The sequence below is a fragment of the Proteiniclasticum sediminis genome (assembly GCF_018128025.1).
Classification (GTDB): Bacteria; Bacillota; Clostridia; order Clostridiales; family Clostridiaceae; genus Proteiniclasticum; species Proteiniclasticum sediminis.
Genome location: NZ_JAGSCS010000022.1, coordinates 1 through 43,687, shown reverse-complemented (window position 1 = coordinate 43,687; position 43,687 = coordinate 1). Strand labels below are relative to the sequence as shown.

The following is a 43,687-nucleotide window of genomic DNA, read 5'->3' as shown; positions in this document are numbered from 1 at the left end:
AAGGCACTACGTTCGGCATAGAAGATGACATCGGAGAGTTATACTCAAAATTCAACCAACAGTAAGTTGACACGGTCGAGATCTCGCGATGATTCTCGGTTTAGCTCAAAATTTGGTATACTGAAAGAAAAACGGTGAGGCTTCCGCAGCCTTCAAAAAACCATCCCAGGAGGTGCTTTTTATGACTTCCCCCCATTCTATCCCCCAACCTGCCATCGAAATCCGACATGTATCCACCTCCGCAGAGATGGAGAGCATCCGCCAGCTCTTTGTGGCCTACGTTCAGTCCCTGGAAACAGATCTGGCCTTCCAGAATTTCCAGGAGGAACTGTACTCCCTTCCCGGCAAGTACGCCCCGCCGAAAGGGGCCTTGTTCCTGGCCCTGGTGGAGGGAAAAGCTGCCGGTTGCATTGCCCTTCGCCCCATGGAGGACAAGATCTGCGAAATGAAGCGGCTCTATGTGGATCCGGAGTATCGTCACCTGGGGCTGGGAAAACAGTTGGTGGAGAAAATCCTCGACGAGGGCCAAAAGCTCGGCTATAACTGCATGCGCCTGGATACCCTCACCTCCATGACCGCTGCCCTTGCCCTTTACCGTGCCCAGGGCTTCCAGGCGATCCCACCTTACACCTACAATCCCCTCGACGGCGCCATCTACATGGAGCGGAGGCTGGAGTAATTACCCGAAGGACAAAAAATCCCAGGAACACGGAAGTTCCTGGGATTTTGACTAGATAAAGGTAATGGCCTGGGTGGGGCAGGAGCGAATGCAGTCGCCGCAGACGAGGCACTCTGCCGGGAGAACCTGGTGCTTCTCTTCCCGGATGATGGCTCGGGAGGGGCAGACCCTGGCGCATTTCGTACAGTTGATGCATTTGTCCGCGGTGACGAAGACCCGCTTTTTTGCCTTTCGTGAGGGGATGCTCAAAAAAAGTCCATAGGGGCAAAGATAGCGGTGCCAGAGCGCCTCGGGGAAAAAGAGAGTGAGCCCCACCCCGATAGCCACGAGAAGCGGAAGCACCGGCAGCCGTTTCCCCGTGATCATGGTGACTCCAAAGGCCACGAGGAAAAAGAGTACCGCAAGGATTCGCACGGCTGGATGCTCGAAAAATTTCGGCAGTTTTCTGTCCTTGATCTTCAGCTTTCGCTTTAGCCAGGTCACCGGCTCCATGAGGGTGTTGATGGGGCAAAGATAACCGCAGTAGAGCCGGCCGGCGAAAAAAGCCAGCACCATGCCCGCGAGAAATACGGCCATCCAGAGCTGGGGACGTCCCAGGACCATGAGGAGCACAAAGAAGGTCAGAAATAGGACCTGGGTAAGGGACCGAAGGCTACGCTTCATGGGCCTCTTCCTTGTAGCATCGGGGGTTTGGGGCTTTGATCACGAACATCTCCATGACCTCGTCGTGGACGTTTCCCACATTCATCTTCGTGTGGTAAGGGATGTTCACAATGGATCCCTTCTGGTACTCTCTGGCCGGCTCATCCTCCAGCTGCAGGGTGAGGGTTCCTCGAAGCACCGTCATATACACATGGGAATTGGAGTAATGTTCGGGCAGTCCTGCGTTCTTCGGGAAAACCATATGGTTGATCATGGCTTCATCATTGTCGATGAGCTTCTCCACTTTTTTCTCATCATCCAGGGAATAGGAATATACGGTTTCGATCATGGAAAGATCCTCCTTTTCATGGGGCATTTTCTTCAGTATACTGCTTGTAGAAGAAAAAATGTGTTACCTTGGTAACAGTGGAGGAAACCATGAAAAATAGTGATTATCTGGCCCTTCTGACGAACCACCCCTTGTTTGCCCGGTTCTCTCCGGAGGCGCTGTCAAGGTTTTGGGGGACCCACCGAAATCATCTGCGTACCTATACCAAAAACCGGATCATCTACCTCCAGGGGGAGAGCTGTAGCCATTTGGATCTGGTTCTTTCGGGGAAGGTTTCCGTCCAGCGCATCGATGAAGAAGATCGGGTGCTGCGCATCGAAGACTTTCGTCCCGGGGATCTTCTGGGGGCAAACCTGCTCTTTTCCACGCTGAAAGCCTACCCCATGACCGTGGTGGCCGAGGAGGATACGGTGCTGCTGTCCCTGGGCGAGGCGGAAGTCCTCGCCCTGTGTGTTCGGGATTCTCATTTTCTCCGGGAGTTTCTCCAGGCGATTTCGGACAAAACCCTGCTCCTCACCAATACCATCAGTGTCATTTCCCCCAAGAGTCTCCGGCAGAAAATCCTGGATTACCTTCGGGATGAAATCCGGCTGCAAGGAAAAAACCCCATCCAGCTGGAGGGGTCCAAGACGGAGTTAGCCCAGCGCCTGGGGGTGCAGCGCACCTCCTTAAGCCGGGAGCTGCAGAAAATGAAAAAAGAGGGACTCCTCACCTATGACCGGCTGACCCTAACGCTTCTTGTGCCGTAAATCCTTATCCCTTCGCCGACGGGTCCTCCGCACGGCGATAGAGCTCCTCCACTTCTGCCGGCTTCATCAGCCGAGTTAAGAGCCAGGCCAGGAGGATGATCCCGGGGATGTCCACCAGGAGCCGAGTCAGCGCAAAGGACGTCCCCAGGGAAGCTGCCTCAAAGAGGAACATGGGGATTTTCGTCGTGGACCAGGCTCCGATGAAAATAAGGATATTGCTGAATTTCACCCCTTTTCGCATGAAGACCGTAGCCACGGGAAAGGCGCCGTAAAGGGGTCCTGCTGCAGCGGAGCCGATGAAGAAGGCCAGCAGAATGCCGAGGATTCCTGATTTTTCTCCCATGTACTTCACCATGGTTTCCCGGGGAACCCAGACATCCAAAAGGCCCATGAGGACAAAGATCGGAGGGATGACCAGGAGCATTTCCTTTAGGGAATAGCCCGTAATGCTGAAGGCTTTAAACCCCAGCTCCCGATTGAACAGGGTGAGGATGCCCAGGGCACCGGCGACAAAAAAGACTGCCCGATAGCGTTTGAGAATGTTCATCATGATCAGCCCACCACCCTTTCAATGACAAAGGCCACCAGGAAGGAAAAGAGAAACGCCAGTCCGTTCCGAAGAAAGGTGAGTTTTTTCCCGAAGACCTTCATCTCCACAGGCATGGTCACGACCCCCACCATCATGAGTGTGGACACAAATGCGCCGATCTGCATATAGCCCGCTCCTCCCTGCAGGAGGAGTGCCGCCATGGGAAAGGCCACAAAACCCGGAATGAGGGTGATGGCTCCCACGAGAGCCGCCAGGATCACGCCGGTCCATCCTGACTCCGCCCCAAGAATGCTGGAGATGAGCTTTGGATCCGCCACCGCCAAAAGGACGCCCACCAGGAGGATGACCACCAAAAACTCGGGGAGAATATTTTCAAAGGCTTTCCAGGCTTTTTTCAAAGCCATGCGGGTCTTTTTTTTGTCCTTCCAAAACGAGAAGGCCAGAAGTGCCAGGGTTCCGACATATAGGGCAGTATTCATGGATGATCGCTCCTTGTTTATTTCATTTGTCCTCCCGGCTTAGGGCCAGAATTTGTCCAAACCCGCTGAAGACAGTGGGTTTTCGTCCCGTGATTCCTTATTCCTCCTTGTCGAGTCGCCGAAGAATGAACTTCGTTTTCTCCAAAGGATAGGGAACTTCCTCTTCCGGGTAGTACTCCACATACTGGATCGTTCCCTGGCAAAGGTAATCCGATGGCCCCACCGGAACCAGGACCCGATCCCCCGGCTGAAGGGTGTCGTCCAGGGTGCGGTAATAGTACTCTTTGGCGCTGTCCTCAAAACGAACACGGCAGTAGATGTGCTCACCGGGTTTCACGCCAAGATTGAAAAGATCTGCATCGAAGATATCGCCAAAACGGCGCAGTCCGCTGAGGGCAACTCGGATTTCCTCCATGAGTGCCGGCCAGACTTCCGGAACCTCTCGGCGGTGATAGGGAAAAACGGCCTGATCAATCTGCCCATCATGGCGAAAAATGGAAACTTCCATGACCGGCAGAGCCGTATCCAATCCCTGGGCCTGGGACGAAGAAAAATCCTCCAAAAGCTCATCCAAAGCATCCAGCAGCTTTGTGATGAGGCCCGGCAGGTGATACTCCTGGGTGATGGTGGCCTCGGGGCTAAACTGACGAAGATACCGGATTTTTCGTATCTTTCGCTCTACCACGAGGCTTTCGGAATACTCCACCCAGTAAGCTCTCCCCCTCCGATACTCTTGAAACCGGTGCTGAAAGTAGAGTGCCAGCTTCTCCACCCGCTGGGGCGAAATTAGCCCGGCTTCTGGTACCACCTCATCAAGAAGCTCCAGAAACTCGGTCCACTCCTCGGGGTAAGCATTGTCCCCCGAGATCCTCCGGGCTGGCCTTCCCTCCTCCTCCACCTGGAGAAACCACTGAATGCCATCAAGGACCAGGCCCTCCTAGGAATACTCATCCTCCCAGGCGGAAAAGTCCAGCTGATCCATCTTCTCCAGCCAATCCTCCATCCACGGTTTGGGGCGAAGGTCGGCATGGTCCGGGAGGGCTAGGCGGTCCGAAGAGACTCGGGTGATTATTCCGTCCTTCAGGACCTCGATTTCCACCTGAATCGGCATCGCAAAAAAGCCGCCTAGGTTTAGTTTCAAGGATTTCAGCATACAGACCCCTCCTTCGTCATGACGGTATTTTTACACGGTGAACAACCTACAGGATTTGGAAAGAGGACACCTTGCTCTCCCGCCAGCCCTGGCTTTTCCCCCAGGCCAGATATTCTTTTCGTTCCAGGGGATCCGTACTTTCATAGATATGGTGAAGAAACTCGGCAAAGCCCCGGAGTCCCCCCACATCATCAAGAACGGGAAGACCTCTCTTCTTAATGCACACGGGCTGGTGTTTGGTGATCACCTTGCGCTTTGCCTCCTCCAGCTCTTCCTGGGATAACTCCTGGCCATCCAGAAGGTCCTGGGCATCGGCGGTGCGGGTGAGGATAACCTCCCAGTTGTCTCCAAAATCATATTGGTAGAGAAGGGTTGTGGGCAGTTTAGGCTCGTCTTCCTGATCGTTTTGGATGCCCAGAATATCCTTCACCAAAAGCCGTTCCAAAAGGGTATTGGGCTCGCTGCCCAAATACACGGAGTTCAGCATTTCCTGCAGCGTCAGCTCCGCCAAAGGGGCCTTCCGAAGAACTCGGATCTCCTTACTTCCGTCCTTTAGACTTCGTTCATAATAGTCGTCAAAGGACTCCAAGACATCCACCTCCTGAAAGTACGCCAGGAGCTCCCGGATTTCCGCCTGGGCCCTTTCCTTAATTTCTGCCTTTCCGTCATAGCGATAGGGACCAGTATATTTCTTCCGAAGCCAAAGGGCGAAATTCCCCCCTTCGAACTCATCGTCCCAATAGAGGTCCTCTTCACTCTCCGAAGGCGGCTGGAAATAGGTGCCCACGAGATCTGCCCACCCTTTCACCGTTCCTCCGGTGAGGCGCTGAAAATCGTCCTCCTGGAGCCGAAAGGCCCGAAGATGGCTGTTTTGCCAGCCAAAGAGCTTCTGGATGACGTAGTGCAGATGATGCAGGGGCATATCTCCCGGAATCAGAATATCCCGAGTAATGGACGTGCCATCGACGGACTCGCCATGGCGTATGAGACTTTGTTTCTGCTCCGGGGTAAGCTCCCATCCCCTTAGCTCGAGATGTAGCCCTAGAATTTCAAGATCATGAACAGTTTCAGCCTTTTTCAACGTAATCCCGCCTTTCTCCATATCGAGTGAACGATCTTCTTGGATGGCCAGAACCTCGAAACTCCTTGGGGATTCTGGCGAAAAAAATCAGGTACTCTCCTTTGAGAATACCTGATTTTCTAGTCATCGGCTAGTTCTTCGGAAGAATTCCCCAGACTATCCCTTTTTATTTGCGCAGTTCCTCGGAAATGAAGGTATTCTCCAGGGGCGTCTTAAACTCGGCCTTATTCTTGAAGTCGGTGACGGCCCGTTTCACTCGGCTCATGGAGGCAATGGTTCCCGGACCGGCAATGCAGCCCCCCGGGCAGGCCATGCCTTCCAGAAGATAGCCGTTCTTCTTCCCCGCTTTGGCCGTGCGCATGAGCTTCACGCATTCCTGCAGGGTGGACGCGCCTTCCACGATGATTTCCTTAGAGGGATCCAGAAGCTGCGCCGTGGCCTTCACCGCCTCCGCCACACCGCCGGCGATGGCGTAGCCGCGGCCCAGGGTGGAGGCATCCTGAATCTCCTTGGAGACTTCAATTTCCGAAAGTTCCACACCCTTGGCCACAAACATGCCCATGAGCTCCTCAAAGGTGATGACGTAGTGGACATAGTCCTTCACATCCTCCCGGAGGGCCTCCAGTTTCTTCGAAATACAGGGCCCAATGAAGGTGATCGTGGCATCGGGATCGTTTTTCTTGATGTGCTTCGCCGTCTCCACCATGGGGGAGGAGGAATCGGAAATATAGTCCGCCTGATCGGGGAAGAGCTTCTTCACCATGAGGGTCCAGGAGTTGCAGCAGCTGGTACCCATGTAGGGAATCTCCTCAGGCACGCGCTTCAGGTACTCCTTGGCCTCATGGAGGGTGGTAATGTCCGCTCCGAGGCTCACCTCCACCACTTCATTGAATCCCAGCTGCTTGATGCCCTCGAAAATCTGTACGGGGGAAGCCAGGGGGCCGAACTGGCCCAGGAAGGATGGAGCGATGATGGCGTAGGAATGGGCGTGCTTTTTCAGGGATTTGATCAGCTGATAGATCTGGGACTTGTCCGAGATGGCGCCAAAGGGACAGTGGGTGACGCAGCGGCCGCAGGACACACACTTGTCAGGGTTGATCTGTGCCCGGCCCAGGTAGTCGCTGTCGATGGCGTTGACGCCGCAGACTGCTGCACAGGGACGCTCATAGACCACGATGGCGCTGTAGGGGCAGGTTTCCTTGCAGCGGCCGCACTTGATGCATTTCTCCTGATCGATGATAGCCCGGTCTTTGCCGATGGACACAGCATTCTTGGGGCAGACATTGACGCAGGGATGGGCAAGGCACTTGCGGCAGTTGTCCGTGACGACATAGGCCTTGGTGGGGCAGGCCTCACAGGCCGAGGTGATGACATTGACTAAAGGTTCCAGGAAAAGGGTCTTTTCCACTTCCGTATCCACAATGCCGTCGGTGACGCGATGAAATTCAGAGGGTTTTCGAGCATCCAGACCCATGGTCAGGCGAAGTCGCTCGTCCACGATGGCGCGCTCCCGGAATACGCTGTCCCGGTAGTGGGCCACTTCTCCCGGAATGATCTCGAAAGATGCTTTCTCCAGCTCGGGGAGCTCCACATCATCGTAGGCCATTTGGGCAATTTTTGCGAAAACCTTGCGCCGGATATTGATGAGATCAACATAGCTTTCTTTCATAATGAATCTCCTCCACGGGTTTCCCGGTTATTTTCTCATCTTGTTCATGATCTTTTCCATGACCACCTGACTGGTGGCATTCAGAATGGACTCGTCGTCAATGACCACCACCGGTGCCACATCCTCGGTGGTTTCCTTGCAGTAGCCCAGACACTTCACCGCTTCCACCTCGAGAACTTCGTCACTGTAATCCTCCGGGTCCTCGCTGATGATATCCTTGAGATCCTCGATCTGATCCAGCATATTCATGGCGCCGAGCAGGGTGCAGTTGGATCCGACACAGACTTTGACTTTCATGGTTGTTCCTCCCTGTCCTTTTAATTTTCGTTCATAACGTGTTCCACATGATGATTCTTCGATTTTCTTTGCCGAGATTTGCGCAGACTTCTCGGTTTTTGTGAATAAGTTAACCCAAAAAGGCGAAAAGAGCGCAATCATAAAGCTCAAAGAGGCCTCTCTAAAGGTTCCGGGAGCCTTTTTCTTTCCTTTATCATACCATGATTTCTCTCCCGTCAAAAGGATCCCCCTTCCCTAAATTTGAAAAGGGTGATGCAAAAAGGGGAAGGAAGTCTCGTCCTTAGCCCTTTTTCCCCAAGGGATGCCGAATGATGGTTTTCATCTTCTCCGGAGCAACCTTTCGGGGATCATTGAGGTAGATTTCATGGTGCCGTCGAAGGATCCCTTCGGCGCTGGGTTGAGACATCCCGGTGGAGTATCCCTCTTCCCTGGCAAAATCCTCCATGGTCTTCACCGTCTCCGCCTCCAAATCGTAGGGTCCCCAGTGGAGCATCTGGACACAGAGCCCTTCGGTATAGGTGGAAAGATAAACCTTCTCCAGTTCCAAGTGAGGTTTGCGTTTTTTCAGCTCCTCCTTGGCCCAGGTGAAAATCTCCTCGGTGACAAAATCCGGTTGCCGGATCATGGAGGTCCAGATGAGCTCCTCTTTTCGCCCGGTGGTAAAGGGGCCTTCCTCAGCCGTCCACCAGAGCCCTTCCAACGGGGGCACCACATAGCTGAAAAACCCGGGGAGAGGGTTTCCGGCTTTTTCGCTCATTTTGATGGTATAGGACAATCCATAAAGGAGCTCCACGGCCTTGGCGTACTCTCCCTCTTCCTCATTGGGGTTTCCTTGACCATCCACCATGAGGAAGATCATGGGGGGAACCTCCACGAGGGCAGGTCCGTTTCCAGGGACATAGAGTTTCTTTTCCAGTTTCTTGAAATCCACTGCGTCGGCCATGGTGCTATTCGCCTTCCTTTCTCTGGGATTGAGGCTGGAGCCATGATCACTCCTTCCTTCTCTTACGCCTATTGTACCGCACTGGGCCAGCATGGAAAGAGCAAAAACCCCCTTTCCTTCGGTATATTTTTCGAGGATCTCTGCTGAAGTTTACTCCAGAAACGAAAAAAAGACCCGAAGGTCCATTTTTCAACACGTCATCCTTTGGGATTTCGCTTCATCTAGGATTTGTTCCGCTTTTTTCCTACTTCTTCAGGGTGATGATGTTCTGAATGAGGCCCTTGCAGCGTCCGCAGGGTTCCCCTGTCACAGGATCCACGCCGGTTCCCGCGCCAGTAAGTTCGCCCACCTTGTCCACGGTGTCGGCGCCCTCCATGACGGCGTCCAGCACCTGCTTCAGGGAGACCTTCTTGCAGCCGCAGACGGAGGACAAGATCCCGTCCACTTCACTTTGGCATCCCTCACACTGAAGGCAGACTCCTGCCGTATGTTGAAGCTCCTCCCGAGTTCTGACCCCTTCGGTCATGGCCTTGCGGATGGTGCTGTAGTCGATTTGGTTCGTGGTGCAGATCATACGATTTCCTGCCACTTCGATCACTCCTTGCTCGTTATTTTGCATACCCAAGTATTATACCCCGCCCCCGTCGGGATTTCTAAGAAGAACCCGGGGATTTCCGGCTAGAAGTTCCCGAAGATCTCCCGTTTTTGACCGGATTCTCGGGATTCTGGGAAAACCCGAAAAGCGCACCAGAAAAAGTCCCGCTCTCCTCTTCTGCCCGTGGTATGATGAAACTAACCCAGGGTTCAAAAGCTCAGGGATTCCCTAAAATGGACAGGAGGAAGATCATGAACGTTCTATTTCATGTGGACCAGTCCACCCTGTGGCCCATGGTCACGGCCAACGTCAAAAATATGCTGGATTACGGAAAAGCTGAGGGCATCTCTTTCACCATCGAAGTGGTGGCCAATGGAGAAGCCGTAACAGACCTCTCCCTAGAAGCTCCCTGGCTTCCCCGTCTTCAGGCTCTGGCCGAGGATGGCGTCCGGGTGGCCGCCTGCGAAAACGCCTTGCGGGCCCACGGGGTGAAGAAAGAGGATCTCCACGGCTTTGTTACCACAGTCCCCGCCGGGGTGGTGGAGCTGGCGCTGAAGCAGCAGGAAGGCTACGCCTACATTAAACCTTAAGGAATCCCGACCTACCGGCATTCCCATAAATTTGTTTAGCCAATGAATAACCGGAAGCCTCCCTAGGCGTGTCAAATCCTGGGAAGGCTTCCGGTTTCTTCTTTCGATCTTTTTGTCTTTGTTACAGGCCCTGGGCCACCATGGCATCAGCCACCTTCACAAAGCCTGCAATGTTGGCGCCCAGGACCAGATCTTCCGGATGTCCGTACTGGGCAGCCGCATCCATGGCGTCCTGGAAAATATTCTGCATGATCTTGTGGAGAAGGCTGTCCACCTTTTCCAGCTCCCAGGAGGTGCGCATGGCGTTCTGGGTCATCTCCAGGGCAGACACGGCCACACCGCCGGCGTTGGCCGCCTTGGCCGGGGCAAAGAGAATGCCCTGTTCCTTGTAGATCCGCTGAGCCTCCAGGGTGGAGGACATGTTGGAGCCTTCACCCACGAGAAGGACGCCATTTTTCACCAGTTTCCCCGCACTCTTCCCGTCGATTTCGTTCTGGGTGGAGCAGGGCAGCGCCAGGTCGCAGGGAACCTCCCAGATTTTCTTGAAGCCGGGATAATACTCGCCCCGGTTTGCCCGAAGGGGGTACTCGGAAATCCGCTGTCGCTCCACATCCTTGATGGTCTTCACCACCTCCAGATCAATCCCTTCCTCGTCATAGATGTAGCCATGGCTGTCGGAGCAGGCTACCACCTTTACCCCCAGAGCCTGGAGCTTTTCCATGGCATAGAGGGCTACATTACCGGAACCGGAAACCACCGCCCGCTTTCCCGCCAGGGTGATGCCCTGATGGGTGAGAATCTCCCGGACAAAGTAGACCAGACCGTAACCTGTGGCTTCAGGCCGACCCAGACTTCCCCCATAAATGGGGCCTTTTCCCGTGATGACCCCGGGTTCCGAGGCTCCCTTAATCTTCTTGTATTGGCCATAGAGGTAGCCGATTTCCCGTCCGCCTACCCCGATATCCCCCGCAGGCACATCGACATTCTCCCCGATATGCCGAGAGAGCTCGTTCATGAAGCTCTGACAGAAGCGCATGATCTCCATGTCGCTTTTTCCCTTGGGATCGAAGTCGCTGCCACCTTTGCCGCCGCCGATGGGACGGCCCGTGAGGGCGTTCTTGAAGACCTGCTCAAAGCCCAGGAACTTAATGATGCTGAGATTCACGGAGGGGTGAAAGCGTAGGCCGCCCTTATAGGGACCTAAGGCATTGGAAAACTGAATTCGGTAACCGCGGTTCACCTGAACTTTTCCCCGGTCATCCATCCAGGGCACGCTGAAGATGATCTGCCGCTCCGGCTCCACCAGACGTTCCAGGATATTATGGGTCATATACTGGGGATTTTTCTCCAGCACCGGGGTCAGGCAGTGGAGTACTTCCGTCACCGCCGCCTGAAACTCCTCCTCCCCAGGATTCATTCGTTTTACTTTCTCCAGCACACTCTCCACATAGGTCATTGCATTCATGTTTCACGGCCCCTCTTATCTGATTGTTAACGTTTTTAACTTTCCTTTGCATGAATCTCAGTAAATGGATAAAATCATTAATATTATGTCATTATACCAGAATGATGTCTCCGTGCAACCCTTGGCAACCTTTACATCTTTTGTGAGAAAAATAACTTCCGAAGGGACAAGGACGACAGCATTTAGGGCCAAAAAAATCTCCGGGAAGGGACATTTCCAAAGAAATGCCCTTGGTCCGGAGACGTTCATTCCAGTTTCAGCTGGAGGATTTATTCTTCGCTGTAGAGGAGCTTGTGGAGCTTGGTGTACATCTCATCCCGATAGCGAATCTGGGCCATGTCCTTGCCATCGGCATAGTCATAGAAGCCCTTCTTCGACTTGACGCCCAGCTCGCCCGCTTCAAAGTGGCTCTTCAGGAGGCCAAATTCTTCCTTTGCCGTGGAGAGATCGGCAAAGAGATAGGACGAAATATTGCGGAAAATGTCCAGTCCGCCCAAATCGGCCACTTCAAAGGGACCGAAGACAGCGTAGCGAAGACCCAGTCCATACTTCATTACATCGTCCACCCCATCCACGGTGGTGATTCCCTCTTCCACAATGTGGAGGGCTTCCCGCATGATGGCGAACTGGATGCGGTTCAGGACGAATCCCGGCGCATCATGGACCTTTACGGGCTTCTTGTGGCAGGCCAGTGCCAGGTCATAGATCACTTGGGAAGCTTCCTCGCTGGTTTTTTCGCCGGAGATGACCTCCACCAGAGGGATAATGTGGGGAGGATTGATCCAGTGCATGCCTCCGAAGCGCTCGGGCAGATGAACCGCTTCCGCGATCTTTGTGATGCTGAGTCCTGAGGTGTTGGAGCAAAGAACGGCATGGGCAGGAACGATGGCGGATACCTGCTTCCAGAAGGCGTGCTTGATCTCCATCTTTTCTAAGATGGCTTCGATGAGGAAATCCACATCGTGGAAGCCCTGGGGATCCGTACCATAGTGGATGCGGGAAAGAAGTTCCTTTGACTTCTCCGGGGTGAGACCCCCTTCTGCCACTTCGGTTTCCTGGTTGAGGGCGATGAGTCTCTCAGCCCGATCCAACTGGGCGGCAGCAATGTCATAGAGGTACACCTCGTACCCGAATTTGGCAAAGGTCTCGGCCAGGGATGAGCCCATGGTGCCGGAGCCCGCGATGCCGATTTTCTTGATTTCCATCTGATCTCCTCCTAAAACGTTTTCACCTTTTATTGTACGGGCCCCTCCCTTGGGGTTCAATTAATTAAGGATTTGACAAGGGAGTTTATGAGTTCCACAAAATGGGTCCCCACTCCCGGATGCTGCTTTCCAAAGCCACCGGGCTTTTCAGTGGTGCACACCCTGAAATCCATTGAGCTCCAAAGAATCTTCCGACACCCTATCTCCCATGCGTTTTCCCATCCTTTCGCCTTCTTTTCTCCCCATTGCCAAATCCATAAGGGTTGGGCCATTTCTCTCCCCCGGATTGTTCAAATTTCATCGAGGCCTTGAATGTTCACCCAAAGTCGATATTTTTCCCTCTAAAAAATCTCCCCCCACCCTTGGATGCATTCCCGGGATGGGGGGAGAGGATTCAAATTTGGCGCAGGATCTGACTTTTACGCCTGGACAGGTTTGGTTGAGCGGTAATTGAGAAGACGCATGCCGTTTAGGATGACCACGAGGATGCTGGCTTCATGGACCAGCATGCCGATGGACATGTTCATCCATTCACTGAGGAAGAGACTGGCCAGAAGGGTCAGCACCACCCCCACAGCGATGAGGATGTTCTGACGCATGTTCCGGGCGGTGGCCTTTGTCAGTCCCAAGGCATGGGGCAGACGGCTGAAGTCGGAGTTCATGAGCACCACATCGGAGGTTTCAATGGCCACATCGGTGCCGTTGCCCATGGCGATGCCGATATCTGCCCGGGCTAAGGAGGGGCTGTCATTGACGCCGTCCCCCACAAAGGCCACGATCTTGCCCTGGGCCTGGAGCTTTTCAATGTAGGCGGATTTATCTTCCGGCAGCATATGGCCGTGGGCCTCCGTAAGCCCCAGTTCCTTGGCCACCAGATCCACTGTACCCTGATGGTCACCGGAGAGGACGATGAGGTGCTTGACCCCCATCTTCTTCAGTTTCTTCAGGTCTTCCTTCACCCGGGGACGGATCTGGTCGCGAATCCCCAGGAGCCCATGGAGCTTTCCATCCACAGCAGTGAGAACCAGGGAGTCTCCGCTCTTTTCCATGCGGGCAATATCCGCTAGAGCTTCGTCGCTCATGACTACCTTTTCCTGGGCCATGAGGGCAGCATTGCCCACAGCCACCTGGTGTCCGTCCACTTGAGCCACGATCCCGCCGCCCTTGACGACTTGGGTTTTTTCCACAGCATATCGGGCCGTATCCCCAAGATACTCCACCACAGCCTTGGCCAGGGGATGGTCGGACTCCTTTTCCACGCTGGCGGTATAGCCACGGATATCCAGGCTGGAACTGCCGTAAACCGATTCGTCTGCCACCTTGGGATTCCCCACGGTGAGGGTGCCGGTCTTGTCAAAGACCAGGGCGTCCACGCGGCTGAAATCATGGATGACTTCGCTGCCCTTCAGGAGCACCCCATGGCGGGCGCCGTTGCCGATGCCGGCCACATTGGAGACGGGAACGCCGATGACTAATGCACCTGGGCAGCCCAGAACCAGAATGGTGATGGCCAGGGGAAGGTCTCGGGTGAAGAGCCAAACGATGATGGCTAAAGCCAGCACCGCCGGCGTATAGTACTTGGAGAACTTATCGATGAAGCGCTCCGCTTCGGACTTGGAGTCCTGGGCTTCTTCCACCAGTTCAATGATCCGGCCAAAGGTGGTGTCTTCTCCCACCCGATCGGCCACGATCTGCAGCGTTCCATTTTCCAGAATGGTTCCGGCGTAAACGCCAGTGCCTGCTTCCTTCTCCACCGGGATGGACTCTCCGGTGATGCTGGCCTCATTGATGTGGCCTTCTCCGGAAAGGACGGTGCCGTCCACGGGGACCTTGGCGCCGGTTTTCACCAGGAGCCGGTCTCCCACTTCCACTTCTTCCACGCCCACTTCCTCAAACTCTCCATTCTCCATCATCTTCAGGGCGCTTTCCGGCGCCATCTCCGTGAGCTCCTTAATGGCGGAGCGGGTTTTGTTCAGGGTCCGCTGCTCCAGGTAAGCTCCAAAGAGAAAGAGGAAGGTCACAATGGCGGATTCTTCAAACTCACGAATGAGGAAGGCGCCGGCCACGGCCATGGTCACCAGGACATCGATGCTCACCACCCGGACCTTCAGGGCCTGGTAAGCCTGAATGGCGATGGGGGCTGCCCCAATTACCGAGGCAATGATCAGCGCGATTTCAAAAATCGCCATGTTCGAAAACCCGAACTTTGCCCCATAGGCCACGACGATGAGGATCCCTCCCACCAGCGTGATCAGATTTTTACGTTTCAAGATTCCTTTCTGCACTGTGATCTCCTCCTTCCTTTCCTTTAGGCTTCGTACGCCTGGTCAATCTTCTCCAGCATCTGGAACACCGCATCATAGGTCTCGCAGACATCGCCCGGCACTGTGTAGTTTTTGGTTACTTCCCGCATCCGAAGGAACTCCTGCTGAAGATCCGGATGGTTTCCGCCATTAGCTTTCACTTTCTCGTTCATCGTTTCAAAGATCGCCCGAACCTCATGGAACTCCGGATGATGGGGACCATGGACCCGGTCCACCACAGGAACATACTTCTCCAGGATGGGGAACAGGTTCTCCTTCACTTCGTTGAATTTTGCTTGCTTTGTCATTTTTTAGCCCTACTTTCATTTATTTTGGTTTCTGTCTTAGTTATACCAGTCATTTGGGAGAAAACCCTTGACCGGGGTCAAAATCCGAAAAGTTTCGAGAAATGTTTTCTCCAGCCTTGGGGAGTGGCTTTTTTCCTCATCCCCGCAAATATATCCTGAATTGAGGCAAAAGGAAGAGGCAGAAGATTTTGGTCTTCTGCCTCCGTGATTTCCTTTGAGATTATTCTTCTTCGGGATCGATCCACTGGAGGGAACGCTGTACGGCTTTCTTCCATCCCTTGTAGATCTTAGCCCGGTACTCTTCCGTCATGTTGGGGGTAAATTTGCGGTCCAGGGCCCAGTCATCCTTGAGCTCCTCCATGCTTCCCCAATACCCCACAGCGAGGCCGGCCAGGTAAGCTGTTCCCAGAGCGGTGAGCTCCGTCACCACGGGACGGACCACAGGAACATTGAGGATGTCGGACTGGAACTGCAGGAGGAAGTTGTTCTTGATGGCTCCGCCGTCGCACTTCATTTCCTTCAGCTGAATACCACCGTCCGTAACCATGGCATCGAGGATTTCCTTGATCTGGAAGCACTGGCCTTCGATGGCCGCCCGGACCAGGTGGGCTTTGTTCACGCCGCGGGTAATGCCCTGAATGGAAGCTCGGGCGTAGGGATCCCAGTAGGGCGTAGCCAGTCCCACAAAGGCGGGAACCAGATAAATGCCATTGGTGTCCTTGACGCTGTTGCAGAGCTCTTCCGTTTCCTGGGCAGATCCGATGAGCTTCAGCTCGTCGCGCAACCACTGCACGGTGGCGCCGGCCACGAAGGTGTTGCCTTCCAGGCAGTAGTAGACTTTATCATTGATGCCCCAGGCGATGGTGGTGAGCAGACCATTCTTGGACTCTACACTCTTGGTGCCCGTGGTCATCATGAGGAATGCGCCGGTGCCGTAGGTGGCCTTGGATTCGCCCTCCTCGAAACAGGTCTGGCCAAAGAGCGCCGCCTGCTGATCGCCGATGCATCCTGCGATGGGCACTTCAGCACCAAAGATCTTGGGATCGGTCATACCGTAGATATAGCTGGAAGGTTTGACTTCCGGGAGCATGATGCGGGGGATGTTCAGCTCCGCCAGGAGTTCGTCATCCCAGTCCAGGGTGTGGATGTTGAAGATCATGGTGCGGGAAGCATTGGAGTAGTCCGTGGCGTGGATCTTGCCACCGGAGAGTTTCCACATGAGCCAGGTGTCCACGGTGCCGAAGAGCAGTTCGCCCTTTTCGGCTCTTTCCCGGGCTCCGGGCACATTGTCCAGCATCCACTTAATCTTGGTTCCAGAAAAGTATGCGTCACAGACATCGCCGGTTTTCTCCCGGACCTTGGGACCCCATCCCCGGGCATTCATGTCATCACAGATGTCGGCGGTTCTTCGGCACTGCCAGCAGATGGCGTTCATGATGGGCTCGCCTGTCTCCTTGTCCCAGATCACGGTGGTTTCCCGCTGATTGGTGATGCCGATGGCGGCAATGTCGTGGGGATCGATGCGGGAGGTCTGGAGCACGGACATGGCGGTTTCAATCTGGGAGTTCCAGATGTCCAGGGCCCGATGCTCCACCCAGCCGGGTTTCGGATAAATCTGCTCAAATTCGCGGTTTAGGGACTCAATGGGTCTGCCGTTCTTGTTGAAAATAATTGAACGAGAGCTTGTGGTTCCTTGGTCCAAAGCCATGACGTATTTTGCCGTTTTTTACCCTCCATTTTTGAACTGTACCAGCACCGACAACGATCCTTTCTAGACCATGGCATCACTCCTTTATCTTCCATTTCTTAGTTTCTTTTTAGTAGGCCTTTCGCAGCATGACCTCCAGCTCTTCGGCGGTGAGGACGATGGGATTTCCCTTCATGCTGCTGGCCTTTTGAGATTTTTCGATGATTTCGGGAAAGTCAGCCTCCACCATGCCGAAGGTTCGAAACTTCGGGATGGCCAGGTGATCGCAAAGGTCCATGATCCAGGCTTTTCCCTCCTCCACGGTGGCCTGGGGATTCCCCTTGAGGATCCTGGCCACTTCCTCATAACGGGCAAGGGCGGGGGAATGGGGATCCCTTTCCAAGAGAGCGGCCACATTGGTTTCGATGGAGTGGGGCAGAAGTCCCGCACAGACGATGCCGTGGGGTATGCCATACATGCCGCCGATGACGCCGGCAAAACCATGGACTACGCCCAGCTTGGCGTTGGCTAAAGCCATGCCGCCAAAGAGGCTGGCTAGAAGCATTTCTTCCCGGGCTTCCAGATCCTCGCCGTCATCGAAGGCTCTTCGGAGGGATCTAGCCGCCAGGCGCATCCCCTCTCGGCAAAAGGCATCGGTGACGGGATTGGCCAAAGGTGTCACAAAGGGTTCCATGACCTGGGTCAGGGCATCCAGCCCTGTACTAGCGGTGACGCCAGGAGGCATGCTGGTGGAAAGCAGTGGATCCAGAAGCACCAGCTCCGGAAGCATATAGGGGCTGCGAAGGCTTACCTTCACTTTATGTTCCTCAGAACTGATGACGGCATTTTTCGTCACCTCGGCTCCAGTGCCGGCGGTGGTGGGGATGGCGATGCAGGGTACGGAACGTTGGGTCAGGGTCTTCCCTTCGCCGATGACCTCCAGGTAAGACAGAACATCTCCCTCATTGGCCAGCATGGCGGCGATGATCTTCCCCATGTCCAGGGAGCTTCCTCCTCCGCAGGCAATGACAAAGTCGCACCCTTGTGCCCGGGCTAGGTCCAGGCCGGCTTTGGTGGTGAGGAGGCTGGGCTCCCCCAAGACCTGAAAGCTGGCCGAAGAAATCCCTTCTGCTTCCAGTAAACCTTTGATTTCTTCAACTAAGCTGCCTCGTCCTCCGGTGACGACCAGAGCCTTCTTCCCGAAGGGTTTGGCCAGTTTCCCCAGATTCTGCAGTCCTCCTCGTTCAAAGAGGATCCGCTCGGCGGTCATAAATTCAAACTTATTCATCCTTCTCCCTCCTACCCTTCCATGATTTTGACGAAGACCTGACGATTCCGGGGTCCGTCAAACTCACAGAAGAAGATTCCCTGATAGCCGCCAATAAGAAGTTCCCCCTCGTCGATGATCATCTCCAGGGAGAAGTTAAAGAGGCTGGACTTAATATGAGCCGCGGCATTGCCCTCCTCGTGGGTGTAGTTGTTCTCAAAGGGAATCAGCGCATTCATGGTGGTGAGAATATCCTGCATGACATGGGGATCAGCGTACTCCGTGATGGTGACGGCGCCTGTGGTGTGGGGCACAAAAAGAAGGCAGATGCCTGACTTTACGCCGCTTCGGCGGACCGCTGCCTTCACCTCTTCGGTGATTTCCACCATATCGGTTCTTCCTCGGGATTCAACTTTCAGCTTTTCCATGGGACCCTCCTGTTCCTACCAAATTTTGTGCGCATGAAGCTCACAACTGTCTGAATTCATCGTACCATGATTTTTTCGTCGAGACTCTGCCTGTGGCCGACAAAACATGAATAATCTGAAAACATTTTCGCGGGTCCCACTTCCGCCAAACGCCCCCTCTATCCCCATGATCCTCCTCTTCGTGACTAGAATCCAAACCCCTGGGAACAGCAAAAGAGAACCGGAGTCCGGTTCTCTTTTGCGCGATACTTCTTTATGGCTTCAGGCTGATTTCCACGGTTTCGGTCCCCCAGAAGCCCGTTTGTCCCCGAAGGAGGGTGGTGGTCAGATCGAGATTAGGTCCCACTTCGAAAACCACCTTTCCGGTTTTGCTGAGACCGGGATTCACCTGCTGGAGGAAGAAGTCTGCTTCATCGGACATGGCCATGATTACAGCACTGTCCGTAGAAGGATCATACTCCACGCCATCGGCGCTGATGAGCTTGAAATAGCTGGAGTGGATGGTGAGGGATTCTTTCTTGTCATTCTTTACGGTGATGTCGAGGATGATGAACTTCCCCTCGGTTTTGGCATTGTCGATGAACTGATTTCCAGACTTGATCTCCTTAGTTTCTTCCACGCTGTTGACGATGAAGGTCACATCGGCGATGGTGGCCGGTTTTCCAATGCCCACTTCCACCACCTCTTCCTTGGGTGGTTCCACGGGCACAGAATTTTCAGCCGGTGTCTCCTGGGGTGTTGCCACGACTACAGGTGTTTTATCGCCTTGATCAGCAGCAGGCTTTTCATCATCTTTTCCGCCCCCCAGAGCGGAACCGATGAGGATAAGGGCTAGCAGCCACACCCACCAGCGTTTGTAGAGCGGTTTTTTCGGACGGTCATTGCGCATGAATCTTTCCCCCTATTTTCTTTTCTTTCTCAACTTCCGGCAAAGCAGGTTCAGTTCCAAAAGGTGGTGTAATGGAAACTAATTCTCTGCTTCACCGGATCTTCTGAGCTTGTCTCTAGCATAGAAGAACTGCTGTCCCATAATCTGGACAGCAGTCTTACATCCAAAAAATGCGACCTCTTAAGTCTGAGGCAGTTTGACCTGCTTCTCCCAACGAAGGATAACTTCTCGCAAAGGTTCGGGGAGCAGGGTCAGGGCTTTCCTCCGAATCTCTTCAGGGATGCCATAAGCTGCCTCCGCGATACTTCCGGTGATGGCTGCCAGGGTATCGCTGTCCCCGCCCAGGGAAATGGCATTGCGAAGAGCATCTTCAAAATCCGTGCTTTCCAGAAACGCCGTGATGGCTTCGGGAACAGTTTTCTGGCAGCTCTCATCAAAGGCATAGTCTGGCCTGATCTCCTCCAAGGTTCGGTGAAGATCATAGCCATAGCGATCTTCTATCTGTTTTTTGATCTCTGCCTTGCCGTGGCCCTTTCGGGCAAGGAAAATGGCGACAGCGGTGGCCTCCGCCCCCTTAATGCCTTCAGGATGACTGTGGGTTACGGCAGCGCTTACCTTGGCAGCATCCTCCACTTCTTCCAGGGAGTCAAAGGCCCAGGCGCAGGGGGAGACCCGCATGGCAGATCCATTCCCCCAGCTGTGGTAGTGCTCATGTTCTTCAGAGAAGAGCCAGGCATAAAAGGAGGAACCGTAGCCTGCCTCCGGATACCGCCTTCCCCATTTTTTTAGAGCCTGAATGTAGTGCTGCGGGGTTCCCCCTTCCATCAGGGCTTCTGCTACGGCCACGGTCATCACCGAGTCATCGGTAAAAAAGTTGTCTTTTCGAAAAAGCGGAAAGTCTTTGCTTTTTCGATTGTTCCATTCATAGACGGAGCCCACCAGGTCTCCGATAATGGCTCCCATCATGGCTGTTCTCCTCCTCTTGCCCGATAATCACGCTCGATGTCGGCATTCCAGTCATCCGGTACTTCCGCCGTTTGACGGAACTTTGACACCGCTTCGCTCATGACGGTGAAGTTCAGATCGATACCCTCTTTGTCTGCATGGTAGTTCTGTGCGCGGTCCCGACGGATCCCCAGGTGCTCTGCAGCATCGGCGGCATCGATGTTAGCGCCCAGGAAGATGAACTCCCAGCGGTATTTCTCCTGCTGATGATGAATCATCTGCCGGACCTTGGTCCGGGTGTACTCCCGGCTGGCGTTTTCTTCGCCATCGGTGATGATGACGAAAAGGACTTTCTCCGCCCGGTAGGCGGGATCCGAATTTTTCTGCACCAGGCCGATTTTCCGGATTGTCCTTCCCACCGCATCCAAAAGGGCCGTGGATCCACCCACCTGATATTCTTTCGAGGTCATCTTGCGCACCGCCTGGATGTCGATGCGGTCATGAAGAATTTCCTCATGATGATCAAAGAGAACGGTGGTGATGCGGCAGGTTCCCTTTTCCGCTTTCTGCCGCTCCAGCATGCTGTTGAATCCCCCGATAGTATCTTTTTCAAGACCCGCCATGGACCCGCTGCGGTCAAGGATAAAGACCAGTTCTGTGCTACCCTGTTTCATTTTTTTCTTCCTCCTGTTTCTTTCTTAAGTTCAGGATAGCATGATCTGAAAAGGCAAAGGTCGCCTGAAAAGCGACATCTTTGACAGGAAAAGAAAGTATACTGCAAATATGGATGTTACCCTAAATATTTAGCTTTTCCTTTATTCCATAAGATCCTGAATGGTATAATTTAAATGACTTTTGAAATATTGCAATAACTTTTAGCGTATCAATCTCGTACATTAAATACTACCTCTGCCTATTCCCTCAAGTTTTGGACGATCAACTTTCGCAGACTACAGGAATACTATTATTTAGGAGGTCCTCAAATGACGATCGAGCAGCTAATCAAAACTGAATCCCATAAACTCCATGACAAAACCTATGTTTTCCCAGATATACCCGAGAAAAAATTAAACGGAGCATTACTCGGAATTGCGCCAGGAGTTGACCCGGATTATGTCATTGCAATAATCGATACTACTTTATTTGGTAGTGGAAAAGAAGGTTGCTTGTTCACAGGAGACAGTTTGTATCTTCATGCCCTTGCAGAAGACAAGTTAACAATACCCTTAGCTGAAATCGCAGAAACCTCATACTTCACGACAGAATCATATAAGAAAAATGGAAAAGCAGAAACTGTTCATCACTTGAAACTAACACTGACAGATGGAAAAGAGATGGATTTAACCAAGAGTCTTGCATACATTAAAGTAGAAGAGATGGCTAAACTTCTCAATCAGATCATCGAGCTGGGAAAAAGTGGTCAAGACTTCATAAAAACCTCTCAAACGATGCCTTTATCCATGATGGATGCTGAAATAAAGAAGTCATATGTTAAGCTTCTCTGTAATTTCGCTTATTCCGATGATGACCTTATCAGCCCACAAGAATATGCTGAAATAATTTCACTCATTGTCCGAATTGAGTTTGAAACAAAGGATCGTTTTGAGTTAAGGCAGTATATGCTTTCCAAGCAAAACTTCATCAGCAATGAAGAACTTCTGAATCGCTTTCAAATGGAATTAAGCGAGGACTACTATAGCATTATCAGCAAATCATTAATAAAAGACATTCTCTTTATGAACTCGAAAACAAAGAGCGAGCAACATTGGAAAGACAACTATGCAATTCTTGAATTGAGCAAAAAGCTACAAATTGAAGAGAATCAAGTAGATATGATCTATGAGGCAATAAAAAATGATGAAGCAATACTTAATATGAGGAAAAATGACACTCAAATCGAAAAATCCATAAAAGACGTCGCAGCAAAAGCTGCAGCTGTCGGTGTTCCTTTAGCAGCAATTTATCTTTCTGGCTCAGTTATCGGAGTCAGTGCCGCTGGAATTACCTCGGGATTGGCAACGCTCGGACTTGGAGGTATGCTCGGATTTTCTAGTATGTTCACAGGAATTGGTGTTGCAGTTTTGTTGGGAATAGGTACATATAAAGGGCTTAAAAAATTGACAGGGATAAGCGATCTCGAAAACAATAAGCAACGTGAAGCAATGCTCCAAGCCATTATCATTAATGCACAAAAATCCCTGAATATCCTCGTTGAAGACGTCAATGAGATCACAAAGAAGCTAACTGAGGCACTTTATGATGGTGTTGTTAATGCAGATAAAATACAAAAACTTGCTAGAATTATCCAAATGATGTCGCAAGGAGCCCAAGTAACATCAGATCGAATCCATTATGCAGAAACAGAAATCGCAATCACAAAAATCCCAGAAAAATTAGACATCAGTCGTCTTGTCGAACTTACCATTACTCCAACAATGCAACAATATCGAAATGTAGTCATGTCTTGTTATGAGGAATCTCTCTCAGAAAGTGAGTCAAAGTCTGTCTTCACACTTCGAAGTTCCTTAACTTTAGACGAGCTACGTAATCTAGAAACCATATTGAATGGAATAGGTTACAATAAAATAGCTGATGCTTCAATTGCTGCATTAAAAAGTGCCACAAAAAAAATAATGAATGGCGTAACAGGTAACTAAGATGGATAAAGAAATCCGTGATCAAGCACTGACCGATGCTGCAAATGCATTGAGAGTTCAAGAACAGCAGCGAAAACTTACCTCTACTCGTTTGTCCGAACTCGCTGAAGATCTGACTAAACTTGAGGAAATAAACCGAAAAAACTCACAGAACATTGATGATTTGCTTCAGATCGCAAACGAGATGTTCGTAAACTCCGGAATGACTCTTAGCGATCTGCCCGATAATACCCCATTGAGTGATGACCCATTATTCTCTACAAACTCTGATGGGCTAAGAGGACTGCATATTCCACACTATGAAGATTTGGAAACTGTTGAAGTAAGGAACGCCAATGATTGGAATCATTACCTGGAGCATATTGAAGATTATGCGAGAAAAAACGCCATTAATCTCCAAGAAGATCCCTTCAATCATTTATTGACTTCTAAAGATAAGGAGATAATCGCAAATCGTATTAAAGATGACTATATGCTCCGTAAAGCTAATTGTGACAAACTGGATTACCTGATTGCTACCTTCTCTGGAGTAGTTGCTGGATTGGTGGATAGTTTCTTTGTCGGAATGCCTGGAGAAAGTAAATTAGAGGGGTGGTCCCAAGATCAAACAGATAAATTTGTAATCAAGGTTGCAAAAATGGCTGGAAATCCTGGTAAGGATAATGGAAAAAGCGAGATCGTAAATGCAATAAAATTTTTTGAGGATAAATATAAAATCAATTATGATCAACCAACTGGAAAAGCAGCTGGTAGCGTTTTTGATATGTCATTATCAAATCATCACATAAAATCTTTAGGACATGCTCCAGATCTGATTGGTCTTCTTTTTTCCGTAGTAAGCCAGTTCCAAGGAACTTCCCATTTCCTCGATAATGGACGTCATATAGTTATGGATACTAGAACTCAAGAACTGACAGGAAATAATTTCTTGGCTAAACTCTTTTCAGGGATCGTGAACTGGATCGGTCATTTGATATCAGACGTAGCTGGGAGTAGTAGCGGGCGCGATGGAAATCCCGACGGAAGAGGTAGCGGAATTCCTATCCCAATGTTTGAACTCTTTCAAATCGTTGGAAAAGGAGAGTTTCATGTTAAGTACAGTTCATCCTCTAACAGATATCGTGAAATGACCCTTGCTGACCTGTCTGTGAAAGTATTCGAAAAAGGATATGATGCACGATTTGGCGTTACATTAGCAGTCCCAGTAGTACTTAACGAACTCATGACTAGACTACTCTGGGCTTTAAAATCTAGGTTTATCGATAATCTCTCTTGGAAAGAGTCAATCCCCATTGAAAGTGATCCAAATTTAAGAAGAGTTTTGCTCACAAGTCACGGTGTTCTTTGTCTAGTGGATGGAGTTGATGCAGGGATACGCTCTGGAGGAGAAATTCTTACTTTTGCACTTCATCTAAACTTTGTTGCTTGGAAAAGATTAGCATTTTCAGGACTTTTGGAGGTCCGATCTCTATACAAAGAAAAAGCTCTAGATTTAAACGCCATGGAAAAAGACATAGAAAAAGAGTGGTCATTAATCTTCGATGATAGCTCCATTCATTACTAACAAAATAATAAATAGAACTGACTTTCAATGTATGCCCCAAAAGTACGTACACTTAGTGACAAACATTAAGTTCACTAATAAAAACAACCCCTTGATTTATCTAATAAATAATCAAGGGGTTGTTTTCATTCTGTATCACTCTGCCTGAAACATTATTTACTTTTACTTGAAGCATAAAGCCCCACACCCAGTCCTGCCCCAAGCCCAATGGCCAGGGCCATGGCGAAGAAGTTGAGATCAATTATGCCACCCAGGGAAATGACTTCCTCTATGCTTTTCTGCATACCTTCATTGGCATTCATCAGTCCGACGAAGATTCCGAAGGGGATGGCCAAGAGACCTCCCGTGAGAAGAAAAGTACCTGCCGCTTTTTTCCCATAGACCACAATTCCAAAGATGAGTCCGAAGAACGCCCCAAATAGAATAATGGCAAGGATATCCGATACGGTGGATATCGAGACACTGGCATCGCTTCTAAAAATCAGGGATCCCAGACCTTCCAGCAGGGCAAAAGTGAGAAAAAGAGCGATGGGCATGCCAAAGCCTCCACCCATGGCAAATTTTGACAGACTTCCCCGCTGACGTGTAAACAAGCCAAGAAGCAGCCCGCCCAAGGCCCCGGTGATGATGGTTCCTAACACATAGTTGTCAAAACGCCAAATGATTACTGAAGCCAGGAGTCCGCTGAGAAGGAAGGCCAGAAACCCCCACAGCATGGCGGTCCAGGGATTTGTCTTCACGGAATTTTGCTTGACCATGATCTCTCCTCCTTTTTCTGCGTTTGGGTGTTCGTCCTTAAAGGATAATGTATTACCCTCAAGGGATCTTCTTACCTTCATCATACCCCTATAGATGGGCGATTCAAGCCCGAATCTATCCCCTGGGAATAATTCCTTATGTGAATGAGAACCTAATGGAGCCTAAAAGAACAGCTCGCCCACCTTATACCCAAAGGGGAGTTCTTCTTCCGTTAGAAACTCAAAGGTTTCATCCCGGAGGATGGGCAGGAACGCCTCATAGGGGTATGTGGTGAACTCACAGCCATAGCTGCTCGAACCAAACCATTTCCCTTCTTTGCCGCTGAGGTTCAGATTTCGTGCAAATTTCGTGTAGTTGGAGCAGTCATGGACCACCAGGTCCCACTTTTCCTCTTGGGAAATTCTCATGAACTTCAGGGTCAGCTCCCGGCTCCACACTGGAGATACATAACCCTGCCGGGCGATGTAAAGATTTTCCCCCGCATAGTTTCCAATGTTATTGGGATTCAGATGAAGCTCTGCGCAGTTGATGAAATCCAGGCCCGTGGAGAGGATCGCTTCCTTCTTCTTGAAAAATCCGGCAAAGAACTCTGGCGTCATGGGTGTCTCAATGCCGACCATGGGAATGTACTTCTTGGCGATGCGGATATTTTCAATGACCCGATCAGCGCAGTTGGCTGCGCCCAAGTTGAACCGCAGCTCATTAAGTCCGGCCTCGCCTAAGGCTTTTAGCGTTTCTTCCGTGGCCAGCAGCCCATTGGTGTACATATGCTGGTAGACCTGGGCTTCCTTGAATCTTTTGATGATGCTGTAGTACTTTTCGATTTCCATGAAAGGTTCCAGATAGACATAGGAAACCCCTGAAGGCTTCTTATGGATGGAAAGAAGCAGATCCAGATCTTTCTCGTAGAACTTGGTTCCTCCGATTTCCCACATGCCTTCACCCACGGGTGGAATGGCATCCAGTTCTCCATAGTTATAGCAGAACTTGCATTCAATATTGCACTTATTGGTTTTTCGGATGGCACTGAGGCCTGTACCCATGAGGCAAGATCGGCATCCCATGGGGAACTTGCTGTCTTCTCCCACATAGCGGGTCCGGTGCTGCAGATTTTTGAGACCTGGAATTTCCGCCATCAAGGCTTCATGGCGACGGTCCACTGCCTCTTCAATCTGGGCAAAGGTGGCATACACAATTTCCTGCTGCTTGGTCATGAGCTCCTCATCCTCGGGCAACTGGGCAAAAAACTCAAACCACATGAGGGCATCTTTCTTCGATATTTTCATTTTATCCTCCTACGTAACACACATTCCCCTGAACATACCCCAGCCTCATCTGCAATATCACTGAGCCGGAAGCGCTGGCGGTATTCCTAACGTTTAAAAAAGGAAGTCCAAAACTTCCTTTCCTGTGAATTGTCTCCACTAAATATAGCACATTTCCTTCCGGTGTGACTCTTTTTTTCACCTCTTCATTCCCTGGATTTCCAAGGACAATCCGAAGTGCTTCACCTGGAAAACACACGACAGGATTAGATCAGCCCTCCGGGTACATCGCCTCCCAAATCCTCAAGGGTTTCCTTCTTCCCCCACAGACTTCTTCGTATCAGCGTTCTTCTTTTCCTGGGCTGCCTCTTTTAGCTTTTTCTTCCGAGACTTTTCCTGACGTTCCGCCTGAATCTCCCGGATCCATTCCCCCACCGGGGCTTTCCACAACTCATTTTTCGCCGGGATATTCTTGATTAGACTTTTGGGGTTCAGTCCCAGCGTCTTGGCGATCTTCACTTCTTCCTCACTCAGTCTGCATTTTTTCTTGGCTTCCTGCCAAAGTTCCTCTCGATACGCCATATATTCATCCTCCCAAGATTTCGGTCAAATCCTCGAGAATCGGGATCTCCCGAAAGTCTCGAATATTCCCCTTTGTTTCATGCTTCCCATTTTACGGGTTCTACCACGGAGAATCAATCCAGTTCTTCCGGTTCCGTCGGCATCAATCTTCCCCTTAATCTCTAATGCCAGGAAGGCTGATAGCCATGCTGCATCTCCTCTGAAGAATTAAATATCCTCATCCCCTAGGAGTTTTCCCCTTTCCCTCCCATACGAACAGCTCGACATGGTCAAACATCGTTATCGACTTCTCCTAAATCAGAAAAATAACTAGACATATTTCTTATTATTCCTTATAATGCTCTTATAAGTAATAATAAGGAGTGTTAATCATGGCTAATAAATACTTAACCGTCGAAGAAATTTCCCAGATGCTGAGCATCCACCCCAAAACCATCCAGCGCTATATCCGCGAAGGAAAACTGTCCGCCACGAAGATCGGAAAAAGCTGGCGGGTCAGCGGTCATGATCTCAGTACCTTTCTGGAAAGCGAAAGTTATCCGAAGGCTTCAGCTGAACCTCCAGAGGAGATAAAAACCATGGCCTCTTCCGTGGTGGATATTCATGTTCACCACCGGGATGATGCCATCCGCATCATGAACACCCTCACGGCCTCGGCCAACGCCAAGCCCCGGGATCTGGGCCAGTCTTCCGTTCACTCTCAGTATATCGAGCGGGAGAAAATGGTTCGCGTCACCCTGTGGGGCAGTGTCCGTTTTATGGCGATCATGATGGACACCTTAAGTGCCCTCACCGATTCTCACCCCCAGGAGGAATAACCCATGAAAACCAGTGTGTTCAAATCCGAAGAGGCCAAGAACCGTTTGAGAACCGCGTATAACCAAATTCTCCGCGCCTTTCCCTTTGAACAGCACCTCCTGGAAACCGCTTTTGGTGAAACCTTCCTGCTGGCCGCTGGCGATGAAGCCCATCTTCCCATCGTCCTTCTCCATGGATCCTGCAGCAACAGCGCCTTCTGGTTTCCCGAGATCATGGCCCTTTCCCGAACTCATCGGGTCTATGCCGTGGATCTTCCCGGAGAAGCGGGAAACAGTACGGAGTATCGTCCGGACCTGGAATCCCCCGCTTTCTCTCTCTGGCTTCAGGAAGTCCTTGATCGTCTTCATCTGGAAAAGACCGCCCTCACCGGGAACTCCCTGGGCGGATGGATGGCTTTGAAGTTTGCCACAGCTTTTCCTCAACGCGTATCATCCCTGACGCTCCTGGCATCCGCGGGTCTAGCCCCCATCCGGGAACAGTTCTTTCACCAGGTAGATCAGCAGTTGTCCGCATCGGGAACCGTCACCGCGAATTCCCAGATCTTGGGTGCAGCACAGATCCCCAAAGAAGTCCTCGACTTCATGAACCTCATCATCGCCAGTTACACCCCTATCCCTTCGTTACCCCTCTTCTCCGAGGATGAACTTCGTCATTTGACCATGCCCGTGCTCTTCATCGATGGGACGGAGGACCCCATCATTGATGGAGAGGCTTCAGCCCAACGGCTCACCCAGCTCCTTCCTCAGGTCACGATTTGTCTGAAGCCGAAGACCGGCCATGTGATCCCCGATGCAATGAAAGAGATCCTTCCCTTTCTTCAACGGCACAGCTAGCAAATTATGCTAACCATGAAATACCAACCAACAGGCAAGCTGGTGATGAATCAGCTTGCCTGTTGGCCGTTCCACAAAACACTTCGGGTTTTGATTCAACTGCTTTTTGTCATCCGTTCCCTTCACTGAATTAGAAGAGCACTAAACCAATCAATGCTTAAGGCTAGATTTATTCTGTTTTAGATTTATTCTTACCTTGAAATCCTACCGTATTCTTCACCAATTGTATTTTGCATGGGCTAGTGCTACAGTGAACTTAGAGCGAAACCCCATTTAAAAGAATGAAAGGATGATGAACATGCCTGCTAAAAAAGTGTTTACAGCAGAAGAAGCCAAAGTGATTGGTGAGAAACTCGGCGTTGACTGGAGCAAATTTGATGTGGAGCAATACCGCATGGGGCTCAATGTGGAGTTGGAACATGGCCTGCGGGATCCCGAGACCAACGTCACCGACGATGACCAAATGATCACGGGGAAGATTGCCCTGGCTCATCTTAAGGAATACCCCGACTACTACACCCGACTGAAAATCATGGAAAACGAAGCTGAAGACTTTTGGGCGAAGAAGTAGAAACTTAAAAGATGACTCCCTCCTCTTGTCCATTTTTTATTCAGTGATCTTCAACTTTTCCTCGATCCATATTTTATTCCGCAAAAGAATTCCTCAGCCACGGTATACGGCGTGTAACCTTTGAATGAGGATCAATAAATAGCAACGTTTGATCTTCCTGAAAATGCTTCTCTTCTCATCGGATGAAGATAAGCTTATTCGCTTTGACCGCAGAGATTGGGGATGTTTCGAAGTCCAGCAGTTTGCTGCCTTTTTGCAGGACTTTTATCCTGCATAACTTAACGAGGAGGATGGTTATCTTGAGTGAATCTCCCAAGGGGTGTACTTGCAATGGAGATTGCTGTCCCACGGAACCCATGAACCGTGAAATCCAAATCGATTTTCTGTACCTCGACCTTAAAACCTGCACCCGATGCCAAGGTACAGAAACCAATCTAGACCAGGCTATCCGAGAGGCAGCCCCAGTGTTAAGATCTGCCGGCTATACGATTCATGTCCGGAGTATTTGCATTTCTACGCCGGAGTTAGCCAAGGAGCATCGTTTTCTAAGTTCGCCTACCCTGCGGCTCAACGGCCATGAAATTGATCTGATGGTCACGGAAACACCATGCAAAGACTGCGGAGATCTCTGTGGAGAGACAGTGGACTGCCGTACATGGAATTACCAAGGGATTGAACATGCTTTACCGCCTAAGGAAATGATCATTAATGCGCTGTTAAAAGAAATCTATGGTATGCAGGATCAAGAGAGGACGATCTCCAACAATTACGCTCTGCCTGAAAACTTAAAAATATTTTTCGAGGGTCTCAATGGATCATCATCGTGATGGGACGAGCAATCTAGGGAAACTCACTGGCATAGGAAAACAGGAATCCGCTGTGATGGCGTTGCTCGATGTCAGTGCGACGCAAATCCTATTTGGAGGATCTTCAATCTGATCCCGTTTCGAAATGCCTTTTCACGCCTCTTTCAACGCTTTTATTCCATTTCACAGCCTTCACTGAAACATCAATGCAGATCCTTTATACGATGAGCATTCATCCCCTGAAAGGGGTTGAATGACTAAAAATCAGCCAAAATAGCAAAAAAATCCCGCCAAAGCTTATGGGAAGCTTCGGCAGGATTTTTCCTGTGAGCATGTAACTTATCGTTTTTCCAGGATTTCTTTAATAGCACTCGCTTTCAAAACTTTGCCATAGGAAACAACTTCCTCATCGATGACCAGCCCTGGGGTGGACATGATGCCATAGGATGCAATGTCCTTAAAATCGGTAACTTTGATGATTTCGGCCTCCAGACCAAGCTCTTTCAGGGCTTCTTCCGTGTTGTTAGCCAGCGTGACACAGTTTCTGCATCCGGGTCCCAATACCTTAATTTTCATGAATACTCTCTCCTTTATATCGAAAAAATTTGGATAACTAAATAAACAAATAGCTGAATGCGTTGAAGGCATAACCAATGATGATAATTCCAATGGACACAATGCTGAAGAAGATGAAGAGAAGCTTTGGCTTAACAACCTTGGACAGCATAACCAGAGACGGCAGGGATAAGGCTGTAACCCCCATCATGAAGGACAGGGCGGTTCCCAGTCCCACACCTTTGGCAATCAAGGCTTCTGCAATGGGAAGCGTTCCAAAAATATCGGCATACATGGGAACGCCCACAAGGGTTGCCACCAGCACAGACCACCATTTATCCGCACCAATCAGGGACGTGATCAGTGCCTCGGGAATATAGTTATGTATTGCAGCTCCGATGCCGACCCCGATCAGGACGTAGATCCATACTTTACGGATGATGTCCAAGACCTGATCCCGGGCAAATTCCATTCTCTCCCGCTTCGTCATGACATTCTCGTCACTGACTTCCATATTGTTGCTATAGACAAAGGATTCCACATAGGATTCCAGCTTGAGCTTGCCGATAATCGTGCCGCCAATTACGGCAAGAATCAGTCCAACGGCCACATAAGCGAGGGCAATTTTCCAGTTAAATATCCCTGCCAGGAGGATCACCGATGCCAAATCCACTAAGGGTGAGGAAATCAGGAAGGAAAACGTCGTGCCGATGGGCAGCCCTGCGCTGGTAAATCCGATAAACAATGGAATCGATGAACAGGAGCAAAATGGAGTAATGGTACCCAAAAGTGCCGCCAGGATATTTGCTGTGATTCCATTGAATCCCCCCAGGATTTTTTTGGTACGCTCTGGCGGAAAGAAACTTTGAATGTAAGAAATCATAAAGATCAGGGCCGAGAGCAGAATAAAGATCTTCACCACGTCATAGATGAAGAAGTGTACACTGGCTCCAAGCCGTTCAGTCATGCTTAAGCCGAACACATTGACTACCAGCATCTCCACCAAATTATAGAGCCACTCCATTTTTAGGAACTGATTATTGATAAATTCGAAAATGATCATCCCGAGTCTCCTTTACGTTACATGAGTATATTCACATCTACAGCGGTAGGCGTGTTGGTAAACTGTGCTTTCGTCGCGATTTTTTGATAGTCTTCCAAAAGTTTGGGGTAGTTTTCCAGATTTACAGCAATATTGGTAAGTATATGCTGAAGCACTTCATTTTCTTCACGAAGCCGATAATAGACATATTTCTCTTTTCGGCTATCCAGGACCAAGTTGAGATCCCGAAGCTTCGACAGTCCCTTGGAGACGGTGGGTTGCGGTACACCCAGGATTCCGCTGATTTCACAGACACAGAGTTCATCGAAATGCAACAGCATCACAATTCGAAGTCTCGTTTCGTCCGATAGGGTTTTAAAAATATTCATCAGTTCATTCATGATACTCTTCCCTCCTCATCAACATGCAGATATTCTCATATGGGAATATGATAATATTACTCTTTCTTCACAAACCTGTCAATCATTGCTAAAAAATAACAAAGCGAAGGCAGCTTCGCCTCTCCCAAGATGCGAAATCCTCGCCAGGAACAAAAAACAGCGAAATCCAAAAGGCTGGGAACGTTCAACTTCCCAGCCTTTTCTGAAGAACGCAGCAAGCTGTATTCTTCGAATTATTTCTTTCCCCAGCCAGAAGACGCTCCCCCTCGCCGATGACAAACCTTTTGGACTAAACCTTTGTCTGTTTGGAAGAGCTCGTCCTGGCATATTGAAAAACCGTAGCACGCTATCTCCTTCTAGCGATTTTCCACGAACTGCTGAAACTCTTTTTTCAGATCGATACCTTCATTCTGGAGTAAATCTTTGGCCAAATAGTATCCACTGGCCATGACGGCGGATACGCCGAACCCGGGAAACACCCATTGCCCGACAAAATGGAGGTCCTTAATGGGCGTACTCTGGCGCAAGTACTTTCCATAAGCCTTCTCTTCGATGGACCACCCCATGAAGGATCCCTCCTGGCTGTAGGTGTAGCGTTCAAAGGTAATGGGGGTGGAAAATTCATGGGCCTGCACAGCACGGCGAAAATCCTCCCCTAAATGCTCCGTGATTCGCTGAAGGATCGTCTCTTCCACCTGTTTCTTCAGCTCTCGGTATGCTTTTCCCCGTTCCTGACCAGGTCCTGTCCGCCACTGGTCTTCGTAGTGGTATCCCAAGGGTACAAGCGCCACCAGGGGCCGATATATGTCCCCATCCCGTTTCGGATAGATGTTGATCACCACGGGCACATTCTCTGGGGTATACTCCTCCGGTTTCATCTGATAGGCCTTCCTTCCGGCGATGGTGATGCATTCCGTCTGCTGAAAATCATAGGTATCGTCCACAGCGAGAAACAGGGTACAGATCGCCGGAAAGATTTTCCGGCCTTCCATGGTCTTCTTTAAGGAGAACAGGGCTCGGTCTTCGCCTTTCATCCACTTCAGGGTATGCTGAGGCGAAGCGTTGCTGATCACCGCCCCATAATAGACCTGACCGGAAGCGGTTTTCACCCCATGGGCTTTCCCGCCTTCCACGAGAATCTCCGTGACTTCCTCCCGCAGCTTCAAAACTCCACCGGCTTTCGAGAGGGCAGCTGCAGCGGCATCGGGGATGGCCTGCATACCGCCCAGGGGATACTCGCCTTTTCCGAAGACACCCCACTGATAGGCAAAGGCCATAAACACCATGGGATAAGGGCAGTAGGCATAAATGGCGGATTTCAGCTCCTCGGCATCTGTCAGTTTGTCCAGAACTTTGGCCACATCCTTGACGCCATACTTCATGAAAGTTGGCTTCTTTCGCCAGGAATGGATTCCAAACTTCACCAGTTCCAGGAGATGGAGATCATAGGGCGGCTCCGGTGCTTCGGTGCCGGAAAACATCTCGGTGACGATTCGCTCCATCCGCTGAAAAATCCGGTTCACCTCTTCTGCCTGTTGGGGAAACGCTTCCTGAAAGTCCTCTTTCAGCCGGCCGGGTCTGAAGATGTGGGGCTTCCCTTCAATATAGGCATGCATCTCTCCCCGGCACGGAACGGTGGGAATCCACTCCCCACCCCAGTAAACTAAAAACTGCTGGATGGTTTCTTTTTTCTTTAGATCATAAAGCCCATAGATCCCCAGATCATAATGAACACCTTGGCGCGCAAAGGATGTCACTAATCCCCCGGGGATCTGATGTTTCTCCAGAACCAGAACCTTTTTCCCATGCTTTGCCAGAAAGTTTGCCGCACTCAAGCCGCCCATACCTGCACCAATGACAATATAGTCAAATGTCTCCATATCTTTCCTCCAAGTGCCTCTATCCTGAAGCCGCATCAAAATCCAAAACACTTAAAACTGCCCGAATAACTTCGCTGAATCCAACTTGAACCCATCTTCGCGATCATCGGTTCATGCATAATCTCCATGAACCTTCACACCTCTGCATACTGTATTCAGAACTTCCAAAACCTCCAGCTTTCATCCTCGCTGATGTTTGCCTGCAAAATAATGGAGTTATTCCCTGGGATGATTAGTAGGGATTCCGATAGATGTAGATCCCTAAGGAAAGACTGGCGATGAAGATAAGCGCAGAGAGCACCACCAGCCCCCACTTCTTTTGCTTGTATCCGGAATACATTCCATAGAGAGCTCCGGCGATGACAACAATCCCAAAGGCCATGGTCTTCACTCCTTAATCCTTTCTGTCTTCTTTAGCGGACTTCACTCAAGAGTCATATTCTTCCCTAAACTTCTTTCTCGAAAATAAGATCCATTTCCTGGATATGGCCGGTTCCTCGCTGCACTGCCGGGATTACCGTGACAAAACGCCATCCGTTTTCGGCCCGCCGGGTAATGATTCTTTTGTAGTCTTCGGTTCCATAAGAGTTGCCCGATAAAGGTCCCCATCCCGACATACTGCTGGTGATTCGCTCATACTCGTACCGATACATCTTATTCTCCTTTTTATTCCGATGATATAGCGTCTTTTCCTATTCTCATTATCGCATCATCACCAGCGATAAATCCAGTGAAAGGGCAAAGTCTTTTCATTATTTACTCTAGAAGTCATCCAAATTTACTCTAGAAGTCATCCAACGATCTCCAGGCACAAGGATAACCTAATATCTTCCCGGACACCTGTAAATCAGGACTGCGGGGGACCCAAAAGCACCCCGATGAGTAAAGTGGCAACGCCAAGAAAGAGAAAGATGCCCCAAGGGATGGCCAGATAGACAAGGAGCGCCCGGTCCTTCTTCCCATAGAGGGCATAAAGACCCACGACCGATGCCGCCATGGCAAAGGCAAAATGAAGATAGATGAACGTTCCCAAAAGAGGACTGTTAATCGGATTCGGATCTTCCACCGTATTTCCGCTCGCCCGAGATAGTGTTCCCCCTGCCACCGAAAATCCAACCGACAAGAGGAGAAAGAGTACCGCAAGCATCCCTGCCTTTGATGAAGGTTTGAGCTGAAGTTTCATTTTTATCCCTCCTTTCTTCGTGGGAACCTGGAGCAGCTTGAACATGAACGAGCTTTTCTTGCGGATCATGAAGACTTCCTGACTTGAATTAGACTTATTTTGCGATATCCGGAGACTTCCCATGGCTGCGGAAGCCCTCACTGCCGGTGCTCGCCTTCAGCACCTTCTCCACCCGGGAGATCTCCAGGGAGAGTTCTTCTGCCATCTCTTCCGGGCTCATCCCCCATTCCTGGCCTTGAAGGATAAGCTCCACCTGGAGGACGTTCAGGCCAAAATAACCTTGATACTTGTCGGTAATTCCCGGAAGAATATCCGGATTCGGAGTGCGGCGAAGGATCTCCTGGGGGATCTCCAGGTATTCCCCCAGCTGCAGAACCTGACTGCGGTGGAGATTCTTCAGGGGCATGAGATCCGCGCCGTCATCAATCCCATATTTTACAAAGAGCCCCATCATCTGTTCGGTCTTATGGGCTGCACCCACCACCAGCAGCTGATTTTCCTCGGCAATCTTATAGGTGACCAAAAGCCGGGCTCTCTGCTTGGCCTGCACTTTTGCCACCAGCTTTCGGGAGGCGGGATCTAAGGTTCCCTGCAGTTCCTGCTGATAAAGCTCCTCCGCGGTCTGTCCTTTTTTCTTGAGGTACTGAGCCACCATATTTTTCCACCGTTCCCTGCCCGAAAGGGCAGCCAGGTAGAGCCGATAGGTTCCCAGTCCCCGGAGGATGGGGGTGATGTTAATCTTCCTTGTGCGGATCCCCAGATGGCGGGCAATCCTTTCTCCATAGATATTGGCTTCCGGATTTCCCCAATGTTCCGGCAGCTGAAGGCCCAGGACCTTTTCTTTTCCCACGGCCCTGACGCATAATGCAGCCACCACACTGGAATCCAATCCCCCGGAGATTGGGACGACGATGCCGAACTTTTTGGAGTGCAAAAATTCTTCACGAAGAAACTCGGTCAGTTTCTGGCAGAGGCTTGGGGCGTCGATTTGAAGGACATCCTTGGTGAGTTTGGGATGGGCTGCCATGGTAATACCTCCTTTCTCCCGAGATGGGTCCGCGAGATAAATCTTCTGTGATGAGGGATCTTAAGGTCTTTAGCTCAAAAACTCTTACATCAGTCCCACTTTTCGCCCTGACGATCTGGAGACTTTTGGCGAGTCATCGGTAATGCTGCAAATTTCTGAGGCCAAGATTGCTTGAAGATCAGATAGAACGGCGGGTTCTTCCAATACTGGGGAGCACTTCTCCAAATCAGATGTCGCTTTTAGCGCTACCATGAGTTCATCTATCTACCCAGTATCCCACCTCGGAAAAATCAACATATTTAATCCGTAACTACCGGGATCTCTACATGCACTTCCCCTTTTAGAGTGTCATTTCTCTTAATTTGCTGTCCAGGCTCTCGGCCAGAATGACGAAAATGAACCAGGTCAGAATGATTCCAGGGTGAAAAGAAACATAGCCATTTGTGGTGTTAAAGGCTGAGGGAGTATACCAGTTATAATCCCAGGCTTTGATCCCCATCTGATGAAACAAAGTTCCCCAGAGATATTCAGCCAGATAGAACAGAAGCAAAAACACCAATGGATTCCCTAATCTTTGAACTCCGATCTTCTTTAAGAATACTTGGACGGGATAAACAACGAAGGGGATCGTACCATACACAAGGAGCATCCAAGTGCTGGCGGTCTGGATGGCATGGATGTTCAAGTGCCCTCCCAGGACCTGCTGCACTGTGGTCACCAGAACATCATAGCCCATGCCCATCATGGCAAACATAATGACTCTAACCCTCATGTTTTTGCCGAACTCTGTTCCTGCTAGCTTCATCTATGGTCACCTCCATGGTTTCTTCAACTGAACAACGACTGCATTCATAATCCACCGATATGGTTCTAAAACCTTCGCTTAGATTGATATCCTTCACCCTCTGGAGTTCCATTTTCCCTGAACGCTATCTTTTAAGGAACTTTCGCAGTCTTTCCCACATGCTGCTACCTACACAGGATTAGGCGAGCGATCTCTACAATGAGTGCCGTAAGATAACCGAATCCTTATGATTCCTATAGAGATTTACGCTCCTTGCCAAGTCATCAGCCTCTTGACAAATGTGCCGTGGACTCATGAATGATGATGTTTTCATAACTTCATTATCCCACCACTTCCCGGAAAATACACAGCAGAGTCCCCAGTCAGACTATAAACTTTCTCTAAACAGACAGCTTTGTCAAAACCTGCTTAAAGAGTATTCTTGGTTAATTTTATCCGGTCCAGGGTCAAATCTAACTAAGAAAACCTCGTATAATCCAACATAACGTGTTGGATTATACGAGGTTTAGTGGTTGTTAAGTTTACGCGACGATGCAACACTTCTCTCTGCACCATAAAATGCTTATGTAACCAAAGAGCTCAGTTGATTGATTTATCTTATTGCCTGCAAATTAATAGATCGTCTTCCCCGTAGTACGGTACTCTTCGTAGAGCTCCTTTAAGGCAGCATTCTCGACTCGGGTCATGGTGAGGCAGCATTCTTCTCCCCGGAAATATCCGGCGATTTTACTGTCCCGAAATCCCAGGGTATCTGCCTCTTCCATAGGTGCCCCGTAATAAACTTCCTGGATATTCGCCCAGACGATGGCCGAGAAACACATGGGACAGGGCTCTCCCGTGGTGTAGAGAACACATCCCGTAAGATCATAGGTCTTTAGCATCGTTCCAGCCCTCCGAATAGCCACAATCTCCGCATGGGCTGTGGGATCCGAGGAGCTTAACACTTCGTTGCTGGCAATACTGATGACTTTTCCACCCTTCACCACAACAGCACCGAAGGGTCCTCCTTTTCCCGCATGCATCCCTTTTCGGGCCTCTTCTACGGCAAGCTCCATAAATTGACGGGCATTGGCCAAATCTTCCTTCATCCTGCTCACTTCCTTTTTTCTTCTCGAAGTTCGTGGAACAGATGCTCTAAATTTCATCGCCAATTCTTGGTGAAAGAACTCACGTCCAAATCTCAGTTCTTCTTGGTAACTCCATTATATCAGCCTTCATCGGAGAGATCGAGATCACCTTCGATACTGACGCTCAACTCATCCTTATCATGAATATGGCCTCGAAATTTCATGATGACAAAAGGCTAGCGCAGTTTAGCTCTAGCCTTTCGTAAGCTCTTTCTCTTTATCGTAACTACCTGCTGTTCTCATCTCTGCGAAACGATTCTAAAATTTCGTGGGGTTAAGAACCTAGACTATTTTGTCTTTCCGATATTGTCAGTATTCATATGCTCTCCAGTTACGGCAAAGATCACCCATTCTGCGATGTTCTGGGCATGGTCGCCGATGCGTTCGAAGTATTTGGCGATCATCAACAAATCGATGGCCTGTTCCCCGTTGTTCACATCCTGGCGAATCAGGTCGATGAGATAATTTTTCACCGTAAGAAACAGATTGTCCACGATGTCATCATCATAGCAAACCTGAAGGGCCAGTTCTTTGTCTTTGGTGACAAAGGCTGTGACGCTTCGCTTCACCATGCTGATGGTCGCTTCAGCCATCTGCGGGATGTGGACGAGTTTATTGATAAACGTTTTATTTCCGAAAAACTTGGTGATCTCTGCAATATCTTCCGCATTATCCCCGATACGCTCCATATCGGTGATCAGCTTCAGTGCCGCCTCAATAAGCCGCAAATCCGAAGCCACGGGTTGCTGCTGAACCAGAAGAGTCATACAGTGCTGCTCGATGGTTTTTTCCATCTCGTCAATCTCCATTTCCAGGGCATTGACGATTCTCACCAGAGTCATGTCCTGATTCACCAAGGCCTTGACGCTGGTTTCGATGGCTGTGGTAATCAGATTGCCCATTTTTTCTATTTCGCCGTTTAACATCTCCAGTTCTTTGTCAAATCTCATTCTCATCCTCATAACCTCCAAAACTGTTTTATTGAATCCGATTCAAAGCCCAGAAACGTTCTCTTCGTTTCATCTGGGGAGTTCTCATCAACGACTCCGAGGAGTCGTTTTCTAGGTTTGGCTCGCTCATGGGACTTAACCAAATCGACCAGTAATATAGTCGCTGGTTCGTCGATCCTTGGGATTCGTGAACACATCCCTCGTCTCCCCAGTCTCGATGAGATTTCCCATAAGCATGAAGGTCACCTGATCGGCTACCCGCGCAGCCTGATGGACCGTATGGGGGGCTAGGATAATGGTGTACTGATCCTTCAGCATGCGCAGCGAGTCTTCGATTTTTGCTGTGGAGACGGGATCCAGTGCTGAGCAGGGTCGATCCAGGAGGATTACTTCCGGTTCCAGGGCCAAGACCCGGGCAATACAGAGACGCTGCTGCTGACCTCCGGATAACCGAGTGGCTGGGGTATGTAGGCGATCCTTGACATCTTCCCAGAGGGCAGCCATTCTTAAGGATTTTTCCACTTTCTCTTCCAGGACAGACATGGCTTTTATCCCGTTCATCCGAGGTCCCAGGACAAGATTGTCGAAAATGGACATGGGCAAAGGAGTAGGGACATCAAAGACCATGCCGACTTTTCGCCGAAGCTCTGCCACGGGCATCTCCGCATCATAGATGCTCTTGCCGTCCAGCAGGATTTCGCCTTCGGCTCGGGCTCCCGGAATCAGGTCATTCAACCGATTCAGTGTTCGAAGGAGCGTCGTGATTCCGCTGTTGGCCGGACCAAAGCAGGCTTCTATGGTATTAGGCTGGACTTCCAGGTTCAAGTTTCGGATGACATGCTTTTTGCCATAGAAGAAATTCAGATCTTTTATGGAGATTTTCGCTGTTGAAGTCATTCTCCCCCTCCTATCGGCCCTTCGCCACGAATCGATTAACCGGAATGTTAAACACGACGTTGATGATAAAAATCAGGATGATCAGGAGCGCTGCAGTGCCGTAGGCACTCTCCATGGATATGCCTTCCCGGGCCAGGATGTAGAAATGAATGGCCATGGTTCGGGTGGGGGACATGATGGAGGTGGGCATTCGCAGGGCAGATCCTGCCGTAAGCATCACGGCGGCGGTTTCCGCCACGCAGCGTCCGATACTTAAGATGACCCCATTGACGATTCCCGGCAGTGCCGATGGAAAAACGGTTTTGGTGATGGTTTGCCACTTGGTGGCCCCCAGGGAATAGCCCACTTCGCGATAGAGGTTAGGCACAGTTCGGATGGCTTCTTCCGAAGTTCGGATGATGGTGGGCAGGATCATGATGGCCATGGTCAGCCCGCCGGACAGTACCGACCACCCCAGTTTCAGGTAGGTCACAAAGAAGATGAAGCCGAAGAGGCCATAGACAATGGAAGGAATCCCCGCCAGGGATTCTGCACTGAAGCGGATCACCCGGGTAATCTTGCTTTCCTTCGTATACTCCGTCAGGTAGAAGGCAGTGCCGATGCCAAAGGGCATGGCCACGATGATGGCCACGGCCGTGACCATGAGGGTTCCCACGATGGTGGAGGAAATCCCTCCGGAACGGCCCATGTTTCGGGGAATCTCCGTCAGATAGGCCCAACTGATCTCCGGAAGTCCTTTACCGAGGATATAGAGGATAATGGCAAAGAGCACCACCAGAACGAGAAGCGCGGCAGACCAGATGATGACTTTGGCGATTCGTTGCGTCGTTTTCGCATTCATGTTCATCCTCACCTCACTTCTTTCTCGTAATATACTGGGCTGTAGCATTGAGGATCATAATAACCACAAAGAGGACAATGCCGGTGGCGAAAAGCGCTTGCTGATGTTCGCCCGAAGCATAGCCCATTTCGATGCCAATGTTGGTGGTCAGGGTTCGTACGGGATCCAGGATGGATTCCGGAATGGCTACTGCATTGCCCAGGACCATGATGACGGCCATGGTCTCGCCAATGGCGCGGCCAATGCCCAAAATCACTGCTGAGACGATTCCTGACTTGGCTGCCGGCAGCAGCACGGAGGATATAGTCTGCCAGTGGGTAAGTCCCAGGGCTAGACCGCCTTCCTTGTACTGGCGGGGAAGAGAGAGCAGGGATACTTCCGTGATGCTGATGATGGTGGGCAGAATCATGATGGCCAGGATGATGGATCCTGCCAGGATGCTCAGGCCCGGGCCGCCCAGGTTATCCCGGATAAATGGGACGATGAAGAGCACGCCCCAAAAGCCGTAGACCACGGAAGGGATGCCCGCCAGAAGCTGGATGGCGGGGCGAAAAATATTTCGTAGCGTGGGAGGGGCAAACTCCGCCAAAAAAATGGCACAGCAGATGGCAATAGGAACCCCGATGATGGTGGCCCCCAGGGTCACCGAGACGGAGCCGATGATCATGGGAAAGATCCCAAAAGCCCCTTGGCTGGGGGCCCATTTCATGCCAAAGATAAAGTTAAAAAGCCCCACTTTGGAAATGATGGGAACGCCTTGCACCAGGATAAACACCGTGATCAGCGCCAGGACGGACAAGGAGGATAGGGCAATGATGAAAAAGATACTTCCGGTGGACTTTTCTTTCATATTCTTCATTTTCCTGCTCCTTTCGTGGGGATGAGGCCTTCATCATTGAGCATTTTTTGTCCTTCTTCCGAGAGGACAAACTCCACAAACTTCTGGGTTTCTCCTGTAGGTTCACTCTGGGACACAAACAAGAAGGGTCTGGCGAGGGTATAGGACCCGTTCATGATGTTGTCATGGGTGGCGGCGACGCCATCCAAGTGGACCGCTTTCACCGTTTGATCCACCAGACCCAGGGAAATGTAACCTATGGCATTGGGATCCCCTTTAACCAGCTGCCGGACGGATCCGTTGGAATCCTGAACAATGGCTTTGGGGGTGATTTCTATTTTCTCCATGACCAGCTCGGTGAAGGCGCTTCGGGTACCGGAGCCTTCTTCGCGGGTGATGATGTGGATTTTTGCATCATTCCCGCCCACTTCACTCCAGTTGGTGATTTCTGCCGAATAAATCTTCTGGATCTGCTCCAGGGTCAGATTTTCGATGGGGTTTGAGGCATTCACAATCACCGCCAGACCATCTTTGGCAATTTCAACGCTCCAGAGATTCTTCTCCTCTTCTTTCAGGGATCTGGAGGACATGCCTAGATTGGCAATCCCGGATTTGGCGGCGGAGATTCCTGCGGAAGAACCGCCTCCCTGAACATCAATCTCTGACCCCGGATGCAGGATGGCATACTCTTCGGCCAATACTTCTGCATAGGGTTGAACTGAAGTGGAACCGGCCACGATGACACTGGCCTCCGGGGCTTTCCCGCAGGCGGATGCCGACAGGAGATTCAGGAACAGCATCGACAGGAGTAGCACACTTTTAAGTTTGCTTGTTGAACTCAATTTTTTATTCCTCTTTTTCATCTTTCTCACACAAATTCAAGCTCCTTTTGGATCCTTTCGGACATCATGCCTGAAATATAAGCTCCTCGTTTGAGATTTCCTCGAGAATTGCGTTTAGCCGAATCTTCCCGTGATATAGTCTTCTGTGCGCTTGTCTTTGGGATTGGAAAAGAGTTGTGCCGTAGGCGCATACTCCACCAGCTGTCCCGCTTTGTCATCGGCCATCATCATGAAGGCGGTCATGTCCGATACCCGGGCTGCCTGCTCCATATTGTGGGTCACGATGACAATGGTGTAGGTTTTGGCGATTTCCTGCATCAAATCTTCGATTTTTTGGGTGGACTCCGGATCAAGGGCACTGCAGGACTCATCCATGAGAAGAACTTCAGGTTTTATAGCCAGGGCCCGGGCAATACAAAGCCGCTGCTGTTCACCGGGGGCGAGATCAAAGGCTGGCTTGTGCAACTGGCTCTTCACTTCATCCCACAGCGCCACTTCCCGAAGGCTTTTCTCCACGATGGCTTCGAGCTCCTTGGCCTTCTTCACTCCAAAGTGTTTGGGCCCAAAGGCTATATTGTCATAAACGGACATGGGAAATGGATTAGGTTTCTGGAAAACCATTCCCACGCGTTTTCGAAGCGTAACCACATCCATATCCTTCTGATAGATGGATTTTCCATCCAGCAGGATATCCCCTTCCACCCGGGTACCCGGGATCAGGTCATTCATTCGGTTAAAAAGCCGAAGAAGTGAAGACTTCCCGCACCCGGAAGGCCCGATAAGGGCCGTGATGGAACATTCCTTAATCTCGAAGTTCACATCCCGCAAGGCTTGAAAATCGCCATAAAAAAGATTTAGTCCTTTGGTTTCAATTTTGGTTTGCTGTTGAGGCTTCATGATTCGGTCTTCCATATCTTCCCTCACACACCTTTTCTTTCTGATGTTAAGCTAGAAATCTGCTGTTTAAGCTCATTATATCACTCGTTAAAACTGATAACATGAAAATTCTTTGTTCACAGGTATAGTTGTAAGGTGTCAAGTAAAATAAGCCAATTTTCGCCACAAAGTATACCACTATTTCACGACTTCATCAGTTGTGTGTTTGATTTAGTCTAATATTGATTTTCTGTGCTTGAGCCGATATCCATCACCACTCATGTTGAAGATTTC

48 protein-coding genes and 1 pseudogene are annotated in these 43,687 nt (G+C 50.4%); 9 read left to right on the top strand and 40 right to left on the bottom strand.

The genetic code is table 11. From position 1 onward, the window contains the following. Positions 1-181 precede the first annotated feature (181 nt). Complete coding sequence (locus tag KCG48_RS12885; protein ID WP_211802614.1) at positions 182-679, top strand: GNAT family N-acetyltransferase; 498 nt, start codon at positions 182-184, stop codon at positions 677-679. A gap of 51 nt (positions 680-730) precedes the next feature. Here the strand turns inward: KCG48_RS12885 and KCG48_RS12880 are convergent, their stop codons facing one another. Together KCG48_RS12880 and KCG48_RS12875 are read right to left on the bottom strand one after the other, a co-directional pair. After that, entirely contained in the window at positions 731-1,342 is a 612-nt protein-coding gene (locus tag KCG48_RS12880; RefSeq protein WP_211802613.1) for a 4Fe-4S binding protein, read from the bottom strand. Next, positions 1,332-1,670 carry a cupin domain-containing protein gene (locus KCG48_RS12875; protein ID WP_211802612.1) on the bottom strand — a complete coding sequence of 113 codons (339 nt, stop codon included), beginning with the start codon at positions 1,668-1,670 and terminating at the stop codon, positions 1,332-1,334. The genes KCG48_RS12880 and KCG48_RS12875 overlap by 11 nt, the downstream gene beginning before the upstream one ends. A gap of 89 nt (positions 1,671-1,759) precedes the next feature. Here KCG48_RS12875 and KCG48_RS12870 point away from each other — a divergent pair, with 89 nt between their 5' ends. After that, on the top strand, positions 1,760-2,419 hold the full coding sequence (locus tag KCG48_RS12870) for a Crp/Fnr family transcriptional regulator (RefSeq protein WP_211802611.1): 660 nt from the start codon (positions 1,760-1,762) through the stop codon (positions 2,417-2,419). A gap of 4 nt (positions 2,420-2,423) precedes the next feature. Here the strand turns inward: KCG48_RS12870 and KCG48_RS12865 are convergent, their stop codons facing one another. From KCG48_RS12865 to KCG48_RS12825, 9 genes are all read right to left on the bottom strand, one after another. Then, the gene (locus tag KCG48_RS12865) at positions 2,424-2,969 is read right to left on the bottom strand and encodes a permease (protein WP_211802610.1); all 546 of its coding nucleotides are present in this window, start codon (positions 2,967-2,969) and stop codon (positions 2,424-2,426) included. A gap of 2 nt (positions 2,970-2,971) precedes the next feature. Further along, on the bottom strand, positions 2,972-3,448 hold the full coding sequence (locus KCG48_RS12860) for a permease (RefSeq protein WP_211802609.1): 477 nt from the start codon (positions 3,446-3,448) through the stop codon (positions 2,972-2,974). 97 nt (positions 3,449-3,545) lie between these two features. Continuing rightward, positions 3,546-4,346 carry a hypothetical protein gene (locus tag KCG48_RS12855; RefSeq protein WP_211802608.1) on the bottom strand — a complete coding sequence of 267 codons (801 nt, stop codon included), beginning with the start codon at positions 4,344-4,346 and terminating at the stop codon, positions 3,546-3,548. A 39-nt stretch (positions 4,347-4,385) separates the two neighbouring features. Continuing rightward, positions 4,386-4,601, bottom strand: a complete 216-nt coding sequence (locus tag KCG48_RS12850) for a hypothetical protein (RefSeq protein WP_211802607.1) — start codon at positions 4,599-4,601, stop codon at positions 4,386-4,388. A gap of 46 nt (positions 4,602-4,647) precedes the next feature. After that, positions 4,648-5,682, bottom strand: a complete 1,035-nt coding sequence (locus KCG48_RS12845) for an IS1096 element passenger TnpR family protein (protein ID WP_211802606.1) — start codon at positions 5,680-5,682, stop codon at positions 4,648-4,650. A 166-nt stretch (positions 5,683-5,848) separates the two neighbouring features. After that, positions 5,849-7,351, bottom strand: coding sequence for a 4Fe-4S dicluster domain-containing protein (locus KCG48_RS12840; RefSeq protein ID WP_211802605.1), 1,503 nt, complete (start codon positions 7,349-7,351; stop codon positions 5,849-5,851). A 27-nt stretch (positions 7,352-7,378) separates the two neighbouring features. Beyond that, entirely contained in the window at positions 7,379-7,648 is a 270-nt protein-coding gene (locus tag KCG48_RS12835; RefSeq protein ID WP_211802604.1) for an NAD(P)H-dependent oxidoreductase subunit E, read from the bottom strand. 280 nt (positions 7,649-7,928) lie between these two features. Then, a complete protein-coding gene (locus KCG48_RS12830; RefSeq protein ID WP_211802603.1) occupies positions 7,929-8,591 on the bottom strand; it encodes a GyrI-like domain-containing protein in 663 nt (220 codons plus the stop codon). A 244-nt stretch (positions 8,592-8,835) separates the two neighbouring features. Beyond that, a complete protein-coding gene (locus KCG48_RS12825; RefSeq protein WP_211802602.1) occupies positions 8,836-9,180 on the bottom strand; it encodes a (2Fe-2S)-binding protein in 345 nt (114 codons plus the stop codon). A gap of 257 nt (positions 9,181-9,437) precedes the next feature. Here KCG48_RS12825 and KCG48_RS12820 point away from each other — a divergent pair, with 257 nt between their 5' ends. Then, positions 9,438-9,776 carry a DsrE family protein gene (locus KCG48_RS12820; protein ID WP_211802601.1) on the top strand — a complete coding sequence of 113 codons (339 nt, stop codon included), beginning with the start codon at positions 9,438-9,440 and terminating at the stop codon, positions 9,774-9,776. 121 nt (positions 9,777-9,897) lie between these two features. Here KCG48_RS12820 and gdhA read toward each other — a convergent pair whose 3' ends face one another. The 10 genes and pseudogenes from gdhA to KCG48_RS12770 all read right to left on the bottom strand — a co-directional run bounded on the left by gdhA (position 9,898) and on the right by KCG48_RS12770 (position 20,947). Beyond that, the gene (gene gdhA / locus KCG48_RS12815) at positions 9,898-11,241 is read right to left on the bottom strand and encodes an NADP-specific glutamate dehydrogenase (protein ID WP_211802600.1); all 1,344 of its coding nucleotides are present in this window, start codon (positions 11,239-11,241) and stop codon (positions 9,898-9,900) included. A 269-nt stretch (positions 11,242-11,510) separates the two neighbouring features. Next, positions 11,511-12,446 carry a 3-hydroxyacyl-CoA dehydrogenase family protein gene (locus tag KCG48_RS12810; protein WP_211802599.1) on the bottom strand — a complete coding sequence of 312 codons (936 nt, stop codon included), beginning with the start codon at positions 12,444-12,446 and terminating at the stop codon, positions 11,511-11,513. A 419-nt stretch (positions 12,447-12,865) separates the two neighbouring features. Further along, positions 12,866-14,731, bottom strand: a complete 1,866-nt coding sequence (locus KCG48_RS12805; RefSeq protein WP_331000398.1) for a heavy metal translocating P-type ATPase — start codon at positions 14,729-14,731, stop codon at positions 12,866-12,868. 23 nt (positions 14,732-14,754) lie between these two features. Continuing rightward, entirely contained in the window at positions 14,755-15,057 is a 303-nt protein-coding gene (locus tag KCG48_RS12800) for an iron-sulfur cluster repair di-iron protein, ric (protein WP_211802598.1), read from the bottom strand. Between the two features lie 220 nt (positions 15,058-15,277). Then, a pseudogene (glpK, locus tag KCG48_RS12795) lies at positions 15,278-16,780 on the bottom strand (glycerol kinase GlpK); the annotation flags it as partial. A gap of 94 nt (positions 16,781-16,874) precedes the next feature. Beyond that, positions 16,875-18,032, bottom strand: coding sequence for an iron-containing alcohol dehydrogenase (locus tag KCG48_RS12790; RefSeq protein ID WP_211802596.1), 1,158 nt, complete (start codon positions 18,030-18,032; stop codon positions 16,875-16,877). A gap of 11 nt (positions 18,033-18,043) precedes the next feature. Further along, complete coding sequence (locus KCG48_RS12785) at positions 18,044-18,439, bottom strand: secondary thiamine-phosphate synthase enzyme YjbQ (RefSeq protein WP_211802595.1); 396 nt, start codon at positions 18,437-18,439, stop codon at positions 18,044-18,046. A gap of 253 nt (positions 18,440-18,692) precedes the next feature. Further along, a complete protein-coding gene (locus KCG48_RS12780) occupies positions 18,693-19,328 on the bottom strand; it encodes a DUF4352 domain-containing protein (protein WP_211802594.1) in 636 nt (211 codons plus the stop codon). A 180-nt stretch (positions 19,329-19,508) separates the two neighbouring features. Beyond that, positions 19,509-20,294, bottom strand: coding sequence for an ADP-ribosylglycohydrolase family protein (locus KCG48_RS12775; protein ID WP_211802593.1), 786 nt, complete (start codon positions 20,292-20,294; stop codon positions 19,509-19,511). Further along, complete coding sequence (locus KCG48_RS12770; protein ID WP_211802592.1) at positions 20,291-20,947, bottom strand: vWA domain-containing protein; 657 nt, start codon at positions 20,945-20,947, stop codon at positions 20,291-20,293. The genes KCG48_RS12775 and KCG48_RS12770 overlap by 4 nt, the downstream gene beginning before the upstream one ends. Positions 20,948-21,256: 309 nt before the next feature. Between KCG48_RS12770 and KCG48_RS12765 the strand changes: the two genes are divergently transcribed. Together KCG48_RS12765 and KCG48_RS12760 are read left to right on the top strand one after the other, a co-directional pair. Continuing rightward, on the top strand, positions 21,257-22,930 hold the full coding sequence (locus tag KCG48_RS12765) for a hypothetical protein (protein ID WP_211802591.1): 1,674 nt from the start codon (positions 21,257-21,259) through the stop codon (positions 22,928-22,930). 1 nt (position 22,931) lies between these two features. Then, positions 22,932-24,494 (top strand): hypothetical protein, encoded by a 1,563-nt coding sequence (locus KCG48_RS12760; RefSeq protein WP_211802590.1) that lies wholly within the window; start codon positions 22,932-22,934, stop codon positions 24,492-24,494. A gap of 152 nt (positions 24,495-24,646) precedes the next feature. Here the strand turns inward: KCG48_RS12760 and KCG48_RS12755 are convergent, their stop codons facing one another. The 3 genes from KCG48_RS12755 to KCG48_RS12745 all read right to left on the bottom strand — a co-directional run bounded on the left by KCG48_RS12755 (position 24,647) and on the right by KCG48_RS12745 (position 27,100). Then, positions 24,647-25,252, bottom strand: coding sequence for a hypothetical protein (locus KCG48_RS12755; protein WP_211802589.1), 606 nt, complete (start codon positions 25,250-25,252; stop codon positions 24,647-24,649). Positions 25,253-25,414: 162 nt separating this feature from the next. After that, positions 25,415-26,539 carry a radical SAM protein gene (locus KCG48_RS12750; protein ID WP_211802588.1) on the bottom strand — a complete coding sequence of 375 codons (1,125 nt, stop codon included), beginning with the start codon at positions 26,537-26,539 and terminating at the stop codon, positions 25,415-25,417. 282 nt (positions 26,540-26,821) lie between these two features. Continuing rightward, positions 26,822-27,100 carry a hypothetical protein gene (locus tag KCG48_RS12745; protein WP_211802587.1) on the bottom strand — a complete coding sequence of 93 codons (279 nt, stop codon included), beginning with the start codon at positions 27,098-27,100 and terminating at the stop codon, positions 26,822-26,824. A 371-nt stretch (positions 27,101-27,471) separates the two neighbouring features. On the opposite strand from KCG48_RS12745, the gene KCG48_RS12740 reads away from it, so the two are divergent. The 4 genes from KCG48_RS12740 (at position 27,472) to KCG48_RS12725 (ending at position 30,150) form a co-directional block, all read left to right on the top strand. Then, positions 27,472-27,918 carry a helix-turn-helix domain-containing protein gene (locus KCG48_RS12740; protein WP_211802586.1) on the top strand — a complete coding sequence of 149 codons (447 nt, stop codon included), beginning with the start codon at positions 27,472-27,474 and terminating at the stop codon, positions 27,916-27,918. Between the two features lie 3 nt (positions 27,919-27,921). After that, complete coding sequence (locus tag KCG48_RS12735) at positions 27,922-28,752, top strand: alpha/beta fold hydrolase (protein ID WP_211802585.1); 831 nt, start codon at positions 27,922-27,924, stop codon at positions 28,750-28,752. Positions 28,753-29,050: 298 nt separating this feature from the next. Continuing rightward, positions 29,051-29,323: a DUF5661 family protein gene (locus KCG48_RS12730; protein ID WP_211802584.1), complete on the top strand. Its 273-nt coding sequence runs from the start codon at positions 29,051-29,053 to the stop codon at positions 29,321-29,323. A 356-nt stretch (positions 29,324-29,679) separates the two neighbouring features. Then, a complete protein-coding gene (locus KCG48_RS12725) occupies positions 29,680-30,150 on the top strand; it encodes a DUF2703 domain-containing protein (protein ID WP_211802583.1) in 471 nt (156 codons plus the stop codon). A gap of 318 nt (positions 30,151-30,468) precedes the next feature. Here the strand turns inward: KCG48_RS12725 and KCG48_RS12720 are convergent, their stop codons facing one another. The 16 genes from KCG48_RS12720 to pstB all read right to left on the bottom strand — a co-directional run bounded on the left by KCG48_RS12720 (position 30,469) and on the right by pstB (position 43,414). Then, positions 30,469-30,705 (bottom strand): thioredoxin family protein, encoded by a 237-nt coding sequence (locus KCG48_RS12720; protein WP_211802582.1) that lies wholly within the window; start codon positions 30,703-30,705, stop codon positions 30,469-30,471. A gap of 37 nt (positions 30,706-30,742) precedes the next feature. After that, positions 30,743-31,747, bottom strand: coding sequence for a permease (locus tag KCG48_RS12715; protein WP_211802581.1), 1,005 nt, complete (start codon positions 31,745-31,747; stop codon positions 30,743-30,745). A 17-nt stretch (positions 31,748-31,764) separates the two neighbouring features. Then, the gene (locus KCG48_RS12710; RefSeq protein ID WP_211802580.1) at positions 31,765-32,127 is read right to left on the bottom strand and encodes an ArsR/SmtB family transcription factor; all 363 of its coding nucleotides are present in this window, start codon (positions 32,125-32,127) and stop codon (positions 31,765-31,767) included. A 356-nt stretch (positions 32,128-32,483) separates the two neighbouring features. Continuing rightward, positions 32,484-34,007, bottom strand: coding sequence for a phytoene desaturase family protein (locus KCG48_RS12705; RefSeq protein ID WP_211802579.1), 1,524 nt, complete (start codon positions 34,005-34,007; stop codon positions 32,484-32,486). A 232-nt stretch (positions 34,008-34,239) separates the two neighbouring features. Beyond that, a complete protein-coding gene (locus tag KCG48_RS12700) occupies positions 34,240-34,389 on the bottom strand; it encodes a hypothetical protein (protein ID WP_211802578.1) in 150 nt (49 codons plus the stop codon). A 64-nt stretch (positions 34,390-34,453) separates the two neighbouring features. Beyond that, positions 34,454-34,660: a DUF4177 domain-containing protein gene (locus KCG48_RS12695; protein ID WP_211802577.1), complete on the bottom strand. Its 207-nt coding sequence runs from the start codon at positions 34,658-34,660 to the stop codon at positions 34,454-34,456. 194 nt (positions 34,661-34,854) lie between these two features. Then, complete coding sequence (locus KCG48_RS12690) at positions 34,855-35,190, bottom strand: hypothetical protein (protein WP_211802576.1); 336 nt, start codon at positions 35,188-35,190, stop codon at positions 34,855-34,857. Positions 35,191-35,284: 94 nt separating this feature from the next. Next, a complete protein-coding gene (gene nadE / locus KCG48_RS12685) occupies positions 35,285-36,217 on the bottom strand; it encodes an NAD(+) synthase (protein WP_211802575.1) in 933 nt (310 codons plus the stop codon). Positions 36,218-36,557: 340 nt separating this feature from the next. Beyond that, a complete protein-coding gene (locus KCG48_RS12680) occupies positions 36,558-37,022 on the bottom strand; it encodes a hypothetical protein (protein WP_211802574.1) in 465 nt (154 codons plus the stop codon). Between the two features lie 611 nt (positions 37,023-37,633). Beyond that, positions 37,634-38,110: a nucleoside deaminase gene (locus KCG48_RS12675; RefSeq protein WP_211802573.1), complete on the bottom strand. Its 477-nt coding sequence runs from the start codon at positions 38,108-38,110 to the stop codon at positions 37,634-37,636. 326 nt (positions 38,111-38,436) lie between these two features. Continuing rightward, on the bottom strand, positions 38,437-39,105 hold the full coding sequence (phoU, locus tag KCG48_RS12670) for a phosphate signaling complex protein PhoU (RefSeq protein WP_211802572.1): 669 nt from the start codon (positions 39,103-39,105) through the stop codon (positions 38,437-38,439). Between the two features lie 129 nt (positions 39,106-39,234). Beyond that, on the bottom strand, positions 39,235-39,996 hold the full coding sequence (locus KCG48_RS12665) for a phosphate ABC transporter ATP-binding protein (RefSeq protein ID WP_211802571.1): 762 nt from the start codon (positions 39,994-39,996) through the stop codon (positions 39,235-39,237). Positions 39,997-40,006: 10 nt separating this feature from the next. Further along, a complete protein-coding gene (pstA, locus tag KCG48_RS12660; protein ID WP_408004732.1) occupies positions 40,007-40,837 on the bottom strand; it encodes a phosphate ABC transporter permease PstA in 831 nt (276 codons plus the stop codon). Positions 40,838-40,850: 13 nt separating this feature from the next. Next, positions 40,851-41,696: a phosphate ABC transporter permease subunit PstC gene (gene pstC, locus KCG48_RS12655; RefSeq protein ID WP_211802569.1), complete on the bottom strand. Its 846-nt coding sequence runs from the start codon at positions 41,694-41,696 to the stop codon at positions 40,851-40,853. Then, positions 41,693-42,517, bottom strand: coding sequence for a phosphate ABC transporter substrate-binding protein (locus KCG48_RS12650; RefSeq protein WP_230977126.1), 825 nt, complete (start codon positions 42,515-42,517; stop codon positions 41,693-41,695). The genes pstC and KCG48_RS12650 overlap by 4 nt, the downstream gene beginning before the upstream one ends. A gap of 114 nt (positions 42,518-42,631) precedes the next feature. Continuing rightward, positions 42,632-43,414 (bottom strand): phosphate ABC transporter ATP-binding protein PstB, encoded by a 783-nt coding sequence (pstB, locus tag KCG48_RS12645; protein WP_408004734.1) that lies wholly within the window; start codon positions 43,412-43,414, stop codon positions 42,632-42,634. Between the last annotated feature and the right edge of the window lie 273 nt (positions 43,415-43,687).

Bases quoted from the DNA above. Each gene is read 5' to 3' on its own strand.
- pstC (WP_211802569.1), bottom strand. From the start codon at position 41,696: ATGAAGAATATGAAAGAAAAGTCCACCGGAAGTATCTTTTTCATCATT.
- KCG48_RS12775 (WP_211802593.1), bottom strand. From the start codon at position 20,294: ATGATGGGAGCCATTATCGGAGACCTGGTGGGCTCCGTCTATGAATGG.
- gdhA (WP_211802600.1), bottom strand. From the start codon at position 11,241: ATGAATGCAATGACCTATGTGGAGAGTGTGCTGGAGAAAGTAAAACGA.
- KCG48_RS12690 (WP_211802576.1), bottom strand. From the start codon at position 35,190: ATGAAACTTCAGCTCAAACCTTCATCAAAGGCAGGGATGCTTGCGGTA.
- KCG48_RS12875 (WP_211802612.1), bottom strand. From the start codon at position 1,670: ATGATCGAAACCGTATATTCCTATTCCCTGGATGATGAGAAAAAAGTG.
- KCG48_RS12745 (WP_211802587.1), bottom strand. From the start codon at position 27,100: ATGGCGTATCGAGAGGAACTTTGGCAGGAAGCCAAGAAAAAATGCAGA.
- KCG48_RS12765 (WP_211802591.1), top strand. From the start codon at position 21,257: ATGACGATCGAGCAGCTAATCAAAACTGAATCCCATAAACTCCATGAC.
- KCG48_RS12705 (WP_211802579.1), bottom strand. From the start codon at position 34,007: ATGGAGACATTTGACTATATTGTCATTGGTGCAGGTATGGGCGGCTTG.
- KCG48_RS12865 (WP_211802610.1), bottom strand. From the start codon at position 2,969: ATGATGAACATTCTCAAACGCTATCGGGCAGTCTTTTTTGTCGCCGGT.
- KCG48_RS12770 (WP_211802592.1), bottom strand. From the start codon at position 20,947: ATGAAACAGGGTAGCACAGAACTGGTCTTTATCCTTGACCGCAGCGGG.
- pstB (WP_408004734.1), bottom strand. From the start codon at position 43,414: ATGAAGCCTCAACAGCAAACCAAAATTGAAACCAAAGGACTAAATCTT.
- KCG48_RS12740 (WP_211802586.1), top strand. From the start codon at position 27,472: ATGGCTAATAAATACTTAACCGTCGAAGAAATTTCCCAGATGCTGAGC.
- KCG48_RS12840 (WP_211802605.1), bottom strand. From the start codon at position 7,351: ATGAAAGAAAGCTATGTTGATCTCATCAATATCCGGCGCAAGGTTTTC.
- KCG48_RS12820 (WP_211802601.1), top strand. From the start codon at position 9,438: ATGAACGTTCTATTTCATGTGGACCAGTCCACCCTGTGGCCCATGGTC.
- KCG48_RS12850 (WP_211802607.1), bottom strand. From the start codon at position 4,601: ATGCTGAAATCCTTGAAACTAAACCTAGGCGGCTTTTTTGCGATGCCG.
- KCG48_RS12760 (WP_211802590.1), top strand. From the start codon at position 22,932: ATGGATAAAGAAATCCGTGATCAAGCACTGACCGATGCTGCAAATGCA.
- KCG48_RS12835 (WP_211802604.1), bottom strand. From the start codon at position 7,648: ATGAAAGTCAAAGTCTGTGTCGGATCCAACTGCACCCTGCTCGGCGCC.
- KCG48_RS12830 (WP_211802603.1), bottom strand. From the start codon at position 8,591: ATGGCCGACGCAGTGGATTTCAAGAAACTGGAAAAGAAACTCTATGTC.
- KCG48_RS12755 (WP_211802589.1), bottom strand. From the start codon at position 25,252: ATGGTCAAGCAAAATTCCGTGAAGACAAATCCCTGGACCGCCATGCTG.
- KCG48_RS12720 (WP_211802582.1), bottom strand. From the start codon at position 30,705: ATGAAAATTAAGGTATTGGGACCCGGATGCAGAAACTGTGTCACGCTG.
- KCG48_RS12800 (WP_211802598.1), bottom strand. From the start codon at position 15,057: ATGACAAAGCAAGCAAAATTCAACGAAGTGAAGGAGAACCTGTTCCCC.
- pstA (WP_408004732.1), bottom strand. From the start codon at position 40,837: ATGAATGCGAAAACGACGCAACGAATCGCCAAAGTCATCATCTGGTCT.
- nadE (WP_211802575.1), bottom strand. From the start codon at position 36,217: ATGGCAGCCCATCCCAAACTCACCAAGGATGTCCTTCAAATCGACGCC.
- KCG48_RS12790 (WP_211802596.1), bottom strand. From the start codon at position 18,032: ATGAATAAGTTTGAATTTATGACCGCCGAGCGGATCCTCTTTGAACGA.
- phoU (WP_211802572.1), bottom strand. From the start codon at position 39,105: ATGAGAATGAGATTTGACAAAGAACTGGAGATGTTAAACGGCGAAATA.
- KCG48_RS12715 (WP_211802581.1), bottom strand. From the start codon at position 31,747: ATGATCATTTTCGAATTTATCAATAATCAGTTCCTAAAAATGGAGTGG.
- KCG48_RS12785 (WP_211802595.1), bottom strand. From the start codon at position 18,439: ATGGAAAAGCTGAAAGTTGAATCCCGAGGAAGAACCGATATGGTGGAA.
- KCG48_RS12695 (WP_211802577.1), bottom strand. From the start codon at position 34,660: ATGTATCGGTACGAGTATGAGCGAATCACCAGCAGTATGTCGGGATGG.
- KCG48_RS12870 (WP_211802611.1), top strand. From the start codon at position 1,760: ATGAAAAATAGTGATTATCTGGCCCTTCTGACGAACCACCCCTTGTTT.
- KCG48_RS12860 (WP_211802609.1), bottom strand. From the start codon at position 3,448: ATGAATACTGCCCTATATGTCGGAACCCTGGCACTTCTGGCCTTCTCG.
- KCG48_RS12725 (WP_211802583.1), top strand. From the start codon at position 29,680: ATGAACCGTGAAATCCAAATCGATTTTCTGTACCTCGACCTTAAAACC.
- KCG48_RS12780 (WP_211802594.1), bottom strand. From the start codon at position 19,328: ATGCGCAATGACCGTCCGAAAAAACCGCTCTACAAACGCTGGTGGGTG.
- KCG48_RS12710 (WP_211802580.1), bottom strand. From the start codon at position 32,127: ATGAATGAACTGATGAATATTTTTAAAACCCTATCGGACGAAACGAGA.
- KCG48_RS12810 (WP_211802599.1), bottom strand. From the start codon at position 12,446: ATGGAAATCAAGAAAATCGGCATCGCGGGCTCCGGCACCATGGGCTCA.
- KCG48_RS12730 (WP_211802584.1), top strand. From the start codon at position 29,051: ATGCCTGCTAAAAAAGTGTTTACAGCAGAAGAAGCCAAAGTGATTGGT.
- KCG48_RS12680 (WP_211802574.1), bottom strand. From the start codon at position 37,022: ATGAAGCTAGCAGGAACAGAGTTCGGCAAAAACATGAGGGTTAGAGTC.
- KCG48_RS12880 (WP_211802613.1), bottom strand. From the start codon at position 1,342: ATGAAGCGTAGCCTTCGGTCCCTTACCCAGGTCCTATTTCTGACCTTC.
- KCG48_RS12885 (WP_211802614.1), top strand. From the start codon at position 182: ATGACTTCCCCCCATTCTATCCCCCAACCTGCCATCGAAATCCGACAT.
- KCG48_RS12750 (WP_211802588.1), bottom strand. From the start codon at position 26,539: ATGAAAATATCGAAGAAAGATGCCCTCATGTGGTTTGAGTTTTTTGCC.
- KCG48_RS12735 (WP_211802585.1), top strand. From the start codon at position 27,922: ATGAAAACCAGTGTGTTCAAATCCGAAGAGGCCAAGAACCGTTTGAGA.
- KCG48_RS12675 (WP_211802573.1), bottom strand. From the start codon at position 38,110: ATGAAGGAAGATTTGGCCAATGCCCGTCAATTTATGGAGCTTGCCGTA.
- KCG48_RS12700 (WP_211802578.1), bottom strand. From the start codon at position 34,389: ATGGCCTTTGGGATTGTTGTCATCGCCGGAGCTCTCTATGGAATGTAT.
- KCG48_RS12665 (WP_211802571.1), bottom strand. From the start codon at position 39,996: ATGACTTCAACAGCGAAAATCTCCATAAAAGATCTGAATTTCTTCTAT.